The 54,771-nt window shown below is 36.0% G+C and carries 54 protein-coding genes and 1 pseudogene (1 of these 55 cut by a window edge); 31 read left to right on the forward strand and 24 right to left on the reverse strand.

The window, feature by feature from the left end:
- From sucD to H344_RS0107515, 7 genes are all read right to left on the reverse strand, one after another.
- On the reverse strand, positions 1-680 hold the 5' portion of the coding sequence (sucD, locus tag H344_RS0107485; protein WP_026809754.1) for a succinate--CoA ligase subunit alpha. It extends 193 nt beyond the left edge of the window; only the first 680 of its 873 coding nucleotides appear in the window; the start codon lies at positions 678-680; the stop codon falls past the left edge of the window.
- A gap of 72 nt (positions 681-752) precedes the next feature.
- The gene (locus tag H344_RS0107490; RefSeq protein WP_026809755.1) at positions 753-1,685 is read right to left on the reverse strand and encodes a UDP-3-O-(3-hydroxymyristoyl)glucosamine N-acyltransferase; all 933 of its coding nucleotides are present in this window, start codon (positions 1,683-1,685) and stop codon (positions 753-755) included.
- Between the two features lie 34 nt (positions 1,686-1,719).
- Positions 1,720-2,283: an elongation factor P gene (efp, locus tag H344_RS0107495; protein WP_026809756.1), complete on the reverse strand. Its 564-nt coding sequence runs from the start codon at positions 2,281-2,283 to the stop codon at positions 1,720-1,722.
- 5 nt (positions 2,284-2,288) lie between these two features.
- Positions 2,289-3,074, reverse strand: coding sequence for an acyl-ACP--UDP-N-acetylglucosamine O-acyltransferase (gene lpxA / locus H344_RS0107500; protein WP_026809757.1), 786 nt, complete (start codon positions 3,072-3,074; stop codon positions 2,289-2,291).
- Between the two features lie 3 nt (positions 3,075-3,077).
- Positions 3,078-4,478, reverse strand: a complete 1,401-nt coding sequence (locus H344_RS0107505) for a bifunctional UDP-3-O-[3-hydroxymyristoyl] N-acetylglucosamine deacetylase/3-hydroxyacyl-ACP dehydratase (protein ID WP_026809758.1) — start codon at positions 4,476-4,478, stop codon at positions 3,078-3,080.
- Between the two features lie 2 nt (positions 4,479-4,480).
- Complete coding sequence (gene lpxD, locus H344_RS0107510; RefSeq protein ID WP_026809759.1) at positions 4,481-5,497, reverse strand: UDP-3-O-(3-hydroxymyristoyl)glucosamine N-acyltransferase; 1,017 nt, start codon at positions 5,495-5,497, stop codon at positions 4,481-4,483.
- Positions 5,498-5,520: 23 nt separating this feature from the next.
- Positions 5,521-6,750 carry an HD domain-containing protein gene (locus H344_RS0107515; RefSeq protein WP_026809760.1) on the reverse strand — a complete coding sequence of 410 codons (1,230 nt, stop codon included), beginning with the start codon at positions 6,748-6,750 and terminating at the stop codon, positions 5,521-5,523.
- Between the two features lie 29 nt (positions 6,751-6,779).
- Here H344_RS0107515 and porX point away from each other — a divergent pair, with 29 nt between their 5' ends.
- The 4 genes from porX to H344_RS0107535 all read left to right on the forward strand — a co-directional run bounded on the left by porX (position 6,780) and on the right by H344_RS0107535 (position 10,556).
- Positions 6,780-8,324 carry a T9SS response regulator signal transducer PorX gene (gene porX, locus H344_RS0107520; RefSeq protein WP_026809761.1) on the forward strand — a complete coding sequence of 515 codons (1,545 nt, stop codon included), beginning with the start codon at positions 6,780-6,782 and terminating at the stop codon, positions 8,322-8,324.
- Between the two features lie 15 nt (positions 8,325-8,339).
- Positions 8,340-8,765: a tRNA (adenosine(37)-N6)-threonylcarbamoyltransferase complex ATPase subunit type 1 TsaE gene (tsaE, locus tag H344_RS0107525; RefSeq protein WP_026809762.1), complete on the forward strand. Its 426-nt coding sequence runs from the start codon at positions 8,340-8,342 to the stop codon at positions 8,763-8,765.
- 204 nt (positions 8,766-8,969) lie between these two features.
- Entirely contained in the window at positions 8,970-10,169 is a 1,200-nt protein-coding gene (locus tag H344_RS0107530) for an alanine dehydrogenase (protein WP_026809763.1), read from the forward strand.
- Between the two features lie 3 nt (positions 10,170-10,172).
- Positions 10,173-10,556 (forward strand): hypothetical protein, encoded by a 384-nt coding sequence (locus H344_RS0107535; protein WP_026809764.1) that lies wholly within the window; start codon positions 10,173-10,175, stop codon positions 10,554-10,556.
- A gap of 92 nt (positions 10,557-10,648) precedes the next feature.
- On the opposite strand, the gene H344_RS0107540 is transcribed toward H344_RS0107535, so the two are convergent.
- Complete coding sequence (locus H344_RS0107540; RefSeq protein ID WP_026809765.1) at positions 10,649-11,815, reverse strand: proline dehydrogenase family protein; 1,167 nt, start codon at positions 11,813-11,815, stop codon at positions 10,649-10,651.
- A gap of 93 nt (positions 11,816-11,908) precedes the next feature.
- Here H344_RS0107540 and aroB point away from each other — a divergent pair, with 93 nt between their 5' ends.
- Positions 11,909-12,970: a 3-dehydroquinate synthase gene (aroB, locus tag H344_RS0107545; protein ID WP_026809766.1), complete on the forward strand. Its 1,062-nt coding sequence runs from the start codon at positions 11,909-11,911 to the stop codon at positions 12,968-12,970.
- A 117-nt stretch (positions 12,971-13,087) separates the two neighbouring features.
- The gene (locus H344_RS0107550; RefSeq protein WP_026809767.1) at positions 13,088-13,390 is read left to right on the forward strand and encodes a hypothetical protein; all 303 of its coding nucleotides are present in this window, start codon (positions 13,088-13,090) and stop codon (positions 13,388-13,390) included.
- A gap of 254 nt (positions 13,391-13,644) precedes the next feature.
- Here the strand turns inward: H344_RS0107550 and H344_RS0107555 are convergent, their stop codons facing one another.
- On the reverse strand, positions 13,645-14,124 hold the full coding sequence (locus H344_RS0107555; protein ID WP_026809768.1) for an Lrp/AsnC family transcriptional regulator: 480 nt from the start codon (positions 14,122-14,124) through the stop codon (positions 13,645-13,647).
- Positions 14,125-14,234: 110 nt separating this feature from the next.
- Positions 14,235-15,338 (reverse strand): M14 family metallopeptidase, encoded by a 1,104-nt coding sequence (locus tag H344_RS0107560; RefSeq protein WP_034256315.1) that lies wholly within the window; start codon positions 15,336-15,338, stop codon positions 14,235-14,237.
- A 295-nt stretch (positions 15,339-15,633) separates the two neighbouring features.
- On the opposite strand from H344_RS0107560, the gene H344_RS0107565 reads away from it, so the two are divergent.
- Together H344_RS0107565 and H344_RS0107570 are read left to right on the forward strand one after the other, a co-directional pair.
- Positions 15,634-16,017 (forward strand): helix-turn-helix transcriptional regulator, encoded by a 384-nt coding sequence (locus H344_RS0107565; RefSeq protein WP_026809770.1) that lies wholly within the window; start codon positions 15,634-15,636, stop codon positions 16,015-16,017.
- Positions 16,018-16,128: 111 nt separating this feature from the next.
- On the forward strand, positions 16,129-16,509 hold the full coding sequence (locus tag H344_RS0107570; RefSeq protein ID WP_026809771.1) for a hypothetical protein: 381 nt from the start codon (positions 16,129-16,131) through the stop codon (positions 16,507-16,509).
- Between the two features lie 78 nt (positions 16,510-16,587).
- Here H344_RS0107570 and H344_RS0107575 read toward each other — a convergent pair whose 3' ends face one another.
- The 5 genes from H344_RS0107575 to ychF form a co-directional block, all read right to left on the reverse strand.
- Entirely contained in the window at positions 16,588-17,544 is a 957-nt protein-coding gene (locus H344_RS0107575) for a sterol desaturase family protein (protein ID WP_026809772.1), read from the reverse strand.
- 107 nt (positions 17,545-17,651) lie between these two features.
- Complete coding sequence (gene mscL / locus H344_RS0107580) at positions 17,652-18,083, reverse strand: large-conductance mechanosensitive channel protein MscL (protein ID WP_026809773.1); 432 nt, start codon at positions 18,081-18,083, stop codon at positions 17,652-17,654.
- A 5-nt stretch (positions 18,084-18,088) separates the two neighbouring features.
- On the reverse strand, positions 18,089-20,764 hold the full coding sequence (locus H344_RS0107585) for a DNA gyrase/topoisomerase IV subunit A (protein ID WP_026809774.1): 2,676 nt from the start codon (positions 20,762-20,764) through the stop codon (positions 18,089-18,091).
- Positions 20,765-20,795: 31 nt separating this feature from the next.
- Entirely contained in the window at positions 20,796-22,652 is a 1,857-nt protein-coding gene (locus H344_RS0107590; RefSeq protein ID WP_026809775.1) for a DNA topoisomerase IV subunit B, read from the reverse strand.
- Positions 22,653-23,031: 379 nt separating this feature from the next.
- A complete protein-coding gene (ychF, locus tag H344_RS0107600) occupies positions 23,032-24,126 on the reverse strand; it encodes a redox-regulated ATPase YchF (RefSeq protein ID WP_026809776.1) in 1,095 nt (364 codons plus the stop codon).
- Between the two features lie 170 nt (positions 24,127-24,296).
- Here ychF and H344_RS0107605 point away from each other — a divergent pair, with 170 nt between their 5' ends.
- Positions 24,297-26,972 carry a TonB-dependent receptor gene (locus H344_RS0107605; protein ID WP_026809777.1) on the forward strand — a complete coding sequence of 892 codons (2,676 nt, stop codon included), beginning with the start codon at positions 24,297-24,299 and terminating at the stop codon, positions 26,970-26,972.
- Between the two features lie 114 nt (positions 26,973-27,086).
- On the opposite strand, the gene H344_RS0107610 is transcribed toward H344_RS0107605, so the two are convergent.
- The gene (locus tag H344_RS0107610) at positions 27,087-27,437 is read right to left on the reverse strand and encodes a 4Fe-4S dicluster domain-containing protein (protein WP_026809778.1); all 351 of its coding nucleotides are present in this window, start codon (positions 27,435-27,437) and stop codon (positions 27,087-27,089) included.
- A gap of 86 nt (positions 27,438-27,523) precedes the next feature.
- Here H344_RS0107610 and H344_RS0107615 point away from each other — a divergent pair, with 86 nt between their 5' ends.
- From H344_RS0107615 to H344_RS0107650, 8 genes are all read left to right on the forward strand, one after another.
- Positions 27,524-28,585 (forward strand): acyl-CoA reductase, encoded by a 1,062-nt coding sequence (locus H344_RS0107615; protein WP_026809779.1) that lies wholly within the window; start codon positions 27,524-27,526, stop codon positions 28,583-28,585.
- A 108-nt stretch (positions 28,586-28,693) separates the two neighbouring features.
- Complete coding sequence (gene serC, locus H344_RS0107620; RefSeq protein WP_026809780.1) at positions 28,694-29,758, forward strand: 3-phosphoserine/phosphohydroxythreonine transaminase; 1,065 nt, start codon at positions 28,694-28,696, stop codon at positions 29,756-29,758.
- A 106-nt stretch (positions 29,759-29,864) separates the two neighbouring features.
- Positions 29,865-30,815 carry a D-2-hydroxyacid dehydrogenase gene (locus H344_RS0107625; RefSeq protein ID WP_026809781.1) on the forward strand — a complete coding sequence of 317 codons (951 nt, stop codon included), beginning with the start codon at positions 29,865-29,867 and terminating at the stop codon, positions 30,813-30,815.
- Positions 30,816-30,954: 139 nt separating this feature from the next.
- A complete protein-coding gene (locus H344_RS0107630) occupies positions 30,955-31,590 on the forward strand; it encodes a DUF937 domain-containing protein (RefSeq protein ID WP_026809782.1) in 636 nt (211 codons plus the stop codon).
- 66 nt (positions 31,591-31,656) lie between these two features.
- Positions 31,657-32,115: a DUF6146 family protein gene (locus H344_RS0107635; protein ID WP_034256318.1), complete on the forward strand. Its 459-nt coding sequence runs from the start codon at positions 31,657-31,659 to the stop codon at positions 32,113-32,115.
- Positions 32,116-32,147: 32 nt separating this feature from the next.
- A complete protein-coding gene (locus H344_RS0107640) occupies positions 32,148-32,468 on the forward strand; it encodes a DUF6787 family protein (RefSeq protein WP_026809784.1) in 321 nt (106 codons plus the stop codon).
- Between the two features lie 51 nt (positions 32,469-32,519).
- Positions 32,520-32,849: a hypothetical protein gene (locus tag H344_RS0107645; protein ID WP_034256319.1), complete on the forward strand. Its 330-nt coding sequence runs from the start codon at positions 32,520-32,522 to the stop codon at positions 32,847-32,849.
- A gap of 389 nt (positions 32,850-33,238) precedes the next feature.
- A complete protein-coding gene (locus H344_RS0107650; RefSeq protein ID WP_026809786.1) occupies positions 33,239-35,503 on the forward strand; it encodes a TonB-dependent receptor in 2,265 nt (754 codons plus the stop codon).
- A gap of 22 nt (positions 35,504-35,525) precedes the next feature.
- Here H344_RS0107650 and H344_RS0107655 read toward each other — a convergent pair whose 3' ends face one another.
- The 5 genes from H344_RS0107655 to folE all read right to left on the reverse strand — a co-directional run bounded on the left by H344_RS0107655 (position 35,526) and on the right by folE (position 39,392).
- A complete protein-coding gene (locus H344_RS0107655; protein WP_026809787.1) occupies positions 35,526-36,407 on the reverse strand; it encodes a sterol desaturase family protein in 882 nt (293 codons plus the stop codon).
- Between the two features lie 17 nt (positions 36,408-36,424).
- On the reverse strand, positions 36,425-36,913 hold the full coding sequence (locus H344_RS0107660) for a hypothetical protein (RefSeq protein ID WP_026809788.1): 489 nt from the start codon (positions 36,911-36,913) through the stop codon (positions 36,425-36,427).
- Entirely contained in the window at positions 36,914-38,134 is a 1,221-nt protein-coding gene (locus H344_RS0107665) for a sulfite oxidase (protein ID WP_026809789.1), read from the reverse strand. It lies immediately after the preceding gene.
- A gap of 281 nt (positions 38,135-38,415) precedes the next feature.
- Positions 38,416-38,721, reverse strand: a complete 306-nt coding sequence (locus H344_RS0107670) for a hypothetical protein (protein WP_026809790.1) — start codon at positions 38,719-38,721, stop codon at positions 38,416-38,418.
- A 71-nt stretch (positions 38,722-38,792) separates the two neighbouring features.
- Positions 38,793-39,392 (reverse strand): GTP cyclohydrolase I FolE, encoded by a 600-nt coding sequence (gene folE, locus H344_RS0107675; RefSeq protein ID WP_026809791.1) that lies wholly within the window; start codon positions 39,390-39,392, stop codon positions 38,793-38,795.
- Positions 39,393-39,749: 357 nt separating this feature from the next.
- Between folE and H344_RS0107680 the strand changes: the two genes are divergently transcribed.
- The 12 genes and pseudogenes from H344_RS0107680 (at position 39,750) to H344_RS0107735 (ending at position 50,264) form a co-directional block, all read left to right on the forward strand.
- On the forward strand, positions 39,750-40,412 hold the full coding sequence (locus H344_RS0107680; RefSeq protein ID WP_026809792.1) for an ABC transporter ATP-binding protein: 663 nt from the start codon (positions 39,750-39,752) through the stop codon (positions 40,410-40,412).
- A 2-nt stretch (positions 40,413-40,414) separates the two neighbouring features.
- Positions 40,415-40,969, forward strand: a complete 555-nt coding sequence (locus tag H344_RS0107685; RefSeq protein WP_026809793.1) for a CPBP family intramembrane glutamic endopeptidase — start codon at positions 40,415-40,417, stop codon at positions 40,967-40,969.
- A complete protein-coding gene (locus tag H344_RS0107690) occupies positions 40,966-41,730 on the forward strand; it encodes a TIGR02757 family protein (RefSeq protein WP_026809794.1) in 765 nt (254 codons plus the stop codon). The genes H344_RS0107685 and H344_RS0107690 overlap by 4 nt, the downstream gene beginning before the upstream one ends.
- 212 nt (positions 41,731-41,942) lie before the next feature.
- Positions 41,943-42,425 carry a hypothetical protein gene (locus H344_RS0107695; protein ID WP_026809795.1) on the forward strand — a complete coding sequence of 161 codons (483 nt, stop codon included), beginning with the start codon at positions 41,943-41,945 and terminating at the stop codon, positions 42,423-42,425.
- Positions 42,426-42,723: 298 nt separating this feature from the next.
- Positions 42,724-43,263 (forward strand): annotated as a pseudogene (locus tag H344_RS19845) (SGNH/GDSL hydrolase family protein).
- A 98-nt stretch (positions 43,264-43,361) separates the two neighbouring features.
- Complete coding sequence (locus tag H344_RS0107705; protein WP_026809796.1) at positions 43,362-44,456, forward strand: family 20 glycosylhydrolase; 1,095 nt, start codon at positions 43,362-43,364, stop codon at positions 44,454-44,456.
- Between the two features lie 16 nt (positions 44,457-44,472).
- Positions 44,473-45,480 (forward strand): glycosyltransferase family 2 protein, encoded by a 1,008-nt coding sequence (locus tag H344_RS0107710; RefSeq protein ID WP_026809797.1) that lies wholly within the window; start codon positions 44,473-44,475, stop codon positions 45,478-45,480.
- Positions 45,481-45,676: 196 nt separating this feature from the next.
- Positions 45,677-47,596: a BatA domain-containing protein gene (locus H344_RS0107715; protein ID WP_026809798.1), complete on the forward strand. Its 1,920-nt coding sequence runs from the start codon at positions 45,677-45,679 to the stop codon at positions 47,594-47,596.
- Positions 47,596-48,849: a dihydroorotase gene (locus tag H344_RS0107720; RefSeq protein ID WP_026809799.1), complete on the forward strand. Its 1,254-nt coding sequence runs from the start codon at positions 47,596-47,598 to the stop codon at positions 48,847-48,849. The genes H344_RS0107715 and H344_RS0107720 overlap by 1 nt, the downstream gene beginning before the upstream one ends.
- A gap of 29 nt (positions 48,850-48,878) precedes the next feature.
- The gene (locus H344_RS0107725; protein ID WP_026809800.1) at positions 48,879-49,193 is read left to right on the forward strand and encodes a DUF4870 domain-containing protein; all 315 of its coding nucleotides are present in this window, start codon (positions 48,879-48,881) and stop codon (positions 49,191-49,193) included.
- 83 nt (positions 49,194-49,276) lie between these two features.
- Positions 49,277-49,603, forward strand: coding sequence for a hypothetical protein (locus H344_RS0107730; RefSeq protein WP_026809801.1), 327 nt, complete (start codon positions 49,277-49,279; stop codon positions 49,601-49,603).
- Position 49,604: 1 nt separating this feature from the next.
- A complete protein-coding gene (locus tag H344_RS0107735) occupies positions 49,605-50,264 on the forward strand; it encodes an alpha/beta hydrolase (protein ID WP_026809802.1) in 660 nt (219 codons plus the stop codon).
- 143 nt (positions 50,265-50,407) lie between these two features.
- On the opposite strand, the gene H344_RS0107740 is transcribed toward H344_RS0107735, so the two are convergent.
- Both H344_RS0107740 and H344_RS0107745 read right to left on the reverse strand, forming a co-directional pair.
- Entirely contained in the window at positions 50,408-50,899 is a 492-nt protein-coding gene (locus H344_RS0107740) for a hypothetical protein (protein ID WP_026809803.1), read from the reverse strand.
- Positions 50,900-50,982: 83 nt separating this feature from the next.
- A complete protein-coding gene (locus H344_RS0107745) occupies positions 50,983-51,747 on the reverse strand; it encodes an MBL fold metallo-hydrolase (protein ID WP_026809804.1) in 765 nt (254 codons plus the stop codon).
- A 98-nt stretch (positions 51,748-51,845) separates the two neighbouring features.
- Between H344_RS0107745 and H344_RS19850 the strand changes: the two genes are divergently transcribed.
- On the forward strand, positions 51,846-53,327 hold the full coding sequence (locus H344_RS19850; RefSeq protein WP_394330141.1) for a TonB-dependent receptor: 1,482 nt from the start codon (positions 51,846-51,848) through the stop codon (positions 53,325-53,327).
- Between the two features lie 82 nt (positions 53,328-53,409).
- Here the strand turns inward: H344_RS19850 and bcp are convergent, their stop codons facing one another.
- Positions 53,410-53,859, reverse strand: coding sequence for a thioredoxin-dependent thiol peroxidase (gene bcp / locus H344_RS0107755; RefSeq protein ID WP_026809805.1), 450 nt, complete (start codon positions 53,857-53,859; stop codon positions 53,410-53,412).
- An 85-nt stretch (positions 53,860-53,944) separates the two neighbouring features.
- Here bcp and H344_RS0107760 point away from each other — a divergent pair, with 85 nt between their 5' ends.
- Positions 53,945-54,610, forward strand: a complete 666-nt coding sequence (locus tag H344_RS0107760) for an endonuclease III domain-containing protein (RefSeq protein WP_026809806.1) — start codon at positions 53,945-53,947, stop codon at positions 54,608-54,610.
- The last annotated feature ends 161 nt before the right edge of the window (positions 54,611-54,771 follow it).

The following is a 54,771-nucleotide window of genomic DNA, read 5'->3' on the forward strand; positions in this document are numbered from 1 at the left end:
CTACCACTCTCTTTATACCATTTTGCAGCATCTGCTTCTAACTGGCCACCTATTTCTCCAATCATAACAACAGCTTCCGTTTCCGGATCGTTGATTAACAATTCAACAGCTTCTTTAGTAGTAGTTCCAATAATAGGATCCCCTCCAATTCCAATAGCTGTAGTAATACCAAGACCTTGACGAACTACTTGGTCAGCAGCTTCATAAGTTAAAGTTCCTGACTTAGAAACAATTCCTACACTTCCTTTTTTAAACACAAAACCAGGCATAATTCCCACTTTTGCTTCTCCTGGAGTAATTACTCCTGGACAGTTTGGACCTATTAAACGACAATCTTTTCCTTTAATATAGTCGTATGCCATTACCATATCGGCAACAGGTATTCCTTCTGTAATTGTAATGATCACTTTTATACCGGCACTTGCCGCTTCCATAATAGCATCTGCCGCAAAGGCTGGTGGTACAAAAATAATGGTAGTATCTGCTCCTACCTTTTGTACAGCTTCCTCTACGGTGTTAAACACGGGTCTCCCCAAATGCTCTTGTCCTCCCTTTCCTGGAGTAACACCTCCAACAACATTGGTACCATATTCAATCATTTGTTCGGCGTGAAAAGTACCTTCGCTACCTGTAAAACCCTGAACAATAATCTTGGAATCCTTGTTTACTAAAACGCTCATTATATTTTTCGTTTAATTATTAAAGCAAAAATATAGATTTGAAAAGATATTCTAAACTATTCCTTCGCTTATTTATTTATCTAATTTTTTTAATATGGTGGGGATCTGTTTTATATAGGCCAATTGCTTTAATCTCTCCCTTGCCTCCTCTGCGGGGCTACCAAAATAATTTTTACCTCCTTCTAAGGATTTAGAAACTCCTGTTTGTGCTAAAACTACAGCTTTCTTCCCTATTGTGGTGGCACTAGTTACTCCAACTTGTCCCCAAAGTGTGACCTCGTCCTCAATAACGACGCACCCTGCTATCCCAGTCTGAGAAGCAATAAGGCAATGTTCTCCAATCACAGTATCATGACCAACATGAACTTGATTATCTATTTTGGTACCTTTTTTAATCAATGTATCACCAGTAACCCCTTTATCTAAAGTACAAACTGCCCCAATTTCTACATTGTCTTGAATAACTACCCTACCTCCAGATAGCAATTTATCAAACCCGTCGGGTCTTTTCTTGTAATAAAATGCATCTGATCCCAAAACAGTCCCTGAATGAATTATAACATTATTGCCAATAACACAATTATCATAAATAGAAACATTGGAATGAATAAGGCAATTATCCCCTATAGTCACATTGTTTCCAATAAAAGAATTAGGTTGTATTATGGTGTTTTTACCAATTTTGGCGCTGCTAGAAATAGCACTTGCCGATTTTTCAAAGGGCTTAAAAAACTGTGTTAAAGCGTTAAAGTCCTTAAATGGATCCTCGGAAATTAAAAGAGCCTTTCCAGGAGGACAGTCAACCTTTTTATTAATTAGTACCACAGTGGCCTTGCTGTTCAAAGCTTTTTCATAATACTTAGGATGATCTACAAAAACGATTTCTCCTTCTTGAACCACATGAATCTCATTCATTCCCAATATAGGAAACTCCTCGTCCCCCACATATTCAGAATTTATTATGGTGGCAATTTGTTTTAGGGTATATGGGGATGGAAATCTCATGTTTTAGAATATTATTATACAGGTACCTTGAAAATTACTTAACCCGCTCTATATAAGCTCCTTTTTCTGTATCTACCTTCACCTTATCTCCTTCATTAATAAAGAGAGGTACGTTTATAGTAGCCCCAGTTTCAACAGTAGCTGGCTTAGTAGCATTGGTAGCAGTATTCCCTTTTACGCCAGGTTCTGTATACGTCACCTCTAAAATTACACTTGCAGGCATATCTACGGATAAAGGCATACTGTCTTCCGTATTAAAAAGAATAGTAACTACTTCTCCTTCTTTTAATAGGTTGGGTGCGTCCAAGGCACTTTCTTGAAGGGAAATCTGATTATAATCATCCGTATTCATAAAATGATACATTTCCCCTTCAGAATAAAGAAACTGATAAGATCTAGTTTCTACCCGAACGTCATCTAATTTATGTCCAGCTGAAAAAGTGTTTTCCAAAACTTTCCCCGTACTTACGCTCTTTAATTTTGTTCTCACAAAAGCAGGACCTTTCCCTGGTTTTACATGAAGAAATTCAATTATTTTATAAATATCACTGTTGTACCTTATGCACAGTCCTTTTCTTATATCTGATGTAGTAGCCATATTTTCTAATTATTACTAAAGTATCCTTTCATTATTCCTCGTTGCGAGTCTCTTATAAACTGTAAGATTTCATCCCTTTCAGGGGTGGCTTCCATTTCAGCTTCAATAATTTGAAGCGCTTGAGAATTGTTATAATTTTGTTGATATAATATCCTATAAATGTTTTGTATCTCTCTGATTTTCTCAGAGACAAACCCACGTCTTCTTAAGCCAACGGAATTAATCCCAACATAAGAAAGAGGTTCTCTAGCCGCTTTTACAAAAGGCGGAACATCTTTTCTTACCAATGACCCTCCGGTAACAAAGGCATGTCTACCTATAGATACAAATTGATGCACCGCTACCAAGCCAGCAAGAATAACATTATCCCCTATGCTAACGTGACCTGCAAGAGTTGAGTTATTAGAGAAAATACAATTATCCCCAACAAGACAATCATGTGCCACATGGCAGTATGCCATTATAAGGCAATTATCACCTATAACAGTTTTCATTCGGTCTGATGTACCTTTATGGATAGTAGCACACTCCCTAATAGTAGTGTTATTTCCTATTACAACGGTAGTCTCCTCCCCATCGTACTTTAAGTCTTGCGGAGGTGCAGAAATTACAGCCCCAGGAAAAATATTGCAATTTTTCCCTATCCTAGCTCCGTCCATAATGGTAACATTTGATCCTATCCATGTACCTTCTCCAATAACTACGTTATTGTGGATTGTGGTAAAAGGATCTACTACCACGTTTTTAGCGATTTTAGCGCCTGGGTGAATATATGCCAGCGGTTGATTCATCGATTATTTCTTTTTAACTATTTGCGCCATCATTTCTGCTTCGCACACTAATTTATTATTGGCATAAGCATACGCCTGCATATGACAAATTCCTCTACGTATTGGAGAAATAAGGCTACAATGGAAAACCAAGGTATCTCCTGGTAATACCTTTTGTTTAAATTTAACGTTATCTATCTTCATAAAGAAGGTAAGATAGTTTTCTGGATCGGGCACCGTACTTAATACAAAAATACCCCCTGTTTGAGCCATAGCCTCTACTTGAAGCACTCCAGGCATAACAGGCGCTCCTGGGAAATGTCCCACAAAGAATTGCTCATTCATGGTTACATTCTTCATTCCCACTACATGCTGATCTGAGAGTTCTAATATTCTATCGATCAATAAAAATGGAGGTCTGTGAGGCAACATATCCATAATCTGATGGATATCCATTAAAGGAGGCTGATTTAAATCGTACTGAGGAACATAATTCCTTTTTTCCAATTTAATAATTTTCGATAATTTTTTAGCAAATTGAGTATTTACAAAATGTCCAGGTTTATTAGCAATTACCTTACCTCTAATCCTAGTCCCAATTAAAGCCAAATCTCCAATTACATCAAGAAGTTTATGCCTTGCCGCCTCATTAGGATGATGCAAGGTTAAATTATCCAATATACCATTAGGCTTAATAGATAATTTCTCCTTGTTAAAGGATTTTTCCAATTTCTTCATCGTAGCATCAGAAATCTCCTTATCTACGTAAACAATAGCATTATTAAGGTCACCTCCTTTAATAAGGCCATGATCTAATAACGCCTCCAACTCATGCAAAAAACTAAATGTTCTTGCATTTGCTATATCGGTTTTAAAATCACTTAATTTTTCTAAAGTGGCATTTTGTGTCCCTAAGACTTTTGTGCCAAAATCCACCATGGTGGTTACCTGATATGTATCTGATGGAATGATAGTAATCTCACTTCCAGTAGCTTCATCCTTATATGAAATTACATCTTTTACAACGTACTCTTCCCTTTCAGCATCTTGCTCCATAATTCCGGCACTTTCCAAAGCTTCTACAAAATACTTGGAAGAGCCATCCATTATAGGAGGTTCTGGGGAGTCTAACTCAATAATAACGTTGTCTATTTCCAATCCTACTAAAGCAGCCAAAACATGCTCAGAAGTCTGAATTTTAACACCGCGCTTTTCTAAATTGGTTCCCCTTTGGGTGTTTACCACATAATTGGCATCTGCCTCAATAATGGGTTCCCCTTCTAAATCTACACGTTTAAACGCGTATCCATGATTCTCTGGGGCCGGTACAAATTTCAATGTAACATTTCCCCCTGTATGCAAACCAACACCCTCAAGTGTTACCTCCTTTGCAATTGTCCGTTGTTTTATTTTTGTTTTACCCACCGTCAATTCTTTTTTTCGATATCTTCTATTCTATTAATAATTTTCGGTAAATTTTTAAAATGCACGTAAGATTTGTTAAAATCACCATAATTTAATGCTGGTGACCCCTGCAAGGTCTCATTATCTGAAACATTCCTACCAATACCGGTTTGTGCCTGTACCTTTACATAGTCTCCTATAGTAATATGTCCTACAATACCTACTTGCCCGCCTATCATACAATACTTGCCAATCTTAGTAGATCCGGCAACTCCTGTTTGGGCAGCAATAACGGTATGCTCTCCAATTTCCACATTATGGGCAATCTGAATCTGATTATCTAATTTAACCCCTTTCCTTAAAATAGTAGACCCTAAGGTTGCCCTATCTATAGTAGTACCAGCTCCCACCTCTACATCGTCTTCTAGGATAACATTTCCTGTCTGCGGAACTTTAGAATACTCATTATTCTCATTAGGTGAAAATCCAAAACCGTCTGCCCCAACTACTACTCCACTATGTAACACACAGTTATTACCTATAATAGTTTCTGAATAGACTTTGGCCCCCGCAAAAATAACAACATTATCCCCTATTTCCACATTATCCCCTATATAGGCGTTAGGATAAATTTTTACATTGTTACCAATCTTTACATTACTACCTACATAGGCAAAGGCTCCTAAATACAAATCTTCACCATAGGTTGCTGTTTCCGATAAAAATACCGGACTCTCAATGCCTACTTTATTATTTTTCACCTTATTATAATACTCCAGTAATTTGGAGAACGAAGTGTACGCATCATCTACTTTAATTAAAGTAGTGGTAAGGTTATGTTCGGGTACAAAATCCCGATTCACTATTGTCACAGATGCTTTAGTAGTATATATATAAGAGGTATACTTAGGGTTTGCTAGAAATGTCAACGACCCTTCTTCACCCTCTTCAATCTTAGACAATTTATGAACAGCGATTTCTGGATTTCCCTCAACATCCCCGTCTAATATACCTGCGATTTGACTAGCTGTAAATATCATGGGCACAAAAGTAAGAAAAATAGTTAAACTGCCACTTTTGGATAGCACATATAATATTTCACCACCGTTTTCGAAAGCGCTTTCAAATATTGTTGATCAGAAGCTTTGGCTATATCCATTATTTTTCCATTAGCTCTTAATATACCTATATGCTGATACTCTGCATCATAAGCTTGATTGTGGGTCTGACCAGTAAATACAAAATATGCAGTCTCCTCATCCGATAGGTTATGCGTATTTTTAAACTTTAAAAATTGTTTTTGTAGTCGCTCTTGATTAATCGGTTTGTTTTTTAACTTAACATGCAGAAATCGACGATTTACAATCATTTTACACAACCTAGATAGAACAAAATCATCATGATCTTGCCAAGATTTAACAGCCCACATAATATCAACATCATCTAGTTTGGCAAATTTATCTAGCATTTCAGGTGTAAATTCTTCTTTAGAAATTTTATTTTCCATAAAATATCTCAAAGCACTGCTGCAAGGCAAATTCTCCCCAGACAATAAGAGCTCTTTGGCCCTTTTTAAAATTCTAATCAACAACTGCTCTCCTACCAATCCCGTTTTATGCAAATATACCTGCCAATACATAAAACGCCTCGCCATCAAAAATTTCTCTACTGAGTAAATTCCTTTTTCCTCTACTACCAGCTCTCCATTATAAACATTAAGCATAGTTAATAGCCTCTCAGAATTAATATTCCCCTCTGCCACTCCAGTATAAAAACTATCTCTTTTTAAATAGTCCATCCGATCCATATCTAATTGACTAGATACAAGCTGATTTAAATACTTTTTAGGATATTCACCTTTAAAAATTGAAATAGCTACCGATAACTTCCCTTTGTATTTCCGATTAAGCTCCTCCATAAACATTAAGGAAATATACTCATGACTCACCCCTTCTACTATAGAGTGCTCCATAGCGTGGGAGAATGGCCCATGACCAATATCGTGCAGAAGTATAGCGCATAAGAGCCCCTGTTCCTCTGCTTTAGTAACCTCTACTCCCTTAAATCTTAACACCTGAATAGATTGCTGCATCAAATGCATACTCCCCAAAGCGTGGGGAAACCGAGTGTGATGAGCCCCTGGATAAACTAAATAAGACAGCCCCATTTGCGAAATCCTCCTAAGTCTCTGAAAGTAAGGCTCCTCTATCAGATTAAAAATAAGTGCACTTGGTATTCCAATAAATCCGTAAATTGGATCATTGAAAACTTTAAGTTTTTTTGATTTAATCAATATCACAACATTTTAGGAAGACAAATATAATGAACAAGATAACAATACTTTGGGTAGATGATGAAATAGATTTGTTAAAACCACACATTCTTTTTTTAGAAAATAAAAATTACGAGGTTGTTACTTGTTTAAGCGGACAAGAGGCATTAGAAATATTAAAAGAGAAGCGTGTAGACATTGTTTTTCTTGATGAAAATATGCCAGGGATTTCTGGACTTGACACCTTAAATGAAATAAAAACAACCCACGGATCACTCCCCGTGGTAATGATTACAAAGAGCGAGGAAGAGCTCATCATGGAAGAGGCAATTGGCGCTAAAATTGCAGATTACCTGATAAAACCCGTTAACCCAAATCAGATTCTACTCTCCCTAAAAAAGAATTTAGACCATTCTCGTCTGGTTTCAGAAAGAACTACAGCGAATTATCAGCAAGAGTTTAGAAAAATAGCTATGGACCTCAGTGAGGTAGATAGTCATGAAGAGTGGGCAGAGCTATATAAGAAGTTACTCTATTGGGAGCTACGCCTTGAAGAAATTGAGGATTCTGGAATGTTCGAAATTTTAGAATCTCAAAAAACAGAAGCAAATAGGCATTTTGGAAAGTTTATAGATCATAATTACCCCCATTGGTTTAATGATAAGGATGCTCCGGTTATGTCTCACACCTTATTCAGCAAATTGATAAAACCCGAATTAAAGGACCGAAAAACTTTATTGATAGTAATAGATAACCTTAGATATGATCAATGGATGTCCTTTGAAAACACTCTAAATATTTATTACAGAAAAGACAGAGAGACCCCTTACTATAGCATACTCCCAACAGCAACCCAATATGCTAGAAACTCTATTTTCTCTGGACTCACACCATTAGAAATGGAAGAAAAACACCCACAATGGTGGAGGAACGACACTGAGGAAGGCGGAAAAAATTTACACGAAGAGGACTTTTTTAACGCTCAATTAAAGCGCTCACGTCTAGATATAAAATGGGAGTACCATAAAATTAGTAGCCTAAAGCAAGGAAAGCAACTAGCACAGAATTTTAAAACCCAAAAAGAGAATGATTTAACAGTCATCGTTTATAATTTTGTAGACATGCTCTCTCATTCCAAAACTGAAATGGATGTTTTAAAAGAACTGGCTGCTAATGATAAAGCTTATAGATCTCTCACCTTAAGTTGGTTTAAAAACTCGCCACTTCTAGAAATAATCCAACAGGCACAACTAATGGGGTTAAAATTAATACTAACTACCGACCATGGTACTATTAATGTAAAACAACCTTCTAAAGTTATTGGCGACAGAGAAACAAGTCTTAATCTAAGATACAAGACCGGAAAAAGTCTTACGTACGAACAAAAGGATGTTTTGGAAGCAAAAAATCCAAAGAAGTTATATTTGCCAACTATTAATGTTAGCAGCTCTTTTATTTTTGCCAAAAACGATTTATTTTTTGCCTATCCAAATAACTACAACCATTATGTTAGCTATTTCCGAAATACCTACCAGCATGGAGGAGTTTCCTTGGAAGAGATGATTATACCATTTGTGGTATTAGAGCCTAAATAATCTTTAATTACAAGTATGAATAAAACATATACCCAAGCGCAAATTACAGACGTTGTGCAATACCTACTTAAAGAATCTGAATCAAAGATTCTTTGCTTCCATGGTGATATGGGGGCTGGCAAAACTACCCTGATTAAAGCTTTAGTAAAAGAATTAGGAGGGGGAACTATTAGCAGCAGCCCCACATTCGGAATCGTTAATGAATACCACCACCATAGCGGCGAAGTATTAGGATATCATTTTGACTTTTATCGTTTGGAAGACGAAATGGAAGCGTTAGATATAGGCTTAGAGGAATATTTATATTCCGGTGCTTGGATATTTATGGAATGGCCAGAAAAAATCCCCTCCCTAATCCCTAGCAATGCAACACACATCTACATCACAATTATAGATGAGATAACGCGAAGTTTAAAACTTTCTAATGCCCCTGAAGCATAATAACAATTGAATCAAATAATTAACCATAACATAGAATCACCTAACCAATAGATTGCAAACCTTTAAGCAAGAAGTATTCAGAAAAAAGATTGACGAGAAATACAATGCCACTGAAATACAAGAGCGCTAAAGGAAAAAATATTGTAATTTTGGAGCTTAACTTTTCGAAGTCATACGGCACCTACCAAGACAGCATCACAACCTATGAATCCATACGCCTCACCATTTAGCAAGCAGCAGCTGCTACCGCAAGAAGAAACTTTAGAAGTTCTCAAGCAAAAAGGAGAACTTTTTATTGGCATTCCTAAAGAAAACCAGAACCAAGAAAAACGTATTTGCTTAACACCTGATGCTGTTAACGCTATTACAGCCAATGGACATAGGATTCTAATTGAATCTGGTGCGGGTATTGGGGCTAATTACATGGACGTAGAATATACCAATGCAGGAGCAGAAATAACTAGAGATACCAAGAAGGTTTTTGAATGCCCAATAATATTAAAGGTAGAACCCCCTACCCTAAAAGAGATTGAACTTATAAATCCTCAGTCGACTATAATTTCTGCCTTACAGATTAAAACGCAGAGCAAGAAGTATTTTTCGGAATTAGCTAAGAAAAGAATTACGGCTATTGCTTTTGAGTATATTAGGGACGATGAAGGGAAATACCCTGCAGTAAGATCTTTAAGTGAGATTGCTGGTACGTCTTCTATTTTAATCGCTTCCGAAATTATGGCAGCTACCAATAAGGGGAACGGCTTAATGTTTGGAAATATTAGTGGTGTACCCCCAGTAGAAGTAGTTATTATAGGTGCAGGAACTGTAGGGGAATTCGCAGCAAGATCAGCCTTGGGACTTGGTGCCAATATAAAAATATTTGACAATTCCATAAGCAAGCTACGAAGCATACAAACTAATTTGAGGCAAACCGTATACACCTCTACCATACAGCCTAAGAACTTATTAAAAGCATTAAAGCGCTGCGATGTGGCAATTGGAGCAACACGTGGAAAAGATCGTTCTCCGGTAGTCGTATCGAATACCATGGTAGAGCATATGAAAAAAGGAGCTGTAATTATAGATGTCAGTATTGACATGGGCGGCTGTTTTGAATCTAGTGAATTAACCACGCATGACAACCCCATTATAGTTAAAAATGGCGTGTTGCATTATGGTGTTCCCAACATCCCTTCTAGATACCCTAAAACAGCCTCTATCTCTATTAGTAATATTTTTACTCCCTATTTATTAAAGATCGGTGAAGACGGAGGGTTCGAAAATGCCCTGCGGTTTGACAAAGGACTTAGAAGCGGATTATATCTTTACCACGGCATATTGACTAACAAATCTGTTGGAGAATGGTTTGACCTTTCTTACAGCGATATTAATTTTCTTATTTTTTAATTTATGGCATTTTTAAAACGCTTGGGCTTTTACCTAATAGGCCTAGCCATTGGAATAGTATTTCTAACTTTCTTTTTAAAGAAAAAAACAGAGGAAACAGGAACGGAATTTTGTTATTTCCCAAACTGCAGAACGCTAAAAGATATAAGAAGTAAAGATATAACGTACTCCGAAGCGATAAACACATTGCTAAAAAGCAAAAAATTAGACAGTACTGATATTGCTAATTTTCTACACAACGGAGATGTTGATTTTAAAAACAGCGACACCAAATCTGCCCCTTGTAAAACTTACCTTATAGAAAATCCTATAAGAAATAAGACAGCAATTTTAAAAGTGAAAAATTGCCCTGAGAAAAGCATATTAGAGGATATCACCTTTAACTAAGCACTCAATATCACTAAAGAATAAAGGGAAAAGTCGCTATGATTTCTCACAGCGACTTTCCCCTTTTATGGACCGCCCCAGTATAGGCCAACTTATATTTTTCTTCTTTCTCGCTCTTTCTTCAATAAAGTAAGCTCTCTAGAAGTTTGTCCCGCAACAGAAGTATTTTCTTCCGCTCTTCTAATTAAATAAGGCATTACATCTTTCACAGGTCCAAAAGGTAGATACTTCGCTACATTATATCCTTCATCAGAGAGATTATATGATATATGATCACTCATACCGTACAATTGACCAAACCATACCCTAGGGTCGTTCTTTGCAATGCCTTTTGCCGCCATCTGCTCCATAAGTAAATAAGAACTATTCTCATTGTGAGTTCCCGCAAATAGCGACATAACCTCAAGGCTTTCTAACATAAAAGTAACTACCCGATTAAAATTCTCATCAGTAGCTTTCTTAGACGGACAAATAGGACTAGGGTATCCAAGCTCTTCTGCTCTTTCATTTTCTTTCTCCATATAAGCCCCTCTCACCACCTTCAATCCTATATGAAAGTCTTCTTTTTTAGCCTCTTCATGAAGCTTTTTCAAGTAATCTAATCTATCCCATCGATACGTTTGCAAGGTGTTAAATACAATAGCTTTCTTTTTATTGTATTTACGCATCATTGTTTCTACTAGTTTATCTGCAGCACCTTGCATATAACTCTCCTCGGCATCAATCAATAAAGAGACATCTAGGTCATGTGCTTTTTTACATACCTTATCAAATCGGTTTACAACACGCTGCCATTCTTCCTCTTCTAAAGTGGTGAGTTTCTCTCCTTCTGTTATTTTCCGATATAATTCAAATCTACCAAATCCGGTAGGTTTAAAAACTGCAAAAGGAATAGCTTCCTTTTCTTTTACAAAATCTAAAGTTTTTAATGTTTTTTCAAAGGTATAATCAAGTTGATTTTCTACCTGTTGTCCTTCTACGGAGTAATCCAAAATAGTACACACCCCTTTTTCAAACATTTTGTCTGCCACTACAAGACACTCTTCTTCATTAACTCCCCCACAGAAATGATCGAACACGGTAGCTCTAATCAAACGTTCTACTGGCAGATTAGCCTTAATCGCAAAATTGGTCACTGCAGTACCTATTCTAACTAAAGGTTCATTCCCTATTAATTTAAAAAGGAAATAAGCCCTTTCCAATTCAGAGTCGGATTTTAAAGCAAAAGCCGTTGCAGTATCCTCAAAAAGATCCCTCATTTATTTGTTTTTATTAAGGATCCAAATATAAGTACTGATTTTGTATTCCTATCACAATAAATAGTGTTTATTTTGCCTTAAAATTTTGCTATTATGGATTCCATTATCACTGCTTCTTACGCGGTACATTTTAATGAAAAAGGGTATGAAGTCTTAAATAACCAATTAGCTAAGAGCAACTACTCTAAGCTATTTATTTTGGTAGATGAAAACACACACAACTACTGTCTTCCCCAATTTATGGGAAATATAGAAGGTGAATATGACTTTGAAATTATAGAAATAGAAGCTGGAGAGATTAACAAAAACATTGAAACCTGCACCCAAGTATGGGAAGTGCTATCTGAGTTAGATGCCGACCGAAAGAGTGCTATGATAAATTTAGGTGGCGGTGTCGTAACCGATCTTGGAGGCTTTGTCGCTTCTTGTTTTAAACGAGGGATAGATTTCATTAACATTCCCACTACCCTATTAGCGATGGTAGATGCCTCTGTTGGTGGGAAAACAGGTGTAGATTTAGGTCCTTTAAAAAATCAGGTAGGAGTTATTAATCAACCGGAATTGGTATTAGTAGACCCAAATTTTTTAGATACACTAAATGAAAGGCAACTTCAAAGTGGTTTTGCTGAAATGTTGAAGCATGGGCTTATTTCCGATGCTAAGTACTGGAACACTTTAAAGCAAGTTACTAATTTTAACGATTTAGATACCTTAATCCACACCTCGGTTTCAATAAAAAACAATGTAGTGGTACAAGATCCTACTGAGCAGCACCTTCGAAAAATATTAAATTACGGACACACCCTTGGCCATGCGGTGGAATCTTACTTCCTTGAAAGTACGGAACACGAATTATTATTACACGGGGAAGCAATTGCTGTAGGAATGATATTAGAAGGGTATCTCTCTCACAAATTAACTGGACTCTCTAAAACTGAATTGGAAGATATTAAATCAACTTTTTTAAACCGATATGAAAAAGTGTCTTTTACCAAAAAAGATATCGAGGCTATTCTAACATTACTAAAGTTCGATAAGAAAAACTCTCATGGAAATATCAACTTTGTTTTATTAACAGAAATTGGAACTCCAGCTATTGATATTAAGGTATCCTCGGAATTAATGCTAGAAGCCTTTGAATATTACGCTAACTAACATGTTCACCTACTAAAAACAAGGGGTTGACAACACTTTTTTCGTTTGACGCAAAATATATCTTAGTTTGGATTATACTAAATCACCCCATCATAACTGGGGAAAAACATCCAAATTATGATACGCAAACTGGTGGATTACAAAAGGTTAGATAAAAAACTGATTTCACAATTATTACTTACATATCCCTACGGGTACGGGGATGAAGATATAATTGTCCTTAAAAACTTAAAAGGGGAAATTATTGAAGCGGTAGAAGTTAGAACCGAAAACACCTTATATCTGGTGAAAATAAGCAACAACCTTGCTAATTTCATCTTCAATTCCGAGGATGATAAGGATCCGGAGATCATTTCGGAATTTCCCCTATACCAAAACAATTCTCCACTTCCAGAGATTATGGGGTCGGGAGAAGAATAACCATTTATAATCTTCACCTATTATTAAGATTATCCTACCCTACTTATCTAATTAAATTCCATAAATAAAGCACCTCGGGGCAGACCCGCCTGAAAGATTCGGGCAAGCCCGCAAGGCGTTAAAAGAAAAAAATGTATTGATTTGGAGAGCCGTTTTAAGGGATACGGGCAGAAGTGAATATTTCTTTATAGCTTAAGCAAAAAAAATCCCATTCAATAAAAGTGAATGGGATGAAATGTTATAGTGATTTTCAACTAAAGTTCGTTAAAAATAGTATGCATTAAACGTCTCTTATCGTTAATACTTTCTTCCAATGAAATCATGGTCTCAGTCCTACTAATTCCATCTATATCATCTATTTTAAAAATGATATTTTTAGCATGGTTCGTATCCCTTGCACGGATTTTACAGAAGATATTGAATTTCCCTGTAGTAATATGAGCCACGGTAACGTTAGGTATCTGGTTAAGTCTTTCTAGAACAAATTTAGTTTGATGAGTTTTCTCCAAGAAAATACCCACATAGGCAATAAAAGAATACCCTAACTTAATATAATCTAGTGTTAACGAAGAGCCTCTTATAATACCAGCTTCTTCCATTTTCTTCACACGTACATGCACAGTTCCTGCAGAAATTAATAATTTTTTTGCTATATCTGTAAATGGTGTCCTAGTGTTATCTATTAACATATCTAGGATTTGGTGATCTATTTCGTCTAATTTTACTTTACTCATCAGTATTAAATTTAAATGCAAAAATAACAAATAATCGAATTAAACGTAATGAAAGTGTCATTTTTATATGAAATATGCAAGAATTTTGGATTTTTAGAAAGTATACCAATTTATTTCAGCACATTTAAAAGACTTGGAGATTTTTGAATCTCTTCTAAATCATTAATATCTAAGCAATTATACATTTTATGACCATATAACTCACTTAAATCACCAACTTTTTCCAATTTTGGCCTAAATTCAATTTTCCCCCCAACTAAGGTTTCCACATAGAGAATACCCGCGCTATCTCCTTTGCTAAATTTAGAGTTCAACTGATCTATATTATCAATAATTATATCCAAGAATAGTTTGTTATTTTCTGGTATTTCAAAATATGAATCCATCTCAAAGTGTTCGATTTTTTTATTTGAAATCACCTCAATTGCCTCAATTAGGGAGATAAAAATATAATATCGAGTTTGTTCTCGCTGGTAGTCTTCTGGGAAGTGACCAGATTCAAAAAGAATAGTAGGGACACCTTGCATCTGAAAAGCATCACCAACACAATTACTATTAAAGGAATCATCATACCTTCCCACCTGCCCTGGAATTAATCGCTGCAAGGCTTTGTTCATAGCAACAATTAACCTCATTGCTACTTCCCTATTGCTAGAAATGCTTCGGGCTGGATCATTAGCTGGAGCCAAAAAAGAAACCGTCGCAAGCTTAGAGGTATTCCCTACATTAAAAATTGTGCGCTGATCGTGTAAATTAAAACAAAAGTCTGGTTTAAATTCATTAAACACCTCCCTTAACACTACACTCTCTGGCTGCGTTCTTTCCTGTGCATCCCTATTTAAATCAATTGAATTAGCATTGACCCGAGTATAAGCCATAGCACCATCAGGGTTTAAAATAGGAATTATTTTAAGAGTACAATTTTCTAAAATAACTGAGGCTAATTCCGAATCTCCTTTTAATAAATTGACTAAATCCAAAACAGCCTTAGTGGTGGTAGATTCATTTCCGTGCATTTGTGACCATAATAGAATACGTGTTTCTCCAGAACCTAAAGTAATAGCTTTAATAGATCTACCCTGAACCGATTCTCCAATAGTTGAAACTTGAAATACAGGAGTCAAAGATTTTAAAAACCGTTCTATTTCCTTATTAGTAACATACCGCCCTTCTACCTCTTTTACCTTAATAGCATTGTAATTGTACTTAAACATCTGAATTCTGAATATGGAATTAGTCACAAATATACTTTCAATTTAATTTACAAATGTAACCCACTTGATTACATTTGTAAATACTTTAATTTCAACAGATCTTTACTGCCATTACTTTTGTAAACAATTAAAACTGAGCTATATACAAATACTATATGTTGCATTTAATAACTTGATTATTAGCTGTATGTGTGAGATTATTTAAATGTTTACTTTTAGCTCTTTTGGTGCAATCAAGAAACCTTTCATGATTTATATGTATTAATTCATTACCTTTGATATCGATAAATTCACAATGATAAACAACTCAGACTTCATTAAAAGAATAGATAGGATACTTAAGTTTTATGATCTTTCCGCCTCTATTTTTGCTGATAAGATTGGCGTACAACGCTCTAGTATCTCCCACCTACTTTCAGGTAGGAATAAGCCAAGCTTAGATTTTGTAATGAGGATTGCTAAGACTTTTCCTGAAGTAGATCTTTATTGGTTGTTATATGGAAAGGGATCTTTTCCAGCCAAACCTAAATCTACCCCCTCGTCAACTCATCAAACTCCATCCCCAACACCCACCCCTGTAGTAACAAGCAAACAATCTGCATCAACAGACACCAAGTCAATAGAAAAAATAATTATTTTTTACACAGACGGGAGTTTTAAAGCTTATTCCGAAAAATAATACTTACCACAAGCCTACAGCAGAAATGAGTTAACATAGAAACCCTTATTAATTACCATTAAATAATGGTATTTTTGGTCGCTTATAACACCTAAACCTATATTTTGCGTTATGACTAAAAAAACATCATTAGGACTAGTAATCCTTTTAACAGCCATAAGCTCATGCCATCAACCGGAGAGAAATTGCGAGGATTTTAAAGACGGTAAGTTTTCCTTTACTGCATCAATTGACGGGGAAGAGCAAACTACTATTTTTGAAAGGAAAGGCGGAATTGAGATTGATCACTTCGAAGGAAAATCGGACACTTCCTCGGTAAGATGGATAAACTCTTGCGAATATGTTGTTAAAAAACTAAATCCTAAAAGTATGGCCGAAGAAAAGTCAATTCACATGAAGATCCTATCCACCACAAAAGATTCTTATACCTTTGAATACCGACTAGTAGGAAGTTCTAGCAAGTCAGTAGGAACGGCTATACGAGTGGAATAGCAATCACTCATACAATTACACTATCACGCATAAAAAAACCGTCATTTAGACGGTTTTTTTTATTTTATAGAATCCCAATTAATTAGGGCGATTAAAGGCCACCTCGGGGTTTAGCTTTTTCTGCTCTTCAAACAAACGTTGTTGCTGCTTTACAGTTAGTGTACTTCCATCTGGACTCCACCCTGGAGGACCGAAGATATACATTAACGCATGAGACAGTTTCTTAGATTTTTTAACATCATTATAAATATCTTTAAATTCATGCGTTAGAATCACTATTGGATTGTGAGAATTAGGCGCATTAGTAACACCGAATTTAACATCTATTGTCTCATCAAATTCTTTCCAAGTCCCAAAAATCTTATCGAAAATATTCAAAAATCCGCCATGGTTTTTATCTAAATATTCTACGTTTTGCGCATGATGCACTTGATGCATAGTATGCGTATTAAATATCTTCTCTAAAAAACCTAACTTGGGCACATACACGGTATGAAGCTGAAATTGCCACAAGGCCTCTATTCCAAGACAAACAACAACCATTTCTGGAGGAAAGCCAATCATTGGCATCCACATATAAAATAACGGCTTATACAATATAGTAAACCATCCATTTCTAATAGCTGTACCTAAATTATAATTGTCTGAAGAATGATGTACTATATGAGCAGCCCATAAGATTCGCACTTCGTGGTTGGCCCTATGAAACCAGTAGTAGGTAAAATCATCGGCAAGCTGACATAGCAACCAAACATACCAAGCATAACTAAAAGAGGCATATCCTAAGATGTTAGTTCGCACTCCATCAGTTATAGGGTTAAACACATCGTATACAAAGTTAAAGATTACAATTGAAGAAATAACTTTTATTAGCGGAGCTATAATTGCAGATCCGACACCCATAAAGCCACTTGCTGCAAAATCTTTCCAGTCGTACAACTCATCATCTCCGTGTGTTTTACTATAAGTGAGTTCTAGCAAGATAAATGCTATAAAAACAGGTACTCCATATACCAGGGGGTTGGTAAAATCCATATTTAAATTAGTTTGCCGTAAATATATAACAATAACAAAGGAAACCTTGGAATCCCCTTCAATTCAATATCAAATTTAGATTGCCCAAGCCCAATCTCTATACGTTTTTACTTGCTACGTTGCTTTAAGAGTTCATTTTGCTCTTTCATAAGTTTTTCCATGTTAGCCAACAACTCAATATTTCTTGGCGTAGCTACCTCCTTATTCTTAGGGTCTTCAGCTTTCGCTTTAAATCTATTAATAAACTTCACCACCACAAATATAGTCAGGGAAATTATCAAAAAATCCACTAAAACCTCAATCAAAGCACCATATCCTATGGCAATCTCCTCAATATCCCCCTTAGCCTCTCTTAAAACATACTGTTTATCAGAAAAATGCACATCATCTGTCAGTAAAGATAATGGAGGCATAATCACCTTATTCACTAAGGTAGTAACCACTTTATTAAACGCAGTACCGATAATGACCCCTACGGCCATATCTATCATATTCCCCTTAACTGCAAACTCTTTAAACTCTTTATAGAACTTCATCATCACTTTTAAAACAGTTTTATCTGGGACTCATCATCCTCCCCTGACATCTTATTTTTGCCTTTAGATTTTTCGCCCCCACTATTTGTAGAGCTCGCCCCCTCATCTTTCTTAACATCCACATTTTCTTCATCTACCACTTCCATATCACTAGGCTTAATTTCTTCTGGTTCCTCATAAGGGATGGGGTCTAAAATGTTTATATTCTTCACTCTATCCGTAGTTAGCTGATTACCTAAAGCTTTAATTCCTTTAACAGCTATAAACTCCTCTAAATCAACTATTAAATTCGGTTTAGGATCCTTACCTCTAGGCTTCACAAACTCTACTTCAATAACCGGTTTCCAATCTGTGCTAATGACTTCTAAATACGATTTTGGATGTTCGGTTATAAACAATTCTTCCTTGTTTTCACTTTCAATCAAGAATCGCTTCACAAGAAAACGTTCCTTTTCTCCATCATAATGTACAGCGGATAAAGGTTTTTCTGGATTCCATTTTTCAAGCACCAACATATCATCATCAAAGTGAGTAGAAAGATTTGGAGTAAAGGTTTTAGCAATTCCTTTTTGAGTTACCACTAACAACATATCATCTCCTTTAAATTCACCTAGCAACTCCCCACGTCCATCTACATTTAGCCTTCGCACCACCTCGTCAAACCAAATTTTCCTTGGTTTTAAGGTAGAAACACCTTTCTCTTTTAATTCAATTCGCTTTATAGAGTATTTAGTCACCAGGTTTCCTTTGGCGCCTCTTCCTTTAATAAGAACATCGGCAAAATCGATATCCCATTTAAGTTTCTTAATACTCCCTACCTGCCTAAGCAGCACCGTAACTACCTCTGCTTCTCCATTAGGGTTAGCGGAGAAATATAATACGGACGACAGAGGTTTGCCCTGAGTAAGATCATACTCTCTATCTCTAGTTACACTAGTGACATTAAATCTTTTAATGTAGCTGGCACCTCCTTTACCATCCCTATATATCATATTATAGATGGTACGTTTGTCTTTTTTCTTAAATACCGCTACATGGATAATATTTTTTCCTACGAAAATTTTACTATCCACCTTAGAGATCATCATTTTTCCTTCACGAGTAAAAACGATTATATCATCTATGTCACTACAATCCGTTACATACTCATCTCGTCTTAAGGAAGTTCCAACAAACCCTTCTTCTCTATTTACATAAAGCTTTGTGTTTCTAATCACCACTTTAGTAGCTTCAATATCATCAAAAATTCGGATCTCCGACTTTCGCTCCCGACCTTTACCGTACTTTTCTTTAAGAGATTTAAAATAGTCAATAGCAAAATCAATTAAATTGGCTAGATGATGCTTAATCTCAGCGATCTTTAACTCTAGGTTATCCAAGTGTTGTTGCGCTTTATCTAAATCGAACTTAGAAATTCGTTTAATCCTAATTTCTGTAAGTCGAACTATATCATCTTCAGTAACAGCTCTCTTTAAGTGTTTAGTGAAAGGTGATAAACCTTTATCAATAGCAGCAATTACACCTTCCCAAGTTTCTTCTTCCTCAATATCACGATATATTCTATTCTCTATGAAAATTCGTTCTAAAGAAGCAAAATGCCATTGCTCTTCCAATTCCTTTAATTGGATTTCTAGTTCCGCTTTTAATAGCGCTACCGTATTATCGGTAGATTCTTTTAACATCTCTGTTACGCCTATAAAAAGTGGTTTATTATCTTCTATAATACAACCCAAAGGAGATATTGAAGTCTCGCAAGAGGTAAAAGCATAAAGAGCATCTATTGTTTTATCTGGCGAAATACCGTTAGGTAAATGAACTAAAATCTCAACATTTTCAGCTGTATTATCCTCTATTTTCTTAACCCTAATCTTACCTTTATCGTTCGCTTTAAGGATAGAATCTATTAAAGAAGAGGTGTTAGTACCATAGGGTATCTCATTTATAACCAGCGTATTCTTATCTAACTGACTTATTTTAGCTCTTACCCGGACTCTACCTCCACGCATGCCGTCATTATAATTGCTAACATCTATAATTCCAGCGGTAGGGAAATCTGGGTAAATAGTAAAACGCTGCCCCTTTAAATGCTTAATAGAGGCATCTATAAGTTCTATAAAATTATGAGGCAATACCTTAGTGGATAAACCCACTGCAATCCCTTCTGCTCCCTGAGCTAATAAAAGTGGGAATTTCACAGGTAGATTTACAGGCTCCTTTTTTCTACCGTCATAAGATTTTTGCCATTCGGTAATTTTTGGACTAAAGACCACCTCCAAAGCAAATTTGGTGAGTCTCGCCTCAATATACCTAGAAGCAGCAGCGCTATCCCCGGTTAAAATATTTCCCCAGTTACCCTGAGTGTCAATCAACAAGTCTTTTTGGCCAATTTGCACCATAGCATCGGCTATACTAGCATCCCCATGTGGGTGATACTGCATAGTGTGTCCTACTACATTAGCAACCTTATTGTACCTTCCATCGTCCAGTTCTTTTAGGGCATGCATAATCCTTCTCTGCACAGGTTTAAAACCATCTTCAATTGCAGGTACTGCACGCTCTAAAATAACATAGGACGCATAGTCCAAGAACCAGTCTTTATACATACCGGTTACCTTGGTCAACGCATCTTTATGTTCTTCTTTATTATCTAGTGGTGTTTGATTCAGATCTTCATTATCTCCCATTCAGAAAGATTGGTATTAGTTTGGTTCGTAATTAATTGTCCTCTATAAGGTCAAGTTCAACTCTAAGATTATCAATAATAAATTCTTGTCGATCAGGGGTGTTTTTTCCCATATAGAATTCCAATAAACTTTCTATAGACATAGCCTTATCTAGCATCACCGGTTCTAATCTAATATCCTGACCGATAAAATGCTTAAATTCGTCTGGAGAAATTTCACCCAACCCCTTAAATCTTGTAATTTCAGCAGCACTACCTACTTTTTCCATAGCCTCTTGCTTCTCTTCATTGCTATAACAGTAATAGGTATTCTTTTTATTTCTAACACGGAATAAAGGTGTTTGTAAAATAAATAAATGATTTTCTTTTATTAATTCCGGGAAGAATTGAAGAAAAAAGGTAATTAACAACAATCTAATATGCATACCATCTACATCGGCATCAGTAGCAATTACTATTTTGTTATACCTTAAATCTTCTATAGATTCTTCTATATTTAAAGCTGCTTGCAATAAATTGAACTCCTCATTTTCATAAACGATCTTTTTGGTCATCCCGTAAGAGTTCAACGGCTTCCCTCGTAAACTAAACACTGCTTGGGTGTTTACATCTCTAGACTTAGTTATAGAACCCGATGCAGAATCACCCTCCGTAATAAATAAGGTGCTCTCCAAACAACGTTCGTTTTTAGAATCTCCTAGATGTACTCTACAGTCCCGTAGTTTTTTGTTGTGCAGGCTCGCTTTCTTAGCCCTATCTCTAGCTAATTTTCGAATACCTGATAATTCTTTCCGCTCCCGTTCTGCCTGCATTATTTTACGTTGCAGCTTTTCAGCAGTATCTGGATTCTTATGAAGATAGTTGTCTAATTGAGTTCCCACAAAATCATTAACGTAGGTCCTAACAGTGGGAAGCTCCCCTCCCATTTCCGTAGATCCTAATTTTGTTTTGGTCTGACTCTCAAAAACAGGCTCCATTACTTTAATGGCAATAGCACTGATAATTGACTTCCTAATATCTGAAGCCTCATAATTCTTTCCGTAAAAATCACGAACTGTTTTTACAATGCCCTCACGGAAAGCTGCTTGATGCGTCCCTCCTTGAGTAGTATGCTGTCCGTTTACGAAAGAGTGATACTCCTCACTATATTGAGTTTTACTATGAGTAATGGCAATCTCAATATCTTCGCCTTTAAGGTGGATAATTGGGTATGCCATATCGTCTAGGCTGTTATTATCCTCCAATAAATCCTTTAATCCGTTTTCAGAATGAAATTTCTCACCATTAAAAACAATGGTAAGTCCAGGATTTAAGTACACATAATTCTTGAGCATTCGCTCTACATACTCATTCCTATACTTGTATTTTTTGAAGATTTCCTCGTCTGGGGTAAAACTTACCTTAGTTCCTTTGCGCCTAGAAGATTCCTCTGGCTCAGTTTCGCTCACTAAATTTCCTTGAGTAAACTCGGCAACCTTAAGTTTATTTTCACGGGAAGACTCTACTTTAAAATAACTAGAAAGTGCATTTACCGCCTTGGTACCTACCCCGTTTAACCCAACAGATTTTTTAAATGCTCGGGAGTCATATTTCCCCCCTGTATTCATTTTAGAGACCACATCTACTACTTTCCCCAAAGGAATTCCACGACCGTAATCTCTAACGTTCACAACATTATCTCGGATTCCGATCTCAATCGTCTTCCCAGACCCCATTACAAACTCATCAATACTATTATCTATTACTTCCTTTAAAAGTATATATATCCCATCATCTGCCGAGGAGCCATCTCCCAGCTTCCCTATGTACATACCAGGACGCATCCTAATATGTTCTTTCCAATCTAATGAACGGATGTTATCTTCTGTATACTGGGTATTTTCTAACATTTTTAGGGCTTTAAATGAAAGTATCGCTAATATAGCAATGGTTATAAAAAGATGAAACCTCTAATTGTTAAAGTAATTAACAATACCAATCAAGGTTTTGTTGATAGCAAGAAACCTAAAGACAAAAATAATGAAATCCTTAAGAATAATCCTACTACCACTCCATTGCTGCAATACAGGTCTATTATACTAAAAATAATCCAATTTTCATCCCCTAATGCATAATATTGCAAAGGAGGGGAAATTACCTCAATTGAATCTATTAATTAAGTCATGAAAACGCAAGGACAGACACTTTTAGTATAGAAAGCAAGTAAGACTAACGATCTATAATGCAAAAATACTAGTTTACACGGAAGAATGTAATTAGCGTATTGGATTATACGTTAAAACGGAAGTGTACAACATCCCCATCCTTAACAATATACTCTTTACCCTCTACTCTCATTTTTCCTGCTTCCTTCACTTTAGCCTCACTTCCGTAGTTAACAAAGTCTTCATAAGCAATAACTTCTGCTCTAATAAATCCTTTCTCAAAATCAGTATGGATTACACCTGCTGCTTGTGGAGCTGTAGCCCCTACAGGAATGGTCCAAGCGCGAACTTCCTTTACCCCAGCAGTGAAATAAGTGTCTAGATTTAACAGCCTATAGGCACCACGAATCAACTTTGCTGATCCTGGTTCAGAGAGACCTATATCTTCCAAAAATAACTGACGCTCCTCATAACTATCAAGCTCAGTAATATCAGCCTCTGTACCCACTGCTAAAAAGATTACTTCAGCATTTTCTTTTGCAACAGCTTCTTTTACCTGTTCTACATACGCATTACCTGTTGTTGCAGCATCTTCATCAACATTACAAACGTACATCACTGGTTTATCGGTGATAAATTGTAAAGGTTTCACAAACTCAGCCCTATCTTCCTTGGAAATATCTATTGCTCTAACAGAATCTCCAGCTTCCAAGCCTTGTTTTACCTTTAATAGTACCGCCTCTTCTTTCTGAGCCTCTTTGTTTCCTGTTTTAGCGGCACGTTTTACCTTGTCTAGCTTTTTCTCTACAGTTTCCAAGTCTTTTAGCTGAAGCTCCATATCTATGGTCTCCTTATCGCGTATAGGATTTATAGAACCGTCTACGTGAACAATATTATCATTGTCAAAGCAACGAAGCACATGTAAAATAGCATCTGTTTCTCGAATATTACCCAAGAATTGATTTCCTAAACCTTCTCCTTTACTAGCTCCTTTAACCAATCCAGCAATATCTACAATTTCTACAGTAGCTGGCAATACTCTTTCAGGCTTAACAAGCTCTTCTAACTTCTCCAACCGGGGGTCCGGTACATTAACCACCCCAATATTGGGCTCAATGGTACAAAATGGAAAATTAGCGCTCTGCGCTTTAGCATTAGACAAACAATTAAAAAGAGTGGATTTACCTACATTGGGTAATCCTACGATACCTGCTTTCATGGTTATAACATATTATAAAGTAGAAGGAAAGCTATCCTGCTTTCCAAAAGCTTTTTTTAAACAGCGGCAAAGATACTATTTCTAAGGCTTCCTTTATCTATTTTACCGATTATAAATTATGTACAAAATAATTCAGTACATTTATTAAAACCAAAAAAATATCAACCATTATGAAACCAATTGGATTATTGACACTTCTAGCGATATTTGGCCTATCCTATGTATCAGCCCAAACATCGGTAACGGGAACGGTTACCGATCAAGACGGCTTGCCCTTAGTTGGAGTAAATATTGTAGAGAAAGGAACAACAAACGGCACTTCCACTGATTTTGATGGGAACTATAATATTTCCGTATTAGATAATGCAACCCTAGTCTTTAGTTATATTGGATATAACACCACAGAAGAAGCAGTTTCTGGCAGACAGACTATTAACATCTCTCTCTCTGAAGGCATGTTATTAGACGAAGTACAATTAGTAGGCTCTAGGAGCCCTAAAAGGACTTCTACAGACACTGCGGTCCCTGTTGATGTAATAGACATAGCAGAGGTAACCACCCAAAGCGGACGGATAGAAGTTAATGAACTTCTACAGTATGCAGCTCCATCCTTTAATGCTAATAAACAATCTGGATCAGACGGGGCAGACCATATAGACCCAGCTACCCTAAGGGGTTTAGGGCCAGATCAGACCTTAGTCCTCATTAACGGAAAGAGAAGACATCAATCTTCTTTAGTCAATATATTTGGCACCAAAGGACGAGGAAATACGGGTACTGACTTAAATGCAATTCCCGCTTCCGCCATAAAGAGAATAGAAATCTTACGAGATGGAGCGGCAGCTCAATACGGTTCTGACGCTATAGCAGGAGTAATTAATATTGTCTTAAAGGACAATACTAACAAGGTTAACGGTTTTATTAATTATGGTGCTTACAATACCAATGCGCCAGGTGATTTTCCTGCAGGAACTCCAAATACGGATGGCAATAGATTAGATACTGATAAAGATGGTAATGCTATAGGCAGTGACAAAAGTTTTGACGGCGGATCGGTAAAAGCAGGAGTTAATTTTGGTGCTGCAGTCGGAAATAACGGGGGTTATGTAAACGTTACCACAGAGTATGTTAAGAAAAATAAGACCCTTAGACCAGGATTCGATTTTAGAAGAGGGTTTGGTGAAGCCGCCATTGAAGGTTTTAATTTAATGGTTAACGCCTCAGTTCCCCTTTCGGAGAAGGCTGAATTTTATGCCTTTGGAGGTAGAAATTATAGGGATACAGATGCATTTGCCTTTACTAGAAACGATGGAAACAGAGTAATACCCACTATCTACCCCAACGGATTTAACCCAAGAATTACTTCAAATATTGTAGATAATTCAGTTTCCGCAGGATTCAGAACAGTATTGGATAGTGGATGGAAATTAGATTTTAGTAACACCTATGGGAAGAACAGTTTTCATTACTTCATAAAAGGAACCTTAAATGCTTCTATGGAGGAGGTTTCCCCTACCGATTTTGATGCTGGTGGACATAATTTGACACAGAATACATTAAATCTAGATTTCTCTAAATATTACGACGATGTTTTAGAGGGAATGAACCTTGCTTTCGGAGCGGAATATAGGACTGAAAACTTTATCATATTTGCCGGCGAGGAAGGTACATGGGGAACATATGATGTAAACGGACTTCTCATTACCGATCCTTCTAACCAAACCCAGCCAACAGACCCCATAAGCGGAGAATTGCGCCCTGGAGGTTCTCAAGGGTTCCCAGGATATGGTCCTGCTAACGAGGTAGATCGTGGGAGAAGCAACTTTTCTCTATATGCAGATGGCGAGTTTGAGTTTACCGAATCTTTCCTACTAAGTGCCGCTGCAAGATTTGAGAATTTTAGCGATTTTGGTAGTACTTTAAATGGGAAACTAGCAGCCCGACTAAAAGCATCTGAGGCAGTAAATATTCGAGGTTCAGTAAGTACTGGCTTTAGAGCTCCTTCCCTAGCCCAAATTTATTACAATCTTCGCTTCACCAATTTTATAGGTGGTGATGCAGTAGATCAATTACTATCCCCAAACAACAGCCCTGTTACCGCCTCATTTGGCATTGGACAATTAAAAGAGGAGAAAGCACTAAACGCTGGACTGGGTTTTACTGCAAACTTCGGGGATTTTACTGCAACCGTTGATGGGTATTATATAAAAGTTGATGATCGAATTGTATTGACTGGAAATTTTGATGCGCCACAAATCCCTAACGTGGAGGCAGCACAATTCTTCGTTAACGGAGTGGATACCAAAACTACAGGTTTGGACATTGTTTTGTCTTGGAGAAAAACATTCAATGAAAGCAAATTATCTGCAGCATTTATTGGGAATATAAATGATATGAAGATTGATAAGGTGAATAACGGCAACCTAGATGCCGAAACATTCTTTGGAGAAAGAGATAAGGGATTCTTATTGGCTTCCGCTCCTAAAAGTAAGCTTACGCTGAATATGAACTACAGTAACAATAAATTTGATGCAGGATTAGCGTTTACCCACTTTAGTAAGGTAGAGCTATTGGATTACCAAATGCTAGAGCCTACTTCGGACTATGCGAGCTTTGAGGATAAAATATTCCAATCTACCGATACCTATGACCCTAAATTGGTAACTGACCTGGTCTTTGGTTATCAATTAACAGAAGGCTTAAAACTAAATATTGGTGCCAATAACCTTTTTAATATATACCCAGACCAACAGGACGACTGGGTAGAAGGTGGCGGCTACTGGGATGCAGTGCAGATGGGATTCGGAGGCGCCTACTACTATGCAAAACTAGGGTTTAGCTTTTAACCACTCTCCTTCCTTTAGACTGAAAAAGGCCTGCTCATTTAATTTGGGCAGGCCTTTTCATTAACAAGCATCAAGAGCTTTTACATATTTTAAGGTCTTTTAACTCAACCAGTACTAATCTGGATGCATAAACCTTTGCTTACCAAGCAATTCTTCTTCTGTTTCCACATTGTCATCATCAGGCACACAACAATCTACCGGACATACCGCTGCACACTGAGGTTCATCATGGAAGCCTTTACACTCTGTACATTTGTCGGGAACTATATAATAAATCTCATCACTAACTGGTTCTTGAGACTCATCGGCATCTACCTCTTTCCCATTTGGCAATTTAACCTTCCCCTCCAGTAGGGTACCGTCACTATATCGCCAATCATCTGCACCCTCATAAATTGCATTATTTGGACATTCTGGTTCACATGCTCCACAATTTATACACTCATCTGTTATTATAATTGCCATTTTTTCTATTCTTTATATGCTGAATTAAATACAGGATCAATACTTTTGCACAAATATAAAGCCTAATAAAATCTTTTACAAATATAATGACTGAGCACACAACAAGATTGAATGCTTTAATTAAGCTGGGCAATTTTTTTAAGGAATACTACGAATATGCTAAAAATAGTCCCAAAATAGACCATAATTCTAATCCGTGGTTTAATGCATTTGATGATGCAATTACCCTTGCCGGACATAAGAATGGGTGGTTTACACCAGAAAATATTCTTTTTAGTATAAACACTTGGGGAGAATTATTAGAGGAAGAAAAATTAAATAACTGGTTATCCCACTACCAAATTGGAAATAACCCTCCAAAATCTGTGGCAGTTGTAATGGCTGGAAACATACCTTTGGTAGGGTTTCACGACTTTTTAAGTACACTTATCACCGGAAATAATATAATTGTAAAGCTCTCTTCTAATGACAAGGTGTTGTTACCTTTTATCTCTAGTTATTTAATAGAAATTGAACCGAGTTTTAAAGACGCAATCTTCTTTGCAGATGGGAAGCTAGAAAATTTTGATGCCGTTATCGCTACCGGAAGTGATAATACCGCTCGTTACTTTGAACATTATTTCAGTAAAAAGCCTAACATAATTCGCAAAAACCGAAATTCTGTCGCCGTTCTTACCGGACGTGAAACTCAACCACAACTCCAGGCTCTAGGAGAGGACGTTTTCAGGTATTATGGACTTGGGTGTAGAAGTGTTTCAAAACTATTTGTCCCTAAAGATTATGATTTCGATCTATTTTTTAAGGCAATCTACCCTTATCACAATATTGTAGATCATGCTAAGTATGCCAATAATTACGATTATAATAAAGCAGTATATTTAATGAGCTTATTCCCAATTTTAGAAAATGGTTTTCTAATGTTAAAGGAAGATACAAGCTACTCCTCCCCTATAGCAACATTATTCTATGAGACCTATGACTCTCTAGAAACGCTAAAAGGAAACTTAGAAAAAGAAAGTGACAAGTTACAGTGCATAGTTGCAGATGGATTTACTACCGCTGAAATTCCTTTTGGACAAACGCAAAAACCCTCTTTAACTGACTATGCGGATAATATGGACACTATAGAATTCCTATTGAATTTATAATAGAAGATTTTCACAAAACTATAGTGTGCGTTTAAAATATTTATGACCTTTAAACGCCCATGAATTTTAAAGGGCTAATTACAATTGTAGAATAGTAAAATAAAGAAAATGAAAAAACATAATTTTAGTGCCGGACCTTGCATCCTTCCTCAGGAAGTAATGAAAAAAGCATCAGAAGCAGTTCTAGATTTTAATGGTTTAGGACTGTCTTTAATAGAAATCTCCCATAGAAGTAAGGATTTTGTAGAAGTAATGGAAAAGGCTAGGTCTTTAGCTTTAGAGCTTTTAAACCTACAAGACAAAGGCTATAAAGCTTTATTTCTACAAGGTGGTGCCAGTATGGAGTTTTTAATGGTGGCTTATAACTTATTAGAGAAAAAAGCAGGCTATTTAAATACAGGTACATGGGCAGGGAAAGCCATTAAAGAAGCTAAGATTTTTGGTGAAGTTATTGAAGTTGGCTCCTCCAAGGATAAAGACTTTAATTACATTCCTAAAGGGTATAATATCTCAACGGATTTAGATTACCTACACCTTACCTCGAATAACACTATTTTTGGAACCCAAATAAAAGAATTCCCTAAAACCACATGTCCATTAGTCTGTGACATGAGCTCTGATATTTTCTCCAGACAGCTTGATTTCTCACAGTTCGATTTAATCTATGCTGGAGCACAAAAAAACATGGGGCCAGCAGGAACAACACTTCTAATTATTAAAGAAGACATTTTAGGTAAGGTTTCTAGAGCGATTCCGTCTATGTTAAATTACAAGGTACACATAGAAAAAGACAGTATGTTTAACACACCAGCGGTATTTCCGGTATATGTTTCTATGCTTACCCTTGAATGGTTGAAAAACCTAGGAGGAATTGCTGCTATAGAAGAGGTGAATGAGAAGAAAGCTCGACTCCTTTACTCAGAAATCGACTTAAATCCACTTTTCCGCGGTTATGCTGCCAAGGAAGACCGCTCTTTAATGAACGCCACTTTCAATTTAACAGAGGAAAAACTTAAAGGTGTTTTTGATGAGATGTGTAAAGAAGCCGGAATCAATGGTATTAACGGTCATAGATCTATAGGGGGTTATAGAGCATCTATGTACAATGCATTATCCTTAGATAGCGTTGGTACTCTTGTAGATGTAATGAGTGAACTAGAGAGAAAAGGGTAATTCTATTTCTTTTATATCACATTAAGAAGGAATTAAACAGTTACAAAAACACAGGTTATTTTAGCCTCTCCCTAAGTTAGAGAGAAAGAACAAGAATAGGAAAGAAATGAAAGTATTAGCAAACGACGGAATATCAGAAAGCGGTAAAAAAGAACTAGAAAAAGCTGGTTTTGAAGTGTTATCTATTCGGGTAGCACAGGAACAGCTTATTCCCTATATCAATGATAATAAGGTTACCGTTCTTCTAGTGAGGAGTGCAACGCAAGTAACTAAAGAGTTAATAGATAAGTGCCCCAGTTTAAAGATTATAGGGCGTGGCGGAGTAGGAATGGATAATATTGAGGTAAGCTATGCAAAATCTAAAGGATTACATGTAATTAACACCCCATCTGCATCCTCCTCTTCTGTTGCGGAGCTTGTTTTTGCTCATTTGTTCAGTGGAGTTCGTTTTTTACATGATGCCAATAGAAATATGCCTTTGGAAGGGGATAGCAATTTCAGTAAATTAAAAAAAGCATATTCCAACGGTATCGAACTACGTAATAAAACCTTAGGGATTATTGGTTTTGGGAGAATAGGTAGGGAAACAGCAAAAATCGCTCTAGGGTTAGGAATGAGGGTTTTGTTTGTAGATCCTAAATTAAAAGAAGCAACGGTCACCATACCCTTTTTTGACGGTAGATCTATATCTTTTGATCTCGAGGGAACTACATTTGAACAATTACTTAGAGAATCTGACTTTATAAGTCTACATGTTCCTGCTCAAAAATCATATCTCATTGGTGAAAAAGAGTTCGCAATGATGAAAGACGGAGTAGGAATCGTTAATGCCGCCCGAGGAGGTGTATTAGACGAAGTTGCTCTAGTAAACGCTTTGGAATCCCGTAAGGTTTCTTTTGCTGGTTTAGATGTTTTTGAGTCCGAGCCCATGCCAGAGATTAGAGTATTAATGCATCCCGATATTTCTTTAACGCCACATATTGGTGCTGCCACCTCAGAGGCACAAGACCGAATAGGACAAGAATTAGCAACCCAAATAATTGCGCTATACAATTAAACACCTTTCATATAATATTAATACATAATGATTTGTTTAGATGATGAGGCCTTTATAGTTTAACGTAACCTTACATCTATGCAGTATTTTTTTGTAACTTGGACTACCAATATTAATAAACAGAATAAAAAATCATAATATGTCAGGATTATTAGATCTATTAAATGGCCCAATGGGCAAGCAACTAATTAGTGGTGTTGCTAGTCAAACCGGGCAACCAGAAAATAAAACTGCCGATGTTTTAAGTATGGCAATGCCACTACTTTTGGGCGGTATGAAAAAGAACGCATCCTCTCCACAGGGTGCAGCAGGATTACTAAGTGCCTTATCTTCTAACAAGCACGATGGAAGCTTGTTAAATAATTTAGGTGGACTTTTTAGTGGCGGGGTAGATGATTCCGTAATCAAAGATGGTGAAGGAATCCTTAGTCACGTATTTGGTGGAAAACAAACAGCTGTAGAAACTGCCTTAAGTCAGAAATCTGGTTTAGACGCCGGATCTGTAGCGCAAATCTTAAAGATTGCTGCGCCCTTAGTAATGTCTTACCTAGGGAAGCAAAAATCGCAAAGCAATATTAATGATGCTGGAGATTTAAACAGCTTATTAGGAGGCATGTTAGGCGGACAACCAGAACAGAACCAAAGCTTAATAACATCTTTATTAGATGCTGATGGTGATGGTAGTATTTTAGACGATGTTGCCGGTATGGTAATGGGTGGCAACAAAAAGAAAGGCGGACTTGGCGGAATGCTAGGCGGACTTTTCGGGAAATAAAAAGATTTACATATTTTTTAAGGAAAGCCATTTGTGAAGACAAATGGCTTTTTGTATCTTAATACTATGAGAAATATCCATATATTTATTCTATTATCCATTCTCATGTTCTCCTTTTCCATAATTGGATGCGGAGGCACTAAACAAGCTATTGCCGTATCTGAAGAGGAAAAAATGGCCTTTGCGAAAACTGAAGGAGATACTATTTCTATAGTAAATGAAGAAGTAGAGTATGGAATTATAATTATTGAACCTGGATTCGATTTTTGGTTACAAAGTGTAGCCAAACCAGAAGGGTATCACTCACAATCTTACCTAGAGAATAGAAATCAGATTTATGTAAGCGAATGGAATATGAGGGTATCCCAACCTTTAAGATATAACCCTAACCTTTACGAAATGCATATTGATTATAGCCCCCATATTGATTACGGCTATGAAGTAAACTATAAACTGTATTACTACTTTATATATTTTCAGAGGAAATATAATCAGCGGCTAGGGCCCTTTGTTCCCCGCATTTAAAAACTTATATTTGCCATCGATTATTGTAATGTATGAAGAAGTTAAAAGAACGATGGGGAGTTTCCTCTAATTTTCAATTGGCCATAATCTTTGTGGTTTTTTCTATTACTGGCTCCTCTGCGGTTTTTATAGCAAAGCCATTCCTTAATTTTATAGGATTACATCGCGATAGTTTTTCTCCAGATTTTATATGGGGAGGTCTTATCTATCTTCTTTTTAGAATATTATTGATCTTTCCTTTCTACCAAATACTCTTGGTGGTCTATGGTTGGCTATTTGGTCAGTTTAAATTTTTCTGGGAATTTGAGAAAAAGATGCTAAGCCGAATGGGATTGGGCTTCATTTTTAAATAAATTATACTTTTCTTAACACCCCTTGTCCATGTATAAGGATAGATTTGAATTGTGATATCTTTTCGAGAACATATCTTGCCTCTACTATCCATCCTAATGGTGGCCTTATTTGCGTTGCCTGGTGGTTTAAAAGCTAAGCACGCCATCTTAGAACACCACACTTTTGTCTGTAAAGAAAAGGGCAAATTACATGTACACGAAGTTGAATTGGAATGTGAATTTCATAAATTCAATATTTCACACTTTGTTTTTCCAGAATTTTCAGGGATAGATGACCCTATCTGGACAGTAAGTAAGATAAAAATAGTTGATTACTACCAGTTCTTAAGTAAATATCAGGATTTACACTTCTCCCTAAGGGGACCTCCTTCTTTAATATAATAGGCTTTTCAAAAAGAACTAAGCTAAACTTTGCATAGGATATCCGTATCAGAAGTTTTCTTTATGGAATAATTACCTTCTATAATACTCATATCTAAATACGCTATTCTATTTTAAAGGCTAGTCGCTTCGAAATGCCTTAAAACCACCATAGCTCAGATGTTATTATTTATGAAAACTATTTTTGATAAACTCTATTTCACCAGTTTATTAAAGCTAGTTTTCTATAGATAAGCTTGAGCATTTTAATAAAATTAGAATTAAAACATATAAACTTAAAGGGAGCATTTATAGATTTTAAGATGACCCATCAAAAGAATAAGCTTTAGATCAATCTTATTCTTAATTCATTATAAATGACTACCCTATAATCATAACTATTTCTACAAATGAAAAAACTACTATTGTCGTTACTCTGTACTTTCGCGTTCTACTCCTCTACGGCCCAGAACTCCCTCATTGGAAAGATTACAGAGAAATCCACCGATCAACCCTTAGAGCAAGTTTCCATTTATTTTCCAGACTTACAAAAAGGGGGTGTAACAAATGAAAATGGAGAATTTAAGATCAGCAATCTACCCCTTGGCACTTATAAAGTGGTAGCATCTTACATCGGCTTTCAAAGCTTTAGCCAAAATATTGCCATCCAAAAAGGGGAAAATAATTTAAATATAAATCTCGCTCCTAGTGCTATAGAAATGGATGAGGTTATTGTATCTACTCCTTTTCACAAATTACAGCGCGATAATGTAATGAAGGTAGAATACGCAAAGATAGCAGCCTTAAAATCTACAGGGGCACCTACTTTGGTAGAAGGCATTGGTAAAATACCTGGTGTAGATGTGGTTTCAACAGGTGTTGGTATAGGGAAACCCGTTATTAGGGGATTAACCTCTAACAGAGTGCTAGTTTATACTCAAGGCATACGATTGGAAAATCAGCAATTTGGAGCAGAACATGGTCTAGGTGTTAACGAAGCCGGAATAGAGAGCGTAGAAGTGATAAAAGGCCCCGCCTCCCTACTCTATGGATCGGATGCCATGGGTGGTGTGTTGTATTTAAACCCAGAACGGTTCGCTAGCGCCAATTCCACCGAAGGCGATGTTAATCTGAGTTACAATACTAATACTAGAGGTATATCTAGTAACGCAGGAATTCGGTCTTCCGGAAATAACCTCAGGTTTTTAGCGAGATTGGCCGCCGATAACCATATAGATTATATTGGAGGAGATGGCAGAAGAGTAACCAATTCTAGATTTAACGAGAAAGACCTAAAAGTGGGCGTAGGATATCTAAATACAGTTTTTAACACCGAATTGCGATACAACTACAACCAATCTAATCTAGGAATACCGGAATCTATTGGTGAGCAAACCACTTCTAGAACACCAGAATTGCCATATCAAGAAATAAATAACCATATCTTAAGTTCTAAAACCAAAATCTTCTTTGAAAATTCTAGTTTAGATGTTACTCTAGGTTATGTAGGCAACTATAGAAAGGAATTTGAAGAACACCACCATCATGAAGGTGAAGCCGATCATGGTGACGAAGAAGAAGAACATGAAGATGCTGCTTTGGACATGAAGCTTAATACATTTAGCTACAATGCTTTATACCAATTTCCGATTTGGGAAAAATTTGAAACTGCCATAGGAGTACAAGGGATTTATCAATCCAACAAAAACTACGGGGAAGAAGCCTTAATTCCAGATGCAACAACTCAAGATTTTGGTGTATTGGGGACTACTCATTATCATTTAAATGATAATAACGATTTTCAATTAGGAATACGTTTCGACCATAGAAGTATAGCTGGAAACTCTTATGGAACTATGGGAGAAGAAGGGTATATTCCTGAAGTAAATCGAAGTTTTAATAGTTTTAACGGTGCATTTGGCTATAAAAATAACATTTCTGAAGCGTTTACTGGACGTTTTAATATAGCAACTGGTTTTAGAGCTCCTAATTTGGCAGAACTTACTTCCTACGGAGGCCATGCTGGGGCAAACAGATTTGAAATTGGTAATGCAGATTTAAAAAATGAACAGAACATTCAATTGGACTTAGCTTTGGAATTTAAAAACGAGCACCTCGAATTTTATATAAATGGTTTCCACAATAGCGTTAAAAACTATATCTTCATTTCTCCTGATGGGACCTTTATTAATGACAGGTCTGTTTATAGATACCTTCAGGATGACGCTACACTATACGGAGGAGAAATTGGCTTCCACTTACACCCCCATCCCTATGATTGGCTACATTTAGAAAGCAGCTATCAAACTGTATTTGGAGAATTAGATAATGGCGACTCATTACCACTAATCCCTGCAAACAAACTTACTAATACCTTTAGAGTTGAATTTTTAAGTAATGATACCTGGTGGACGAAATCTAACGCCTATATCACACTAAATAATATATTTAAACAAGGAAGGGTAAGCGAAAATGAAACCATATCACCAGCTTATTCACTATTGGATGCAGGCTTAAGCGGAGAGTTAACACTTATGAATAAATCCATAAATGTTAATTTCAGTGTAAATAACATTTTAGACAAACAATACATTGATCACCTATCTCGATTAAAAACCGACGGCATATTTAATATGGGGAGATTTTTTACCCTAGGAGCAACTATTCATCTTTAATAATTAAAGCATAAATTACTTTCTATGGCTTGGGTTTTCTCAAGCCATAGATTAATTGCTTAAAGAATGACTTAGGAATCTCTTCGTCCCCTTCAAACCCTAGTTTAAGCTTTCCACTGTCTTCAGGAATGTAGTTAGTTTTAAAAATATAATCCCACAAACTAAGACTTATCCCGTAGTTTATTCCATTTTTTCCATCGGGCAATTCATAGGCATGATGATATAAATGCATTACGGGATTATTTAAAACATATTTTAAGGGACCATAGGTTATTTTAATATTAGCATGGTTTAGATGACCAATGGTAATTGCAAAGAAATGAACCATATAAGCTTGTTCTGGCTCAAATCCGCCCAGAATCATCACTCCAAATGTTTTTAAAGGCTTATACAAGACATTTTCCATCCAATGAAACCGTAAGTGGGCAGCAAAACCCATCTCCTTAACGCTATGGTGTATTTGATGAAATTTCCATAAAAAAGGATATTTATGCAGTAACAAATGGGTGTACCATTGCACAAAATCTAATACTATAAAAAAGATTAATAATTGCAGCCAATTGGGGTAAGGAGACAAGTCCAAAAGAGTTAAACTGCTCTGTTTTATTCCAAGATCTTGGAATAATAGCTCTAAGACCTTATAAAAACCGCTTATTACAATTGCGAAAATGAAGAAGTTGAAAAACATATAAAATCCATCCAACCAAAAATCCTTTCTAAAAATAGACTGATTTTTTCTCCAAGGAAATACAATTTCCAACCCCCAAACAACAAGGGAAATAACTATTAGACCCCAAAAATAATTTGTATACCATGGTACATCCAATATAATAGACCTCCACGTCCAATTTACCATCCCAAAAAAAGAGGAGGTAAATGCATCTAAATATTTTTCAAAAAACATTTGCTTTTACTTAACAATCATTCATTTAGAGTATACCACTCTATGTTGGTAAGATTCTCTCTTCTGCCTTTTTTTAATAATGGATAATTAGTGACTAAATAATCCAATATTACCTCTTCATTCTTTCCTAGGTCCCAGAGGTTTTGGGTTTCTTGCATCCATCGTATCGTCTCCACCCATTTTTCACGATTCATCCGATTTTGAATCACCAATTGAGCAGAGTGACAATTAGTACAATTATTTACTACAGTCATAAGCCCCTCGCCATCTTTTAATCCCGTTCTCAGGTGCACCCCGTCTTCTATCTTATCCCAGTTGTCCTCATCACCTTCCTCTGTCACTGTGATCATCTCAGTCTTTGGACTGTCTGTTTTAAAGGAGAATGAAGAAGGTGACACCATATAGATTACTCCCAATATCCCGATTAGAAATACCATTATACAGGATACCACAAGCACATTATAAATACCTTTTACTTGATTTCTAAAATTTTCCTGCCCCTTCATTTATACAATTTTAACAGCAATTCTGTGACATGCATTATTTAAGTATCCCTTAGGATTCCATCCAGGGACAAGCATAGGCTGACTCTCTCCATTGGCATCTACAGCACGTGCCCACACCTCATAGTATCCCGTTTTAGGGAAACTTATACTCGCTTTAAAGTGCTGCCAAGCTAATCTGTTCACTGGTTTCTCTAAAGTGCATTCGGACCAAGTTACCCCAAAATCAATTGAATAAAATACTTTTGAGACTTCCAATTCTCCTGCCCATGCATGTCCTCTAATATTAAGTTTTTTACCGTTAGCCAATTGCGCACCAGATTTAGGATAGGTAATTAACGATTTCACTGGCATAGACTCAATAATGCACATATCCTCTTCTTTCACTTTTTCCCCTGGAGCTACAGGATGACAAGGAACTTTATAGGAAGTACCAGTCATTTTCTCCCCATCGTGCACCTTATTCCGTACACTTATCCTATTAACCCATTTACCAGAAGTGGAGGCTGGCCATCCACCGCATACCAAACGCAGTGGAAAACCGTGTACTAATGGAATATCTTTTCCGTTCATCTGAAAAGCTAATAAAGTTTCATCCATATAAGCTTTGGAAATAGGAACTCCTCTAGAGATTGGCTGCTTTGTAGGGTCACCACTTAAATGTTTATCAATAGCATGATACCCAATATATACAGCATCACTTTTAATACCAACATAATCTAATACATCACCTAACCTAACCCCTGTCCAATTAGCACAATATACCGCACCAATACCCCATTGATTTCCTTTAGCAGGAGGGTCAAACTCCTTGCGACCATTTCCTCCACATTCTAGAGTAAGTTGATAGGTATAATGCTTAAACTTGGATTTTAGCTCCTCTAAGGAAAATGTTTTCTCTTCTTTTACGGACTCCCCATCAAAGGTAATAGTCCATTCTTTTTCATTAATATCTTCTGGAACTTTCCCGTTGTTACGAACAAAAATATAGGGGTTAGGGGTAATTTTATCATCTAACAGATGAGCCATAGCCTCCATATTCCAAGGCTTGCTGTTTAAAACCAACATTTCCTTATCCTTCCCAAACAATTTAAAGGGATCAGGATCTTGCAAACCCAACAGATCATAATTATCGGGCATATTTGCCCCAAAAACAATTTCTGCACCTAATAGTCCAGCTAAGGATCCTAAGGCTGTTCTTTTTACAAAATGTCTTCTCTTCATGTAATTTAATGCTTAAATAATATGGAAAAGGCAATTTAAGATTATAGAAAATCATCTACCCAAGATTTTGGCAATTAATTTTCATATTCTACACCATTTTGGCGGTGCTTTCGAATAAATATTGGTAGATGTTTAGCCCTTTCTACACTCTTTGTAAAAGTAGAGAATAATATAAATATAAGGCTACCCTATAACTAATTTTTAGGATATGTTCAGAATTCATCCGAGTGGTTCTGCCTAACGCTAAGGATCAACCTAATTTTATCAATAAATAATTTGCCCTACTTTTTAGATTGTACAAAATCCTCTATTTTGGAAGGTTTAATCAAATAGGTATAACACCACATTAGCGTGAAAGAAGGGATAAAATCTAGGCCTGGAGACAATTCTTCAATAAAGGCTACTACGGCTGCTGCTCTTCCCATACTTCCTTTGTACATTCTAGTCATTAACCAACCAGCAATAGGAGCCCAAATAATATCGGAAAACTCTCCTATCCCAGGAATAACAAAGGAAATCATCCCTATGGCATCGAACAAAATTCCTAATAAGAGATTTTTATTTTTATTGTTTTTGGAAACAGACATACATAATAGTTAGAATTATACGTCAGATAAAATCAATTAATATGCCAAAAATTATGGTTACACTTCTCTAGCTAAGATAGGTCTGAACTAATCAGTTTTAAAAATTCATTCCTTGTTTCTATTTTCTCAAATTGCCCTCTAAAACCAGAGGTAGTAGTTACCGAGTTCTGCTTTTGCACCCCCCTCATCATCATACACATATGCGATGCCTCTATTACAACTGCCACACCTTTTGGTTTAAGGGTATTATTTAAACACTCTAGAATATCATGCGTTAGCCTTTCCTGTACTTGCAAACGTCTAGCAAAAACATCAACCACTCTTGGAATTTTACTTAAACCTACAATTTGACCATCAGGAATATAGGCGATATGGGCTTTTCCAAAGAAAGGTAGCATATGATGCTCGCACAAAGAATACAGTTCTATATCTTTTATGATCACCATATCATCATAAGACTCTTTAAATAGGGCTCCCTCCAAAATTTCAACAGCATCTTGCTTATAGCCTTGAGTTAAAAATAGCATGGCCTTTGCTGCTCTCTCCGGGGTTTTTAACAGGCCTTCCCTCTCTACGTCTTCTCCTATTTCATTAATAATAGATCTATACCTCGTTTTTACCTCGTCTGTAATTTCTAAGTTATATTCTTCTAGGTTTTTATATGATGCCATACCTTGTTGTTATCTTATTTTATACAATTCTGCTAAACTTATCCAATTTTTAGCAGCCTAATCCACGAAATTAGCATTTCTTTTTTTTAGAAGAGTTTAAATAAGTGAAAATTGTAACAAAATCTATGATGGTTATGTACATAATTTAAGCATTCAGGTTATACATATAGATCAAGATTGACTAACTAAAATGTAAATTCACTACTAAAATCACACAAAAATCGTATTTATTAATTTTATTCTCCACTCCGCTCTAATTTCCCTTAATTTTAATTTATTAAACAACATTTGATAAGGCAAGTTAAACGTTTTGCGCTTTTAACGGGATTGCTTACTTTCGAACCATATATTCTCAGGATGATTAAAGCAACAAACATTAATAAATTTTACGGTAGCCTTCAGGTTTTAAAAGAGGTTGAACTCCATATAAAAAAAGGCGAAGTAATTTCTATTGTTGGCCCTTCTGGTGCAGGAAAAACAACGCTATTACAGATTTTAGGCACCTTAGATGTACAGAGCAACAAAAACGAAAGTGACCTTCTAATAAATGGAGAAGCAGTAAATAGGCTTTCAGAAAAAGCACTAGCAAAATTCAGGAATAACCATATTGGATTTATTTTTCAATTTCACCAGCTGCTACCAGAGTTTACAGCCCTAGAGAACGTGTGTATTCCTGCCTTTATAAAAGGAACAAAAAAAAGTGAAGCAGAGAAAAAAGCCACTGAGCTTCTTAATTTCTTAGGGCTTTCCCATAGATTGCAACACAAACCTAATGAACTCTCAGGGGGAGAACAACAACGAGTAGCGGTTGCCCGAGCTCTAGTAAACGACCCTGTAGTTGTCTTTGCCGATGAACCTAGTGGAAACCTAGACACTGAAAGTGCCGATAATTTACATAAATTGTTCTTTGACCTAAGAGATAAGTTTGGCCAGACGTTTGTTATCGTTACACATAATGAAGAGCTTGCTAATATGGCAGACAGAAAACTGACCATGGTAGATGGCTCCATAACAAAATAGACATGCTTAAACGAGTATGGAGCTTTCTTAAATCACCAGATGGTGTCCAATGGCGACATATTTCTACAGGAACCAAACTAAATGTAGTTTACCAGCTCTTGATATTAGGGCTAGTTTTGGGGTTTTCTTTAAACGTATTTAGTGTACTCATTACGGAAATATTGGGAATTGACCTAGGCGCACATGCCAGTGAAATGCTTTTTGAAATGTCTACCCTTTCTGTTGTTCTTTTAACTGTTGTTATAGCACCAGTGTTTGAAGAACTCCTTTTCCGTGGTCCTCTTATTTGGTTTAAGAATAAAAGTTATTTTAAATATGTCTTTTACCTATCTATAGTACTATTCGGAAGCGTACATTTATTAAATTTCGAGGCTTCTTTAGGATTATACACATTGTCTTTTATTATTGTGGCTCCACAAATGATCTTGGGTGTATTCTTGGGATATATTCGAATTAGAATGGGACTTAGCTGGGCCATACTCCTCCATGCAGCCCATAATGGAGTTTTAACCTTATTACTAATAATTACAAAACTTTTTAACCTCCCTTTGGAATGACAAAAAAAGAACTAAAGGAGTTTTTGGATGCAAAATCCGAACAGTATAATCGTCCCGATTTTCTAACCACAGATCCACTACAAATTCCACATCAATTCAGTAAAAAAGAAGATATTGAGATTAGCGGCTTCCTAACCGCTACCATAGCTTGGGGAAATAGAAAAAGTATTATAAAAAATGCTGAAAGAATGATGGAGATGATGGGATCTTCTCCCCACGATTTTATTCTAAACCACCAAGAGACCGACTTAGATAGATTTCAGGATTTTGTTCATCGGACATTTAATAGTGAAGACTTAACGTATTTTGTGCGCAGCTTAAAAAATATCTATATAAATCATGGGGGTTTAGAAAGCGTTTTTAACAAACATAGTGAGCCTGACTCCCTACAAACTGCTATTTCCCAATTTAAATCGGTGTTTTTTGAATTGCCCCACCAAGCACGTACTACTAAGCATGTTTCTGATCCCCTTAAGGGCTCAGCAGCAAAAAGAATAAACATGTTTCTAAGATGGATGGTAAGGAATAGTGAAACCGGAGTAGATTTTGGAATATGGAAAAGTATTAGCCCCTCTCAATTATCCTGCCCCCTAGACGTCCACTCAGGAAATGTAGCTAGAAAATTGGGGTTGATTAAAAGAAAACAAAACGACGGAAAAGCCTTGTTGGAATTAGATACCCAACTGCGCAAATTAGACCCTTTAGATCCAGTTAAGTACGATTTTGCACTGTTTGGATTAGGTGTTTTCGAAAAATTCTAAGTTAAATTAGAATTCTGGACTAATTAAGGGGATGTCCCCATTAGAATAATAGTAATAGTAAAACATTTGGTTTAAACTGCTATTAATTCCTAATTTTAATCCAGTACAAGAAAACACCCCAAAGCTATGTTTAACGATATGCCTAACATGGCCTGCATGCCTTAAAATATGGAATTAACTCCTCTACCGTAAAATTCACAATTCTTTTATTCATGAATAATAAGCCATTAACGCCAAAACGATACATAACATCCCTTTCCCTAATGCATGCTGCCTTGGTGATAGTCCTTCTTTTAATCGGAATCTACGTATATCTTCAGATTGGAGAAATCACCAGTGGTTTTACCTCTAAAAATGACCTATTTATCTATTTAGTACCAATAATAGGGATACTAGCCTATTTTGGAGGGGATTTTATATATAGTAAGTCACTCACCTCGATAAACAAGGAAACCCCCTTAAAAGAAAAATTAAATAAATATTTACAGGCAAGCCTCATACGTTTTGCACTTTTAGAAGGCGCCTCCTTCATGGGGATCTTCGCCTTTATGCAGACCAGTAATATTTTTTATTTAGTAATAACGGTGTTTTTAATTCTTTATCTTGTAAAATTAAGACCTACAAAAGACATGATTTTTGAGGATTTAAGTTTAAACCAAAAAGAAAAAGAATGGTTTAACAATTCCGATATATAACCAAATGGTATTTATTGTAGGTTATGAGCAATCTTATGAATATCATAATTACAAGAAAGGATTAAAAATAGTCAACATCATGTGAATTAATGAAATTTTATTTTATAAAGAATTGATAATAACCTAAATAACCAATACTACTTAAATGAAAACTTCAACTAGATTAGCAGCTTGTTTTGCCTTCACTATTTTATTTACCCTTACGTGTATCGCACAAGATTGGCCAGGACTACAACGCTTTAAAGAAGAAAATAAAAAGTTGGCACCCCCAACGGAAGACGAAAATAGGGTTGTTTTTATGGGAAACTCTATTACTATAGGATGGCTTAACACCCGTCCAGAATTCTTTGAAGGAAAGCCTTATGTCAATCGCGGTATTGGTGGACAAACTACCCCACAAATGCTAGTAAGATTTAGACAAGATGTAATAGATCTTCAACCAAAAGTAGTGGTAATCTTAGCAGGTACCAATGACATTGCTGGTAACACTGGTCCTTCTTCTTTAGAAATGATAGTAAGCAATATTTAATCCATGGCTCAATTAGCTCAGGCTAATGGAATTAAAGTAATTATTTCTTCAGTGTTACCGGCTTTTGACTATCCATGGCGACCAGGATTAAAACCGAATGAAAAAATACCTGCCTTAAACGCCATGCTAAAACAATATGCAGAGAATAACGGATTTTTATATCTGGATTACTTTTCAGCAATGGCCGATGATAGGAATGGACTCCCTAAAAAATATGCAAATGACGAGGTTCATCCCACTTCGGAAGGCTATTCTGTAATGCAACCAATGATTGAAGAAGCAATCAACAAGGTCTTAAAAATGAAATGATTAATAACAACCTGTAAGTTGTTTTGCTGATTATAATTAATTATCGAAATTCATTTTCCTAAGATTATAATACACCAACCTATACCATTGTTATTACTATGAAAAAGCTCATTCTTCCCTTCCTATTCTTAGCAATTACCTTAGCGTCTGCTCAAGATTTATTTGAAATTAAAGGACTTTGTATTGCTGCACCAACGTCAAACGGAGTTGATGAGTTTGTAAGATTTATTGATGAGGAGTTAGGTCCAAACGGAATCAACACCTTGGTTTTAAGGGTAGATTACAACTATGCATATGAATCTAGACCAGAACTAAGGGGAAAGGCTCCCTTAAATAAGAGTCAGGTAAAGCAAATGGTTGCTGCAGCTAAGAAGCATGAAATCAAATTAATACCACAAGTAAACTTATTGGGACATCAAAGTTGGGCAGAGCAAAACTCAAAGTTATTGGAAGTTTATCCAGAATTTGATGAAACACCACATGTAAACTTGCCAAAGAAATATGAATGGCCTAACCAAGATGACTTATACTGTAAGAGCTACTGCCCATTACACCCAGAAATCCATAATGTTGTCTTTGATTTGATAGATGAAATAATAGAAGTCTTTGAGGCAGATGCCTTTCATGCAGGAATGGATGAGGTCTTTTATATTGCCGATGCGCACTGCCCTAGGTGTAAGGGGAAAGATCCAGCAGTCTTATTCGCCAATGAAGTCAATAAGATTAATTCGCATCTAAAGAAAAGCGATAAACAACTTTGGATTTGGGGAGATAGATTAATAGATGGGGCTTCTTCTGGAATCGGAATGTGGGAGGCTAGCATGAATAATACTGCTAGGGCCATTGATATGATTGATACATCTGTTATTATCTGCGATTGGCATTACGAGAAAGCGGTGCCTACTCCTGCCCTATTTGCCCTTAAAGGATTAAACGTTATTAGCTCTCCATGGCGAATACCATCAGTAGCAAAAGCTCAAGTAGAAATGATGCATCAATTCAAACAAAATTCGGCTGCCCCAATGAAAGACCGATTTATGGGTGTTATGCAAACAGTATGGTCATCGGCAAGCGAATTTATTAAGAGTTACCATACAGAAAAAGGAAGCAATGAAAAGTCCCAAGAAGCTTGTTTTAAGGCTATGTTGGCTGCAATTAATGAGTTGGAATTGTCATTAAAGTCCACCAATTAAAATAGCAGCCTATTATATGAGCAATCAGAAAGTAAGCATTCTTATTCCCTTTAAAGATACCGAGGCATTTTTACCCTTTTGCATCGATTCTATTATTAACCAAACCTATCCCCATTGGGAAGTACTGGCCATAGACGACCATTCTTCCGATAATAGTGCCCAAATAATTAAGAGTTATGTCCAAAATGATTCTAGGATTCAAGTTCATAGGAACAAAGGACAGGGCATAATTGAAGCCCTAAGGACAGCCTACTCTATGGCTACTGGCACCTTTATCACTAGAATGGACTCCGACGACCTAATGGCAAGCAATAAATTGAAATTAATGGTTAAAAGCCTAGAAATTAATGGTAAAGGACACATTGCCTTGGGAAAGGTGAAATATTTTTCAGGAAGAAAACTTGGAAAGGGATACAAAAGTTACGAAAAGTGGCTAAACAAATTAACCGAAATTGGTTCAAACTATTCTGAGATATACAAGGAATGTGTTATTCCATCTCCTTGCTGGATGGTACACAAAACTGATCTAGACCTTGTAGGTTCATTTTTACCTGATAGATACCCAGAAGATTACGACTTAGCTTTTCGTTTTTATCAACACGGAATAAAATGTATACCCTCAAATGTTATTTTGCATTTTTGGCGCGACTATAGTCAGCGGACCTCAAGAACACATCATCATTACGCAGAAAACAATTTCATAGATATAAAGCTTTCCTACTTTCTTAAACTAGACCGAAACAATAGTAGGCCGTTGGTAATTTGGGGAGCAGGAAAGAAAGGGAAAAAAATTGCCAAAAACCTGAATAAAAGAAAGATAGAGTTTATCTGGATATGTAATAATTCAAATAAAATTGGGAACGATATCTATGGCGTAACCATGCAACACTATAGGACTCTAAACAAACTAGAAAACGCACAAATAATAATCACCGTTGCTAATAAGGAAGCCCAAGAGTTTATACGAGACTACTTATCGGGATTGAACAAAGTCTCCACTAAGGATTATTTTTTCTTTTGTTAAGTACTCGTTCAGAATAATTTCTCCTATTAATTAATCAAAAGCTACTTATTAATAGTAATAGTTGATACAAAACCGCAAATAGGCGACACCTACTTACTTTATTATACTTCATTAATAGTTTTCCTTGTGAATTCCTAGTATAAATTTTAGATCGCCCTTTAATATCTTTCTTATATTTGAAAAATTAAATTTGGGAATGCTGTTTAAACATCCGGAAGTTCTTTGGTCGCTTTTTTTATTGCTTATCCCTATTTTCATTCACCTATTCCAACTTCGAAGATTTACCAAAACCCCATTTACCAATGTTAAGGTTCTTAAAAAGGTAATTGCAGAATCTAGAAAAAGTAAAAGCCTAAAAAAGTGGCTCTTACTTTTCACTCGTCTACTATTGTTTACTGCCCTCATCTTCGCTTTTGCTCAGCCTTTCTTTCCTGGGAAATCGGCCTTAAAAAATAGTCAGATCATAGTTTACTTAGATAATTCTTTTAGTATGCAGGCGGCTGATGATACTGGCACTCTTTTAGAAAACAAGGTTCAGAAGCTATTGAAGTCCATGCCTGCAGAGCGTAATTTCAGTCTCTTTACTAATGACCAGCTTTTTAAGGATATAAAAACAGACGATATTAAAAACGACCTGCTCTCCTTAACCTATACCGGGAATCAATTGTCTTTAGATGAAGTGAATCTAAAAGCCAAAAGCCTAATTAGAGACCGTGAAGATCCAAATAATGAATTAATCGTTATATCCGATTTTCAAAGTCACACCCCAACCTTAGCTTTAGATTCTTTAAAAAATATAAACCTTCATTTAGTACAAGCTCAATCAAAAGATCTAGCTAATGCTTCAATAGATACCGTCTATGTAACAGACGTTAATCCGGAAAGCATGAATCTAATTTGTGAGCTTATTAGTAGCGGCATTAGAGAAAACCTTCCAGTTTCCTTATATAATGGAGATAAGTTAATAGCAAAAACATCGGCAACCTTTAATGAAAACCTTAAAAGTAGTGTTGTTTTTACACTCCCGTCTAATGAACCTATTGAGGGAAAAATTACAATATCCGATTCAGGCCTAGAATATGATAACTACCTCTTTTTTAATGTCAGCAAAAAGGAGAAAATCAACGTATTATCTGTCAGCGAAGTACCGAGTCCTTTTTTAAGTCGAATTTTTGGGGAGGACGAATTTAACTATTCTGAATTTCTATTAAAATCCTTGAATTATGGGGAATTGGACTCACAAAACTTAATTATACTTAACGAATTAAAACAAATTCCTACGGCTTTACAGAATACGCTTCAATCTTTTATTAAAAATGGTGGAAACCTAGTAGTTATTCCTCATTTGGATCTAGATCTTACCAATTATAATGTATTCCTTAGAAATCAATTGAACACTTCTTTTATTCCAGGAAGCACCGAGGAACGAAAAGTAAGTGTGATTGAATTTCAACACCCCTTATACCAGCATGTTTTTGAAGAAAAAGTAACTAATTTTCAATATCCCAATCTAAAAAAACACTATAAGTTAAATTCTAATCTTCCAAAACTGCTTTCCTTGGATAATGGCGATCCCTTTCTTGTAGCCAAGAACGGAATTTACCTATTTACCGCCCCCATTTCTTTAGACAATTCCAACTTCACCCGTTCCCCATTGGTTGTTCCTACCTTCTACAATATGGGATGGAACAGCCTAAAGCTTCCCAATTTTTATGAAATTATTGGCAATAAAACTATCGTGGACCTACCTATCACCTTAGATAAAGACAAAATTATAAAGGTTACTGCTAGCAACACAGAATTTATACCCTATCAGCAGACCTATGCAAACAAAACAACACTAACATTTGATGAGCTCCCAAATACAGCTGGAAATTTTAATATTGGAGTTGAAGGTAAAAATATTGCCATGATAAGTTTTAATCACCCAAGAAATGAAAGTAATTTAAACTACCTAGATCTGAATGATTTATCCGCCAATTCTGTGAATGAAAACTTAGATCATTTATTTCAACAAATAGAAAGTGACCATAGCATAAAGGAGCTTTGGAAATGGTTTATTACTTTAGCGTTGGCATTTATCATAATAGAAGTTCTTATCCAAAAATATTTATAATGAACATACTCTTAAAATCCGCCACAATAGTAGATTCTTCTAACCCTGATTATCATTTTAAAAAGTGGGATATTCATATTGTAGACGGTATCATTAAGGAAATTGCGCCTATATTAGAGGTTAGCGATGATGTAAAAATAATTGAACACAAGAACCTGCATGTTTCTATAGGTTGGTTCGACTCCGGAGTCAGCTTTGGAGAGCCAGGTTACGAAGAAAGAGAGACTATTGCCAACGGACTCTATACCGCTGCCCGTAGTGGTTTTACTGACATTGTTCTTAACCCAAATACCAATCCGATTCCAGATAGCAGTTCCGATATTGTTTTCTTTAAAAATGCCTCTAGATCAAACGCGGTTAATATATATCCTCTTGGTGCGTTAACTATAAAGTCTGAAGGAGATAGTTTAGCAGAACTATACGATATGAAAAGTGCTGGTGCTGTTGGCTTTTACGATTATAAACGCCCAACAAGCAACCCTAACCTAATGAAGGTGGCTATACAATATGCTCATAACTTTGATGGTTTGGTACATAGTTTCCCTTTAAATAGATCAATTGCGGGAAAAGGAATAGTAAACGAAGGGGAGGTTTCTACCAAATTAGGATTAAAAGGAATTCCTCATATGGCAGAAGAATTAAATTTAGCAAGAGACCTATTTATTCTAGAATATACCGGTGGAAAATTACACATACCAACAATATCTACAGCCAAATCTGTAAAATTAATAGCAGAGGCTAAGAAGAAAGGACTAGATGTTAGTTGTAGTGTAGCCATCCATAATCTTTGCTTTACAGATGAGACATTGGTTGGTTTTGATTCTAGATACAAGCTAATGCCACCTCTTAGAACAAGTGAAGATTGCAAGGCTTTGATAAGAGGTCTTAAAGATGGGGTGATAGATTTTGTCACCACAGATCACAGACCTATGGATATTGAACTTAAGAGAGTGGAGTTTGACAATGCAGCTAACGGAACCATAGGTTTAGAAAGTGCTTTTGGAATGCTTAATTCCATTTTTGATTTAGAAACAGTCATAGCCCTTCTAACCAAGGGAAGAGAACGATACGGTATACCAAACCCAAGCCTTAAGGTTGGTGAAAAAGCGGTACTCACTCTGTTTAATCCCGATATTGAATATACCTTTACAGAAGACGATATCCTATCTAGCTCTAAAAATAGCGCATTCTTAGATAGCAAAATGAAGGGAAGGGCATTAGGGATAATAGGGAACGACCAATTAATTCACTAACTTTGAGTTTATAGACTAAACAACACCAAATGGATCAAAAAACAATTAATGAAGGTAAGACTATGGCAATGGTAAGTTACCTATTTGTAATAGGTTTAATTATTGCCCTTATAGTAAATAGCAATAAGAAAAATGCATTTGTCCAATTTCATATAGAACAATCTATAAGAGTGTGGATTCTTTCATTAATTATTAGCATCGTCTTATTCCTGTTTTCCTTATTAGGGATAGGTTTTTTAGGTTTACTTAGATGGGTCCCATTCGGATTTGCCATATTAGGCGTAATAAATGCGAATAGTGGAAAACTAGAAGATCTACCTTTAATTGGAAGTATAGGAAAATAAAATTTACAATAATCATATAAGTAGAGGTCTTTTATAGGCCTCTATTTATGTTTTTAATTTAAAGTTGAAGTAACTTTGCCTACATGAATGAAACAGTAAAAGAGGGGAAAACAACCGCAATAGTTGCCTATATGACTATGGTTGGGGCGCTAATAGCCATTTCTATGAACTCCGAACCAAAAAACGAATTTGCAAGATTTCATACCCGCCAAGCCTTTGGATTACACCTTGTTTTCTTAGGTGTCGCCATTTTTCTAAGTAATTGGTACAGTGAATACGCCTGGTACGGACTTTACGTCTTTTATATTGTAATGTGGTTCTATGGTTTCTTAGGTGCTTTAAACGACAAGAAACAGGAAGTACCTGTTCTTGGCCCCTATTTTCAAAAATGGTTCACTTTTATATCTTAAAATGACAACAGCAACACTTTCTTTAGAACATCTTATAAGACCATCAAACATAACAAATGGTAAAGCTCCGGTTCTTTTTATGTTCCATGGCTATGGAAGTAATGAGGAGGATTTATTTTCCTTTTCGCCAGAGCTACCAAAAGAATTATGCATCATCTCAGTAAGAGCCCCCTACCCTATGCAACCATTTGGTAATATGTGGTATGCAATTAATTTTGAAGCAAGTAAAGGGAAGTGGAATGATGATGAACAGGCAAAACTTTCCCGCGATAAAATTAAGGGATTTATAGAAGAAGCCTGTAGTACTTATGGTTTGGATGATACTAATGTAACTCTATTAGGTTTTAGTCAAGGGACAATCTTAAGTTACGCCGTAGCACTTAGCTATCCACAATTGGTTAAAAATGTAATCGCTTTAAGTGGATATATTAGCCCTTCAATGCTTTCTGAAAACTATCAGGAAAACGATTTTAAACATCTTAAAATTTATGCCTCTCACGGGAGCGTAGATCAGGTAATTCCGGTTTCATGGGCTCAAAAAGTACCAGAAATGTTAACTGAGCTTGGAATAGAACATGTATACGAAGAGTTTCCTGTTGGCCATGGAGTTGCACCACAAAACTTCCATTCTTTTAAAAAGTGGTTAGAAGATAAAATCTAAGTTGTATCATCCCCACTTTGTAAAATTAAAATAAATAAGGTCGACACCTTTTCTTTTGAGAGGTATCGACCTTATTTATTAATAGTATACCATCTACATTGTATGTAAATTTAGCACACTAAATTATAGTTGTTAAAATTCGTTTAGCTCCTAGTATACAGCAGGTGATCAATAAGGGTAAAATCTACTCCAAGATCATCCTTTAATTCGTACTTAATCAATAGTTCTCCCCAAAATTTACCATCAGAAAAATCGGCTAAAATCCACTTGTGATTTAATACTTTTATTTTATTGATTTTAAAATCACCTTCCATTCCCTCATAAGGCACCAAGGGATTGTTTCCTTTACTCTCATTCGTTTCCAACAACTTGTCTGTAATATAAGAACTTGGAGAATCTAATTTCAGATGATCATAATATGACAACGCATCATCATTGTTATCCAATGAAAAATATTGCATATCCATTACCTTTACCTGAAGCCCCCTTATAGAATCTTCTAATACCTCCAATTTTTCAGCCTTGGCTTCTATCAACCCATTCTTAGCCTTCACCATATTATTAGTGCTAATAAATTGATATAGCGCGATTAAAGAAATAAATAAAAATAAGTAAAAGAAAATTTTTTGTTTCATAGTTGAAATTAATTGATATTTAAAATAGGGAGATTACGTTTAAAGGGTTCTTTATTATAAGCCGTTACAAAAAAATTTAATGCCTAGCACTCTATTGTGAGGTTATCGTAAGCCAAATGGACATTTTGTGGTAATTTCTTCTCCACTTCATCATGGAATCCCAACAAGTGACTTATATGAGTTAAATAAGCGGTTTTGGGTTTAATAGCGTCTATAAATTCTAAAGCTTCTTCTAAGTTAAAATGGGAATGATGCGGCTCTATACGCAATGCATTAACAACCAACACCTTTACACCCTTTATTTTTTCCATTTCTACTTTTTCAATGCTTTTTACGTCTGTGAGATATACAAAATCCCGTATTCTAAACCCAAATACCTGTAGTCTATTGTGCTGAGCATCAACAGGTATAGCCATTAAATTTCCTATTTTAAAAGGCTTATGATTTTCAATGGTATTAACTTCTACACCTGGAGCACCAGGGTATCTGTTTTCATCGGCAAAGATATAATCAAATCGTTTCATTAACGAAGCAATAACTCTTTTATGTCCATAAATTGGAATATCTCCCTGTCTAAAAAAAAAGGGTCTTATATCATCTATCCCTGCAGTATGGTCTGCATGCTCATGAGTAAATAAGATACCATCTATCTTTACCACATTGTTAGTCAGCATTTGCTGTCTAAAATCGGGTCCACAGTCTATTACGTAATTATAATTGTCCCAAGACACTAATACAGATACACGTAGCCTTTTATCCTTTGGATTATCGCTAAGACAAACAGGATGCTTACTACCAATAACAGGAATGCCCTGCGATGTACCGGTTCCTAAAAATGTAATTTTCAAGCTAATTATTGTTTAATTCAAATTTATAATTTATTTATTTAATAGATAGTGTTATCTTATTAACTTTGTGCAAAGCAAATAAGCTATTATACCAAATTATTTTGAAAAAAGAGATTGCATTTACCAACGTTCCGTCTATTAAGGCGAAAACCTTACGTATTAATCTGAACCCTGATATTTATGGGACCTTTTCCGAAATTGGTGCCGGACAAGAAACCTCCGCACATTTTTTTAGATCTGGAGGGGCATCAGGGACTATTGCGAAGGCAATGAGTGCCTATGACAAGGATTTTAGTGATGCTATTTATGGGGTTGAGGAGGATGGCAGATATGTAACCCAATCCAGGTTGAACAAAATGTTGAATCATGAGATGGAGCATATGGAAAACAGAATCAGCCGTGAAAAGCATCCTGAAAGATTATTTTTTTCCTATGCAAACACCGTTGCTACAATAGATTTTTCTAAACGCTATAAAGGTCATGGGTGGATTGGTATTAGGTATCAATTAGATCCTAATCAGAAAGATCTTAACGAGATTATCCTACATATTAGGTTTAAGCAAAATGAAGCCCGATTACAACAGGAAACCTTAGGTATTGTAGGAGTAAATCTTATTTACGGTGCTTTTTATAAGTATAATAAGCCTACTAAATTATTAAGGTACCTCTATGACCATATTGACAAGGATACCGTAGAAATTGATATAGTAAATTTCTCCGGACCTAATTTTGCTAATGTAGACAATAGGTTGATGAGCCTGGAGTTAATTAAGAATAACATGACCGATGCGGTAATGTTTGGCCCCGATGGCAATAACCTTCTCCCTGCAACCATTCTTTACAAAAAGAATATTTTAGCACTTAGGGGTAGCTTTAGACCAGTGACCAAGGTAAATATGGATATGTTTAAAAAATCCTATGAAATATTTATCAGGGAACCTAAGGTAGAGGAAGATAACACGGTAGTTATTTTTGAGATTACTTTATCTAACCTCAAGGCATCCGGAAAAATTGATGAACAAGATTTTATGGACCGCGCAGAGCTTTTATGCTCCTTAGGACATACGATAATGATATCTAAGTTTCAGGAATATTATAAATTGGTAGAATATTTTAGCAATTATACCAAAGCCAAGATTGGTCTTACCATGGGCGTAAACAACCTTGTGGATATATTTGATGAAAAGTATTACCGACACCTAAGCGGAGGTATTTTAGAAGCCTTTGGAAAGTTATTCTTTAAAGACCTTAAGGTATATCTATATCCAATGAGAAATGAAGAAACGGGGCAGGTTATGACCAGTAATACCGTTAAAGTACACCCTAGAATGAAAGAATTGTACAAATTCTTTAAGTACAATGGGAAAGTAATGGATATTATAGATTACGATCCAGAAATTCTACATGTTTTCTCTAGAGATGTATTGCAAAAGATAATGAATGGCGAAGAAGGATGGGAATCCGTTTTACCAGAGGGAATAGCTGAAATCATTAAAAAGAAAAATCTTTTCACCCGAAAAAGCGAATTACTAGAAGGTGAAGAAGAGCAAGAAGCAGAAGGTAAAAAAGAGAAGGTCTAACACCACCTATTTAAAAGAAAATAGCCGGTCCAAAAATAGCGCATAACGCTTAATTTTGGACCGGCTTTTTTTTACGCGTGTTTTATACTATTTGAGCAGCGTGGTCCTTAGTCTTAACCTTATCTATTACCTTAGACACTACACCATTCTCATCTATTACAAAAGTCATTCTATGTATGCCGTCATATTTCCTTCCCATAAATTGTTTAGGTCCCCAAACACCAAAGGTATTTAAAACCGTATGGTCTTCATCGGCCAATAAAGGAAATGGGAAGTCGTATTTATTTCTAAAATTCGACTGTCTTTTTTGAGAATCTGCGCTTACCCCCAATAACTCATATCCTTGCGCTTGTAATTCAGAATAATTATCCCTTAAATTACAGGCCTCCGCCGTACAGCCAGGGGTACTTGCCTTGGGATAGAAAAAAACTATCAATTTCTTTCCTTCATAATCAGACAAATTAATTGTGTTTCCATCTTGGTCCTTAGCTGAAAATGAAGGTACCTTATCCCCTACTTTTAATGTATTCATATTAGTATCTTAAATAATTTTGTTACTTTGGAAATTGGTCTATCCATAGCCCAATTTCATATTTTTTTATAAAATTACACATTTAATGACTAAAAGAGAAAAAGTAGACTTCGCTATAAAAACTTTAAAGGAAATATACCCTACCATTCCTACCCCTCTAGACCATAAGGATCCGTATACACTGCTTATTGCAGTGCTTCTTTCCGCACAAAGTACAGATGTAAGGGTGAATATGATAACTCCATTATTATTTGAAAAAGCAGATAACCCTTATGATATGGTAAAGTTAACTGTTGATGAGATTAGAGAAATTATTAAACCTGTTGGTCTATCTCCAATGAAAGCTAAAGGAATCCATGGACTCTCTAAAATACTTATAGAAAAATACGATGGAATTGTTCCAAAAGATATAGAACTGTTGAAGGAGTTTCCAGCTGTAGGCCATAAAACAGCTAGTGTAGTAGTTGCTCAAGCATTTGGTATCCCTGCATTTCCGGTAGATACTCATATCCATAGATTGATGTACCGTTGGGGATTTTCTAACGGTAAAAATGTTGTGCAAACGGAAAGAGATGCTAAAAGATTATTCCCAAAAGAACTATGGAATGATCTTCACTTACAAATTATATGGTATGGTAGAGAATATTCCCCTGCCCGAGGATGGGATCTAGAAAAGGATATTATTACCAAAACTATTGGCAGAAAAGAAGTGATAAAGGACTATTATAAGACGAAGAAAAACAGAAAATAAGAAAGTTAAATTATAATTCTAGTGTTATTTAAATTTCCTTAGGTAAAATGCATAAGGCAATAGATAGGGACTAGACCATAAACTGTGTAAGTAGAAAATAGAGGGTAAACTAAACGCTTTATTTTATAAACTTGCCTGCGATAAAAATCCAGGTACTAATC

This window comes from Arenibacter latericius DSM 15913, from assembly GCF_000424985.1.
GTDB classification, from domain to species: domain Bacteria; phylum Bacteroidota; class Bacteroidia; order Flavobacteriales; family Flavobacteriaceae; genus Arenibacter; species Arenibacter latericius.

What these genes read in the sequence shown, in the direction of transcription:
- H344_RS0107490 (WP_026809755.1), bottom strand. Translation starts at nt 1,685, where the DNA reads ATGAGATTTCCATCCCCATATACCCTAAAACAAATTGCCACCATAATA.
- efp (WP_026809756.1), bottom strand. Translation starts at nt 2,283, where the DNA reads ATGGCTACTACATCAGATATAAGAAAAGGACTGTGCATAAGGTACAAC.
- lpxA (WP_026809757.1), bottom strand. Translation starts at nt 3,074, where the DNA reads ATGAATCAACCGCTGGCATATATTCACCCAGGCGCTAAAATCGCTAAA.
- lpxD (WP_026809759.1), bottom strand. Translation starts at nt 5,497, where the DNA reads ATGATATTTACAGCTAGTCAAATCGCAGGTATATTAGACGGGGATGTT.
- porX (WP_026809761.1), top strand. Translation starts at nt 6,780, where the DNA reads ATGAACAAGATAACAATACTTTGGGTAGATGATGAAATAGATTTGTTA.
- tsaE (WP_026809762.1), top strand. Translation starts at nt 8,340, where the DNA reads ATGAATAAAACATATACCCAAGCGCAAATTACAGACGTTGTGCAATAC.
- H344_RS0107530 (WP_026809763.1), top strand. Translation starts at nt 8,970, where the DNA reads ATGAATCCATACGCCTCACCATTTAGCAAGCAGCAGCTGCTACCGCAA.
- H344_RS0107535 (WP_026809764.1), top strand. Translation starts at nt 10,173, where the DNA reads ATGGCATTTTTAAAACGCTTGGGCTTTTACCTAATAGGCCTAGCCATT.
- H344_RS0107540 (WP_026809765.1), bottom strand. Translation starts at nt 11,815, where the DNA reads ATGAGGGATCTTTTTGAGGATACTGCAACGGCTTTTGCTTTAAAATCC.
- aroB (WP_026809766.1), top strand. Translation starts at nt 11,909, where the DNA reads ATGGATTCCATTATCACTGCTTCTTACGCGGTACATTTTAATGAAAAA.
- H344_RS0107550 (WP_026809767.1), top strand. Translation starts at nt 13,088, where the DNA reads ATGATACGCAAACTGGTGGATTACAAAAGGTTAGATAAAAAACTGATT.
- H344_RS0107555 (WP_026809768.1), bottom strand. Translation starts at nt 14,124, where the DNA reads ATGAGTAAAGTAAAATTAGACGAAATAGATCACCAAATCCTAGATATG.
- H344_RS0107560 (WP_034256315.1), bottom strand. Translation starts at nt 15,338, where the DNA reads ATGTTTAAGTACAATTACAATGCTATTAAGGTAAAAGAGGTAGAAGGG.
- H344_RS0107565 (WP_026809770.1), top strand. Translation starts at nt 15,634, where the DNA reads ATGATAAACAACTCAGACTTCATTAAAAGAATAGATAGGATACTTAAG.
- H344_RS0107570 (WP_026809771.1), top strand. Translation starts at nt 16,129, where the DNA reads ATGACTAAAAAAACATCATTAGGACTAGTAATCCTTTTAACAGCCATA.
- H344_RS0107575 (WP_026809772.1), bottom strand. Translation starts at nt 17,544, where the DNA reads ATGGATTTTACCAACCCCCTGGTATATGGAGTACCTGTTTTTATAGCA.
- mscL (WP_026809773.1), bottom strand. Translation starts at nt 18,083, where the DNA reads ATGATGAAGTTCTATAAAGAGTTTAAAGAGTTTGCAGTTAAGGGGAAT.
- H344_RS0107585 (WP_026809774.1), bottom strand. Translation starts at nt 20,764, where the DNA reads ATGGGAGATAATGAAGATCTGAATCAAACACCACTAGATAATAAAGAA.
- H344_RS0107590 (WP_026809775.1), bottom strand. Translation starts at nt 22,652, where the DNA reads ATGTTAGAAAATACCCAGTATACAGAAGATAACATCCGTTCATTAGAT.
- ychF (WP_026809776.1), bottom strand. Translation starts at nt 24,126, where the DNA reads ATGAAAGCAGGTATCGTAGGATTACCCAATGTAGGTAAATCCACTCTT.
- H344_RS0107605 (WP_026809777.1), top strand. Translation starts at nt 24,297, where the DNA reads ATGAAACCAATTGGATTATTGACACTTCTAGCGATATTTGGCCTATCC.
- H344_RS0107610 (WP_026809778.1), bottom strand. Translation starts at nt 27,437, where the DNA reads ATGGCAATTATAATAACAGATGAGTGTATAAATTGTGGAGCATGTGAA.
- H344_RS0107615 (WP_026809779.1), top strand. Translation starts at nt 27,524, where the DNA reads ATGACTGAGCACACAACAAGATTGAATGCTTTAATTAAGCTGGGCAAT.
- serC (WP_026809780.1), top strand. Translation starts at nt 28,694, where the DNA reads ATGAAAAAACATAATTTTAGTGCCGGACCTTGCATCCTTCCTCAGGAA.
- H344_RS0107625 (WP_026809781.1), top strand. Translation starts at nt 29,865, where the DNA reads ATGAAAGTATTAGCAAACGACGGAATATCAGAAAGCGGTAAAAAAGAA.
- H344_RS0107630 (WP_026809782.1), top strand. Translation starts at nt 30,955, where the DNA reads ATGTCAGGATTATTAGATCTATTAAATGGCCCAATGGGCAAGCAACTA.
- H344_RS0107635 (WP_034256318.1), top strand. Translation starts at nt 31,657, where the DNA reads ATGAGAAATATCCATATATTTATTCTATTATCCATTCTCATGTTCTCC.
- H344_RS0107640 (WP_026809784.1), top strand. Translation starts at nt 32,148, where the DNA reads ATGAAGAAGTTAAAAGAACGATGGGGAGTTTCCTCTAATTTTCAATTG.
- H344_RS0107650 (WP_026809786.1), top strand. Translation starts at nt 33,239, where the DNA reads ATGAAAAAACTACTATTGTCGTTACTCTGTACTTTCGCGTTCTACTCC.
- H344_RS0107655 (WP_026809787.1), bottom strand. Translation starts at nt 36,407, where the DNA reads ATGTTTTTTGAAAAATATTTAGATGCATTTACCTCCTCTTTTTTTGGG.
- H344_RS0107660 (WP_026809788.1), bottom strand. Translation starts at nt 36,913, where the DNA reads ATGAAGGGGCAGGAAAATTTTAGAAATCAAGTAAAAGGTATTTATAAT.
- H344_RS0107665 (WP_026809789.1), bottom strand. Translation starts at nt 38,134, where the DNA reads ATGAAGAGAAGACATTTTGTAAAAAGAACAGCCTTAGGATCCTTAGCT.
- H344_RS0107670 (WP_026809790.1), bottom strand. Translation starts at nt 38,721, where the DNA reads ATGTCTGTTTCCAAAAACAATAAAAATAAAAATCTCTTATTAGGAATT.
- folE (WP_026809791.1), bottom strand. Translation starts at nt 39,392, where the DNA reads ATGGCATCATATAAAAACCTAGAAGAATATAACTTAGAAATTACAGAC.
- H344_RS0107680 (WP_026809792.1), top strand. Translation starts at nt 39,750, where the DNA reads ATGATTAAAGCAACAAACATTAATAAATTTTACGGTAGCCTTCAGGTT.
- H344_RS0107685 (WP_026809793.1), top strand. Translation starts at nt 40,415, where the DNA reads ATGCTTAAACGAGTATGGAGCTTTCTTAAATCACCAGATGGTGTCCAA.
- H344_RS0107690 (WP_026809794.1), top strand. Translation starts at nt 40,966, where the DNA reads ATGACAAAAAAAGAACTAAAGGAGTTTTTGGATGCAAAATCCGAACAG.
- H344_RS0107695 (WP_026809795.1), top strand. Translation starts at nt 41,943, where the DNA reads ATGAATAATAAGCCATTAACGCCAAAACGATACATAACATCCCTTTCC.
- H344_RS0107705 (WP_026809796.1), top strand. Translation starts at nt 43,362, where the DNA reads ATGAAAAAGCTCATTCTTCCCTTCCTATTCTTAGCAATTACCTTAGCG.
- H344_RS0107710 (WP_026809797.1), top strand. Translation starts at nt 44,473, where the DNA reads ATGAGCAATCAGAAAGTAAGCATTCTTATTCCCTTTAAAGATACCGAG.
- H344_RS0107715 (WP_026809798.1), top strand. Translation starts at nt 45,677, where the DNA reads ATGCTGTTTAAACATCCGGAAGTTCTTTGGTCGCTTTTTTTATTGCTT.
- H344_RS0107720 (WP_026809799.1), top strand. Translation starts at nt 47,596, where the DNA reads ATGAACATACTCTTAAAATCCGCCACAATAGTAGATTCTTCTAACCCT.
- H344_RS0107725 (WP_026809800.1), top strand. Translation starts at nt 48,879, where the DNA reads ATGGATCAAAAAACAATTAATGAAGGTAAGACTATGGCAATGGTAAGT.
- H344_RS0107730 (WP_026809801.1), top strand. Translation starts at nt 49,277, where the DNA reads ATGAATGAAACAGTAAAAGAGGGGAAAACAACCGCAATAGTTGCCTAT.
- H344_RS0107735 (WP_026809802.1), top strand. Translation starts at nt 49,605, where the DNA reads ATGACAACAGCAACACTTTCTTTAGAACATCTTATAAGACCATCAAAC.
- H344_RS0107740 (WP_026809803.1), bottom strand. Translation starts at nt 50,899, where the DNA reads ATGAAACAAAAAATTTTCTTTTACTTATTTTTATTTATTTCTTTAATC.
- bcp (WP_026809805.1), bottom strand. Translation starts at nt 53,859, where the DNA reads ATGAATACATTAAAAGTAGGGGATAAGGTACCTTCATTTTCAGCTAAG.
- H344_RS0107760 (WP_026809806.1), top strand. Translation starts at nt 53,945, where the DNA reads ATGACTAAAAGAGAAAAAGTAGACTTCGCTATAAAAACTTTAAAGGAA.